Raw genomic sequence first — 57,671 nt, forward strand, 5'->3', positions numbered from 1 at the left:
GAAGACACCCACGTAATCCTCTCAGCGTACTTAGCATCCATAACTTTTGGCAACCATTTCTTAGCACTTTCAATATTTGTATAATCATCTGGATTATCTGACTCAAGCAGTTGTAAATCAATGCGCCATCCGCCTTTAAACGGAACAAACATTACATTTCTTCCTTCCATTGCTGGATGCTGGTAATGGAATATTCTTTCTAAAGGAAGTGGATCTGTTTCATCTTCTTTCGCATCTACGACGATAAAAGTATCTGCTGTGCGCGGACCTTCAAACTTTAATTCCGCTTGCTCTCTTACGATTGAACGTGCTCCATCACATCCAATTACATACTGCGCCTTTAAGATTTCGTCATTTGTGATTGTAAGTTCTACTCCAGAGTCTGTAATGTGTAACTTTTTAACTGGAGCATCCCAAAGGAATTCAACGCCTGCTTTTATACATGCCTCATACATATGCTTTTCGATCTCATCTTGATGAAGAGCTGTGAAATGAGGCAATCGGTTATAATTAAGGCTTTCATCCTTACCGTAATTTCGTACATATACTTCTTTCCCTTTATAAAACGTTCGTTTTACAGGCCAAATAATTCCGTTATGAGCAAGTGTGAAGCCAAGGCCTTCTGAAGTCTCCTCCAGTAGTTTTAACGAAGCACTATGCAAATAGATTGCTCTACTTCCTGGGCGTGGTCTCCCGAATGAATCTGCCTCTATTACTAAAGTTGATATCCCCTTCTTTTGTAATGCAAGTCCTGCTACAAGTCCTACTGGGCCCGCACCAACAACAATGGCATCATATTTTTTTTCTTTTCCCATCAATATCTCCCCTTTATTAACAATTTCCCATTATGATATCCTTGCCTGTTCTTCTTTAACTCTCTACCGTTTTTATCTCCGGCATCATCTTCCTCCGAATATCCTCAGGTATTGGATGCGCTTTCGCTTTTTCTTTGAAAGAAGTCCATGCACGAGTTTCATAACCTTCTGCCACAACCCGTTCACCTTTTACAAAAACATGCTGAATTGTAAAAACTTTATTATGCAATTCGTTCACAGTACTTTTCACAACTACTTGATCTTCAAAACGAAGAGGTGACTTAAATTGGCATTTTGCTTCTAGTAAGGGCAAACCAATTTGTTGTTCTTCGTAAAGTTCGACTGAAGGAAAACCAATTTTTTTAAAATATTCATGAGTTGCTTCATCCATCCATTTATAAAAATTAGGATAATACACAATGCCCGCAGCATCAGTGTCTCCCCACCTTACTTGAAAAGCATACTCTTCCATTATGCCCTCGCCTCCTATCTATTAAACTGTTGGACTAATATTAGAAGATACTTGTTCTCTCAGTTTCAACTTTTGAATTTTCCCACTTGCTGTTACAGGGAATTCATCAGTAAAGATCACTTTCTCTGGTAGTTTATAAATTGCCATTTTCTCTTTAAGGTAGAGTTTCATTTCTTCTTCTGAACTTACTTCTCCATTTTTTAACCGTATGACCGCACATGCAACTTCCCCGAGCACTTTATCTGGAAGACCTACAACTGCTGCTTCGATTACTTTTGGATGTTTCATAATGACTGCTTCAATTTCCTGTGGATAAACGTTTAACCCACCTCTTATGATCATCTCTTTCTTTCGCCCTACAAACCTTAAATATCCTTGGTGATCAAGAGTACCTAAATCTCCTGAATAATACCAATCTTCATTATCCAAAACCTGTTTTGTCTGTTCAGGCATATTATAATAACCTTTCATTACTCCAAATCCCTTAACTGCGATTTCTCCCACTTCCCCGGGCGGGAGCGCTACTCTATTTTCATCGACAATTTTCAATGTTACTCCTGGGATAGCCTTTCCAAGAGTTTCTGTTATATTCTGCTTTGTATCACCATACGAGGTCATCGTAATAGAAACCGTTTCAGTTATTCCGAATGATTGGCAAAGGTTAATACCCATCCGTTCTCGTATCTCCGTCACTGTTTTTGCCGGAATAGGTGCGGCGCCAACTAATCCGGCACGCAATGAAGATAAATCATATTTATCAAAATCCTCTAATTCTAGTTCTTTTATAAACATTGTTGGTACGCCTTTTTGGATGGTTACCTTTTCTTGTTCAATTAATTGTAAAGTTTCTCGCGGACGGAATTTTTCTTGTAGTATCATTCGTCCCCCCATCGCTACTGCACAAAGCATATTAATTGCCATACCGAAAATATGAAACAGTGGTGCTGAAATAATAAATACATCATCTTGTGTACAATGCAGCTCTATTCCTATCGTTTGTGCAGATTGTACAACGGCACGGTGTGTAACCATTACACCTTTTGGGGTTCCTGTCGTTCCTGACGTATATAATATACAAAACAAATCATCGTTCACATTTATATTTACTTGTTCAATATCCTTTGTTTCTGTACGCATTAACTCCTCATAGGAACTGAGATTCTCTTGCGGAAACCTTACTGTAATAGCTTTTTGTACCATAGTAAGTACTTTTTCAAAACCAAAATTCTTTTCGAATTCTCCGGATGCTATTAATAGCTTTGGAGCTGAACTTTCCAATATATATTCAATTTCATATGATTTATATTTGGGGTTAAAAGGAACGATTATCGCTCCTAATTTTGCTGCCGCAAAATAGATTACTACTGTTTCAGACCAGTTTGGTAGAGATACGGCGATACGGTCGCCTTTACTTACTCCTAGTCTCTTAAATGCAGTAGCCAAACAATCTACTTCATTTTTCAATTGTTTGTATGTAATTCGTCTCGTTAAATCATATATCGCTTCTTTTTCACCATAAGATGAAGTAACAGATTCTAACAGCTCATACACCGCTAATAAGTTCCTATTCTTTTTCATTCTCTCACTCACTTTCTATCGTCTTACCTACTAGCTCGCATTTTTTATCCCATACTTATAGCAGGACAAACGATGTAGGAAAACCAGGAAGGACTCTCCCTGGTTTTTCTAGTACAACGCTTCCCAAATCGCTGCAATTCCTTGCCCTCCGCCAATACAAACAGCGGATACCCCATACTTTTTATTTCTTCTTCTTAATTCATAAATTAAGGATAGAGAAATTCTTGTTCCACTCGCAGCAAGTGGATGCCCTATCGCAATTGCCCCTCCATTTACATTCGCTTTATCAAGATCGAACCCTAATTCTTTTTGACAAGCTAAGTACTGCGCAGAAAATGCTTCATTGATTTCAATCAAATCTAAGTCTGCTAAAGTTAGATTCGCTTTTTCTAGTGCACTTTGAATAGCTGGCACCGGTCCGATTCCCATATACTTCGGTTCTACTCCAACAACAGCCCAAGAAATGAGCTTAGCAATCGGTTTTAATCCTCTATCATTTGCATAATCACTAGATGCTAATACAACCGCCGCTGCACCGTCCACCATTCCGCTTGCACTACCAGGAGTTACTACACCATTTTCTGCAAAACGGGGTTTTAACTTTGCTAATTTTTCTAGGCTCGTATGACGGATGTGCTCATCTTCTTCAATGATCTGTTCTCCTTTTCTTCCTTTCACTGTTACTGGAACAATCTCTTCTTTTAAATACCCTTTTTCCCTTGCTAAAAGAGCTCGCTCATGACTAGAGAGTGCATGCTGATCTACTTCTTCTCTCGTTAAATTATATTTTGCAGCCAAATTCTCGGCTGTTTCTCCCATCGTACATTTACCATACGTATCATAAAGACCATCCCATAACCAATCTTCTAAAGCCGGACCGCCGAGTGGACTTCCCCATCTCATTCCAGGTATTACATGCGGAACTTGGCTCATGTTCTCAGTTCCTCCGGCAAGTGCAACGTCTGCTTCTCCGCAAAGAATATAACGAGCTGCCGTTAAAATAGATTCAACACCAGTTCCGCAAAGACGATTAATCGTCAAAGCTGGGACATGAATAGGTGCTCCGGCTTTTAATCCAACATGCCTTGCCAATAAATGTGCATCTTTACTAGATTGCTGAACGTTACCAAATACAACTTGATTAATATCTTCAGCAGATATAGCAGCTTTTCGTATTGCTTCCTTAGCGGCAATTGCCCCTAATTCTGTTGCATTTAATCCTTTGAACGATCCCGAAATTTCAGCGAACGGAGTCCTAGCTCCCTCCAATAAAACAATCTCTTTCATATCCCATTCACCTCATTATTTCCCTAAATAAACTGGTTTTCTTTTTTCAACGAATGCTTGTAATCCTTCTTTACGATCCTCTGTTGCAAAAGCATTTCCAAAACAGGTGCTTTCAATTATTAAGCCTGTTTCAAGGTCAGCATTACTGCCTACATTTACCGCCGTTTTTAACATTTGAAGTGCTACTGGTGGTTTTTTTGCTAATTTATACGCCCATTCCTTTGCAGACTCAAACAACTCTTCCGCAGGTGCTACCTTGTTGACAATATGTAAATCGAACGCACGCTGCGCATCAAACATATCTCCGAAATAGAGTAATTCTTTCGCTATACCTTGGCCGACAATCTTTTGAAGACGCTGTGTACCTCCGCCCCCAGGAATAATTCCGAGTCCTACTTCTGGAAAGGCGAATTTTGCTTGATCCGAACAAATGCGTAAGTCACATGCGAGTGCAAGTTCAAAACCACCACCAAGAGCTAATCCATTTATCGCAGCAATAACTGGTTTTGACATATTTTCAATTTTGCTAAATACCGTTCGTGAAGTCTTATTCATTTTGTTGACACCGACAAGATCAAGTGCTGCCATTTCATTAATATCAGCGCCTGCAACAAATGCTTTCCTTCCGCTTCCTGTAAGAACGATTACTCGTACTTCTTCATTTTCCTCTAGTTCGCCAAATAGACTGGAAAGTTCATGAAACACTTGTGTATTCAACGGATTTACAGGTGGTCGATTAATCGTAACAATCGCAACTTTATTTTCAATATCACAAATTAAAAACTCATAATTCATAACTTAATCCCCCATTCTTTATTCATAATCATAAAAACCTGCACCTGTTTTTTTACCGTGTCTACCTGCTCTAACTAGCTGTTTTAAAAGAAGCGGCGGCGCGTATTGATCATTATTTAATTCTTCTTTGAAGTACTCCATCACATGATAGCCAATGTCTACACCTGCAAAATCTTGAAGTGTAAATGGTCCCATCGGATAATTAAGACCGAGTGTAACAGCTTTATCAATATCTTCTGCAGAGGCAACGCCATCTTCTAGCAATTTAATTGCCTCTATAAATTGCGGAATCATAATTCGATTCACAATAAATCCTGGGGAATCCTTTTTTACTTCAACTGGTTCTTTCGAAAGTTTTTTAGATAGCGCTTTTAATTCTTCGATTGTTTCATCACTCGTTCGATAACCACGAACAACTTCTACAAGTTTCATAAGTTGTGCGGGATTAAAGAAATGCATGCCCGCCACACGTTCTGGACGATTCGTTGCTGAAGCAATCTCTGTTATAGACATAGATGAAGTATTCGTTGCAAGTATAACCCCTTCAGGAACGATTCGATCTAGAGCTGCAAACACTTCCCTCTTCAAATCTAATTTTTCTAATACGGCTTCAATAACTACATCCGCATCCTTCATATCTTCTAAAGTTGTAGTGAGTCGAATTCGGCCAAGCGCCTTTTCTTTATCTTCTTCCGTCATCTTTCCTCTTGTAACACTCTTAGTCATAAAACCATTCATACGTTGTATTGCATTATCTAAATAACGCTCTTCAATATCATGTAAAATAACTGTAAACCCATTTAATGCGGCTAAATTTGCAATGCCAGACCCCATAGATCCTGCACCGACAATACCAATTGTTTGAATCGCCATTCTTCTACCTCCTGAATAAATTTTTTAATATTCTGTAAATAAATTATATCTATATCCAAAAAGTTTTTGTATATACATAGTGTAGGAAATATACATATTTCTTTCGTACATTTTGATGGTATTCATTTCGGCTCAAACTTTTTTATTTTCCATTTAATGAGAGGTACAGTTGTTTTTCATAAAAAAGTGCGCACCTCAAAATAAATAATTTTCCCTTGAGGTACGCACTCTATGATGTGAATTTTGAAACTATATGTTATCGTTCTTTTCCATTTGATGAAATAACTTCTTTATACCAATAGAAGCTCTGTTTCTTTATTCTTTTTAAATCTTTTAAATCATCTTCATCGCGATTTATATAAATAAAACCATATCTTTTTCTAAAACCTTGATGCGTAGAAATTAAATCGATTGCCGCCCAAGGGCAGTAACCAATTACATCCACTCCATCTGCAATTGCCAATTCCATCTGTTCAATATGTTTTTTCAAATAATCAATTCGGTAGTGATCTTTCACTGATCCATCTTCATCTACTTTGTCGTAAGCACCTATCCCATTCTCTGTAACGATAATTGGCAAGTTATAACGATCATTCACTTCTCTTAATGTAACTCGGAAACCAATTGGGTCGATTTCCCAACCGAAATCGGTTAATTCTAGATGTTCATTATCGTCACCCATGAAGAACCCTTCTTCACCTACTTCAATTTGTTGATCAGCAGCTTCATCAATTACAAAGTTCTCATCATATTCACTAACAGTAATAGAAGAATAATAGTTAAAAGCTATATAATCTGGTTTTGAACTAGATAGAATCTCCATATCTCCTTCTAGAATGACTGGTTCAATATTTTTGCTTTTCATGAAATTCCACGCTATATTGTTATATCTTCCATATACAGCCATATCAAGGTATAACCAATTACGAATTGCGTTACAATTTTGAGCCGCAATAATATCATTCGGCTTACATGTTTTCGGATACACATAACTAATATTTGGTGCTGGACCAATTTTCGCATCAGATATCATCTTGTGACATAAGTTTGTTACCTTTGCCTCCGCTAAAAGCATATGATGATTTTGCTGATATAGCTCTTTTTGAGATACTATCGATGTCCCAACAGCCTGTCCATGTAATATCATCATGTTCTGTTCATTAATTGTTAACCAATTCTTAACCCGATCTCCAAAACGTTCAAAAAGGATTTCGCAATATGTAACAAAAGCATCGATGGTAGCACGGTTACTCCATCCACCCTTTTTCTCTAATTCATACGGTAAATCAAAATGATACATCGTTACTAACGGTACGATATCATGCTTCAGCAATTCATCAATAAGATTGCTATAGAATGTAATACCTTTTTCATTCACTTCTCCCGTACCATTTGGAAGAATTCGAGTCCAAGCTATTGAAAAACGATATACTTTTAGCCCTAATTCAGAAAAAAGCTTCACATCTTCTTTAAAATGATGATAATGATCACTACAAACTGTAAAATCTGACGTACCTTCAGGAATAACTTTCACATCTTGAACAGAAAGGCCTTTTCCATCTTCATTATAGGCTCCTTCTACTTGGTAAGCACTTGTGGAAGCTCCCCATAAAAAGTCTTTTTTAAATGAACTATTGAGCATAATTTTTACCTTTCCTTTTCAAAAATAGTATTGTTATAGTTTGTTTATATTAAACTTGTTTCACTAAAAATGTTTCATAAACGCTTATAAGCTCTTCTGCTATAATTTTAAATCCTTCTGCACTCATTAATTGATCTTCTGCATGTGCTAGTAATAAGCTAACTTCTACTTTTTCACCAGCCGCTTCTCTACTAATCAGTCCAGCATGCGCTCTATGGCCTTCAATAAAAGTTTCACTACCCTCATTCATTAATTGTCTCGCTTGTTCAAAGTTACCCATTTTTGCTTCTTGAATTGCTTCAATATATGAAGATCGTGCGCTACCTACTGTTGATATAATTTTAAATACTACTAATTCATTTTGTTCCATAACGATTCTCCTAACATTTTTTTATTTTTATAAATCAAAAAACAATCAGTGGGGTTTCGTTCATCCCCACTGATTACTAGCCCACAACAATCGGGCTTTTGAGGGATACATTATTATTGCTCAGTTGCTGCTTGTTGTTCTGCCTCATAAGCTTTCTTATCTCCCATTTTAAAGAACGGATAATATAGTAGAATTTGAGAGATAATAATTAATACCGTCATGATTAATAGTAACCAACCACCAGAAATATAACCTGCAAATGGTGCTGGTGTTACCCATGGCAATTCAATAAGTGGGTTAAAGGTAGATAAAATTCCCGTTATTTTAAGGAATACGATACAAATTAACCCGCCAACTATTGAAGATGCTACTAATGGAATAAAATATATTGGATTCAGAACAAGCGGTAATCCAAATACAATCGGCTCATTAATATTAAAGATATTTGGAACGATACCGATTTTCCCAAGTGATTTATATTGCTGTGATTTCGCAAATAGTAGATTTATTGCTAAACCTAACGTATTTCCTGTCCCACCAATGGCAACTGCAAAATGCATTAAACTAAATCCTAAATAAGGAATTTCCGCAAAAGGTGTTCCTGAAGCGAAAGCTGTAATTGCTGCCGTAAATAACGGAGCTGTCGCACTATACCACACATTTATGATTGGTGCTGGATGTAAACCGAAGAACCAACATAAATTCATAAAAGTAAAGATAGCAATAACTGACCATACAGACGATCCAATTACTTTTACAGGTAACGAGATTACTTGACTTACAAAGTTAAAAATATTTTCATATGGAGTATAGCCAAATATTACTCTAATAAAGAAGATAAGCGTGAAAATGATGATTGAAATAAATACTGGATTAATCGCCTCAGCTACCATAGGTGGTACCGATTCTGGTAATTTCACTCCAATATTTCTTCTTTTTAATGCACAGTACAATTTACCGGTGAACACGCCGACAAACATGGCAACGAATATTCCATCACTACCTAAATACTGATTTAAAATAGCTGGAATTTGTTCTTCTCCAACCTTAATTGACATTGGCATTAAGCATAAGAAACTACCTAATGCTATAACAGCAGCTGTCATTCCGTTCATGCCTTCTTCTTTCACATAAGAATAAGCGATAATGACAACCATATATACTGCTAACAAGCTAAGTGTCGCACTAATCATGTCTTGCATGTGCGTATATAAACCAATTTGAATTAAAAATTCTTTCCACCCTTTAAATGGTAAGTTACCTAAAATAGCAAACAATGTAACACCGATCGTAACAGGAATCGTCATCATCATCCCTGATGTAATAGCATTAACTACTTTACTATTTCCGAGATAATTTGTTAGTGGTGTGATGATTCGTTCTAATCCGTTTCTTATCCCTTCTAACAGCTTCATAATTACCTCCAACATTTCTGACTTTTAATTAATTTACTTTTTTCCTTTTTCCACATAGCTCATATCATTTACAGATTGAACTTTATATTTCCCATCTTTATATACAACTTTTGAAACACTTGCATTTCCTAACCCTTCTTCAACCTCATTTAAAGATTCAGGAGATATTGAATATAATAGATCCATTAAAGATATACCATGTGATACAACAAGGACTTCACCGCCGCCATCTTCTGCTACTTCTTTTGCAATTTTATCAACTTCTTTTTTCATTCTCTTTGTGACTGTTTCAGTATCTTCAGCCTGTTTACTCTTATCGATCTTCGCTGCAGTTTTTTGCATAATATCGATGTCGAAATTATTCATAAATTCTTCATAGCTCATATTATTATCTTGCGCCAATTTTTCCCGAAAAGTATGATTTAACTCCCCTTCAAACTCACCGAAACACACTTCACGCAAATTTTTACTTTGATTGATATTCATATCTTTATTTCCACTTTGATCTAATACAATTTTCGCAGTTTCTATTGCACGTCCACTATCGCTACTATATGCCTTCTCAAACTTAACTTCTTTCAAACCTTTTCCAAGGTACTCCGCTACTTCAACACCATCTTTTGTAAGTGGCGCATCCGCCCAACCTTGTACTCTATCAGTCGTATTTAACATCGTTTTCCCATGCCTTACCAAATAAAGTTCCACAGGTTTTTCTTCTTTTTTCTCTTTCACTTTTTGGTCTTCATTTGCTGAACATCCAAATAATGAAACTGTTAAAGAAGCTAACAAGCAAAGTGATACAATTTTTTTACTCATTATGAATTCTCCTTATGGGCTTATAAAAATATGCATGCACCACCTACATGAGTAGAATGCTATTTTTATAATCAAGATATTTAAAAAATTATTTTGACTGATTAAACAACCAATTTATCATCTCTTTATCCTGCAAAGCTGGTACCCAAGAGAAGTGTCCCATTGGTTTAACGATTCCAGTTGGATATTCTGTATATTTAACCAAAGAACCACCTAGTTCTTTAATAGCTTGTACAGCATCTCTGCTATATCTCACATCAACTAGCGGATCATCTTCTGCATGGAAGACCCATATTGGCATATCTTTAATATCCTTGAATACTGAAGTATCTTGCATTGGTTCATATTCACCAACAAGCTTATTTCCCGGCAAATCTCCTATTCCACAAATCGGAACAGCAGCTGCGAAAAGATCCGGGTTCTTCTTAATAACATTCCAAGTCCCAATTCCACCATTGGACATACCAACAACATATATGCGATTTTTATCAATATCATATTTATCGATGGTTTCTTTTAGTAAATTAAACATAGTAGTATAGTTCGGTTCCTCGGTCCAATATGCTGTAAGGGTTTCAGTTACTTCAACCTGAGGAGCTAACACATATGCAGGGTTTTTCTTTTGCTGTTCTGGATTAGCCCACGCTACAGCGCCCTCATTCCCTACGACTTGCATATAGTTGTCATTGCCTCGTTCACCTGATCCATGTAAAAATAAGACTAATGGATATTTTTTGTTAGGCTCTTTTTTAGGCTCAAAAAGTCTATATTGCATTTTGCTTCCAGATGCATCTTGATATACTCCTTTTTTAAAATCATCTACAACAGGAGTAACTACATTTGAAATTTTATTTTTCTGTTCAGATGCTTTAAAAGTTGCACCTTCTTTTGTTTTAATTTCTTTCGTAAGAGTTAACTTATAATCTAAATTATCTCTCGTGCTTAAAAATTTTTCTTCATCAAATGTTGAGGTAGATGCATGTTTATCGTTTTCATCTAATTCGATTACAACGTATTGTCCATCTTTTGAAGCCTCTGATACCTCAGCTTTATTATTTGTATACACTTTATTTATTTTTCTATTTTGAGGTTTCCCATTCACTTCCACCTCAACTTTAAAACTATCTTTTGTTAATTTTGAGCTATCTATTGTATCTCCAAAGTCACAAACGACGGTAGCTCCTACTTCCCCATACGGAAGAACATTCGTTATAAGTGTTATATCTGAGTCTTTTAAAGCCTTACCTTTGCTTTCTGATGAACATCCTGAAAGTACCAAACCACCTGCCAAGCTCCCTATTACCATACATAAAATTGGAAATTTCTTTATCTTTTTCAGACGATGACCTCCCTCAAAATATGTACTTTTCATAACTGACATAAATCGTATAAAGCTCGTTAATCGTTCCCAATGCAGAAACTTTTAATCACCTAAAATGGTTTTCACTCGTTCAATTACTTTTTTCCCATCTAACATGCCGTAAGCTGCCATATCAATTACTTCAATATGCTTTTCTGGCAATTGTTTTTTCACATTATTTAATGCATATCGAACTTGTGGTCCTAATAAAATCACATCAGCTGCTGGGCCAACATTTTGTGCTTCCGCTAATGCATAAGCATTAATCTCACAGTTATAACCTGTCGATTCTGCAAACCCTTTCATTTTGTTCATTAACATACTTGTAGACATACCTGCATTACATAAAAGTACGATATTTCTCATATTAAAAACCTCCAATATTTATTTTAAGTGCTTTGCATACTCTTATTTCTGCAAGCGCTTTCTTGATAAGTTCAATATAAACTATGGTCTAAGACTAGGGTCAATAGCTTAATTAAATTAATTCATTTATTCTGTATAAACTTAACTGAACACCGTGTAAAAATCCTTTTGTTTCAAAAAAAAGTGCATGCAATTGTAGACTGTGTCTAACAATTACATGCACTTTTTCATTTCGTTCTCTACTTCACATTTACGAGGTCACCTTGCATTATTTGATTTAATAATAGGAATCATAATAATATAATGTTCAACTGTTTTGTCTTGACTCTTTGTTTCACAAACGTATCGACATAAAATATCCCCGTTAAGGGTGTATCCCCGTTCCTGCATAATATGTAGCGGTTCATCTAGTATCAACGATGATAACGGTTCATTCACGTCTTTTTCATATAAATAATTTAAGCACTCGCCCATATCTATTTGAATAACTGAATCATCCATAGGTAATTGACATTCTTTCACCTTTAATTCAGAAATAGCCATTACCCAATAACTGTTATCTATATTTTTCATTTTATATTCTTCAAGCGGAATACATAATGCTGGAGAAACTGTTGGCAAGAAATTTAACCATGTTTTTAATAGAGGATTTACACATAACGTTCCTTCACTTAAATGAACATGTTTGAGAAAATAATAAGTCTCAGCTTGTTTTATAACCCATCGCTTATCTTCTTGTTTATATTCTTGTAATAAGTTCATAAATTCATTTATTTGCTTTGTTTCTAACTCTAACTGTTTTATAGCTTCATTTTTTTCAGCTATTTTATCATTACATTTTTTCATTATGTCATCATATTCTAAACCGTTAAAAACCGATCCAATTTCCTTAACATGAAATCCCATTTGTCTAAAACTTCTAATTGCTAAAAATACTCCAAAATCCTCATATGTATAAAATCTAAAACCGTTATCTTTGTCTTTTTGTGGTTTTAGGAATCCTTTCTTTTCATAAAACCGTAAAGCATCTATTGAAACTCCAAATTCCTTTCCTACTTCTCCTATTTTATATTTCTTCATGTATATCACCTTCAAATCTATAATTCCTTTAAATACCTATATAGTGTAACAAGTTTTAAAAAACAATTATATAAAAATAAAAAGAGATTTCATATCAAAGCGAAATCTCACTTTATCAAAATAGAACATCACTGGAAATATAAACTTCTATTACCCTACTACTTCTCCATGCATATCATAAAGCTTTAATGCCATCATTAAATTAAATCTCACTTCCGCATGATTTAAATCAACTGAAATGAGTGACTCAATCTTTTCAAGCCTGTACAAGAGAGAACTTCGATGAATAAACAGTTCTTCTGCAGCACTTTTTACATTTCCATTGTTTTGTAAGAACACATGTAATGTATTATATAAATCAATATTCTTCCCTTCTGAATATTCAATTAGCGGACCGATTTGTTTCTTAACAAAAAGATCTACAGCTGTTGAATGATTTAAATGATGTAAAATGGCATACGACCCTAGATCTTCAAATAGTGCAAACCCCTGTTTGCGAAAGCGACTATCTAAAATATTTAAAGTCTGTATAGCTTGCTGATAACTAATATAATAGTCTTCCAAATGTTTTGTAATACCACCAATCCCTAATAAAACACGACAGCCTATAGGCGATGAGCTTATCCATTTTTCGATGCTATAAAACATCGATGCCCAAAATGTATCAGCGCCCTTTTTCTGGTTTTCAATAGGAACAATTAAAAGTTGTTCATCATTATGAGAAACTGCTAAAATGCCTGCCCCGAGTTCTGGAAGACGGTTCTTAATCAAGTCCCATATAAGTGACTTTTTCGCTTGTTGTTCGAGTAAGTTTCCTTTCTTTAATTCTTTCTCATCGAGTGAAATTGATACTACAGCGATTCGATGTTTTTTGAAAAGATTCCACTGATACAAGTTGGCATATTGCAAAATGTTATCTCGATCCTCAATTTTTTCAGTTAATAATTTACTAATAAAACTGTCTTTCATTTGTTCTTTCGTATCTAGAACGAGCTTTTGTTTAATAAACTGGATGGAGCATATATTTCGGGCTAAATCAACCGTTAATTGATCAAATTCATCCATCCCTCCACTAGATCTTCGTACCGCTAAATATCCTAAAAAATTACCGCCCCCATTAATAATCCAAAACGAAAAACAATAATCACTATTATCCGGATCATTAATTTGGAAAGCATCAGTAAATCTTTGCTTTTTACGTTCTTCTCTTGCTAGTTCAGCTAAATGTCCTGCTAAGTGACTATCCTTTTCATCATTAAATGCTATTGGTTGCATAAATCTATCAAAAATAAATACTGTATCTTGAAACAGACTACCAAGCATTGTTGTTATACCTTCAAAATTATTATCATCGACCGTTTCTTTTAATAACGCTTGCTGATAATCTAATAGAAAATGAAGACGTTGCTTATGTTCTTTCTCGCCATTATATAATCTTGCATTATCTAGTATAGTGGCCAAATGATTTGCAATCATTTCAAGTGATTTTGAATCTGCCTCCGTAAAAACCCCTTCACATTTCTTTTCAACGTGTAATACTCCAATCGGTTTCATATCAATAATGATTGGGGCAGTAAACTGTTCACCACCAATCGTTTCAAAAAATGGAAAGTGCTCTTTTAATACATATTTATCCTCAACCATAATTTTGTATGGCTTTCTCATTTCTCCATATGATGGTGGTTGAAAAACAAAACAGTTTTCAGTCTCGTTATACAGGTAAATACATGCAAAATTCGAATTTGTTTCAATTCCCGCTTTAGAAGTTACTTCATATACATGCTTTTCTAACGGCACATCTAGTGACAGATTTTTGCTAATCCATCCAAAGCCTTCAATCTTTTTCAACTGCGACTCTTTTTGCCTTGCGACAGCTATTGCCACTGCTATATCTTTTCCGAACTCTTCAAATGATATTTCCATATCTAAAAGCGGGACATGACTTAAAAAGGCAACAATACAAAACCCAAAATGTTGTATATCATCTTTTAATGGAACAGTAAACCAAGTCTCCGCACCAGCACTTTGCAATGTTTCAGATAGAAGACACACTTCTGGTAAATCTGCCGTTTGATCCGTTATGCTTTGATATTGTAGTTTGGAAGAACATTCATCAGCATGAAGAGGAAACGCTGAAGCTAAAGAAGTTAAACTCCCGCTCCATGCTTTTGGCAAAAACTGTCCTCCTTCATTAAAAATTACAGCTACGAAATCACAATGTAATTCTGTGCAAAAGGAATGAGTTAAATACTGAAGTGCCTCTTCTTCCGTATCGATTTTAATAAGCTGGCGTGATGTATTTCGCAAATGATATTCTATTCTTTTCATTAATCTCTCTCTCTTATTACTAGACACGCCCCATCCCCCATTTCACCTTTTTTATCTATTGTATAAGAAACGCCACATAAAACAAAAGTAAATATTCTAATTATTCACTAAACAATTTCAAATCCCGAAGAAATGTATCCCCGGGATTGATCATTCCTTATTTTGCTGTAGTTACATTACTATTACCACTAGCAATCTCTTTTTTCTCTTTATAATAAATCCCATGTTCTTCTTTCACAAATAACAATGCTATACCGCCGATTACAGCAGCAGTCGCAATTGTCGCAAAATTATATTGAGGCAATAAATGCATGGAAAGAAGAATACCTACCAAAGTCGGAGCTACCACACCTCCAAGACGCCCAAAGGCCATTGTACTTCCTACTGCTGTTGAGCGCATATTACTAGGATAATATTGAGAAACGAATGCATTTGACATATTTTGAAGTCCGACAGAAGCAGCACCAATCACTGAAATTAACAAAAATCCCAAAAACATATTGTTTACAAAGCCGATGAGTGATAGCGCAATTGCTCCACAGAAAAATAATGGGACAAGTACCTTTTTAAATCCGATTTTATCTACTATTGGGCCGAATATGAGTGTTCCAACAATAGCTCCAATTTGCATGACAGCTGTAAATGAGAGACTTGATTTAAGATCGTATCCTGACTGCATCATAAGCCTTGGTAACCATGTACTCATAGAGTAAATGAGTATGAAAGCACTAAAACATGAAATCCAAAACATAATTGTACTTACGGCACGCTTTTCCTCAAATAACTTAACTACAGGAGATCCTGCTTCTTTAGTTGATGGTTTTGTAAATTCAATTACCACATCTTTACTTAATTGTGGATTTACCTTAGCTATTACTTTTTTAGCTTCTTCTATTTTTCCTTTCATTAAAAGAAAACCTACAGACTCTGGAATACTTTTCATTAAAAACGGGATAAACAATAACGGAATTCCTGCTAACCAAAAAACAGGTTCCCATCCTGCTGTCATAAGAAGGGAACGACTTGTAAGCGCCGCCACCATTGCTCCAACTGAATATCCGCAAAAAATAAAAGATACGATAGCAGTTCGAACTCGTTTCGGCGAGAATTCTGTTGCTATAGCAATTACATTCGGCATAACTCCGCCAAGCCCTATACCTGCGATCACACGGAAAATCGCAAACATTACAGGACCGTTCGCAAAACCAGATAGACATGTAAATAGACTAAATAAGATTGTAGTTACTAGTATGATATTTTTACGACCTATTTTATCAGCTAATAAACCAAAGAAAGCAGCACCAATTGCCGTTCCTATAGCTGTATAACTACCAATTGCCCCTGCTGTAACATCCGATATTCCCCACTCTTTAATGAGCGAAGGTACTGTTGCTCCATAAATAACAGCATCATATCCATCAAATGCAATTACGATAAACAACCAAAATATTAACCAAATATGCATAGAATGAATACGACTCTCGTCTATCACATTCATCGGGTTAATCGATTTCATCTTAATAGCCTCCTTATATGGGAATTTTCCCGTTCTTGTATTCCAACATTGGTAAACGCTTTCAATTACCTCCTTCTAAGTTTCTGGAACTTTTCTGAATTTTCCGTATTTAAATTGTAATAACTACTATTAAAAATTGTTATCCGCTTTTTATAGGAAAAAGAAAAGTAATATTCCTATTTAATGCGGACGTCACTTCATAGGAATTAAAATTTGAACATAAAAAAGAGGTGCCATAAGCACCTCTTTTGCATGTATTTTTATAATTCATTCAAACTTTAATTGTTTCTTCAAGACTCCCTATTATTTTTGCTATAACTGTAATTGAATTATCTGTTTCAAATTCCCCAACATTTAAAGAATGGTTTGCATTTTTGACAATTTCAATCTTTAACTTGGATTGTTCTAATTGATCCATTTGATTTGCATTGTATTGATGATCTTTGTCTCCAATAACTAATAGCCCTTCATGATGACTATGTAAGATGGAATCAAAAATCGAATCAAACGTCAGTAAAGGTGTAAGTAATATCATCTTTGACTGTACGTATTCTTCTCTCTTCATTAAATCATTCGCAATTGGGATTGTTCCGAGTGATTTTCCTAAAAACATCGCATTGCTATATTGCCCATTTTTTAGCACTTCAATAATGACAGGATTAATATCATCCATCATTACTTTCGTTATTTCTTCCATTGGTTTTTCCATTAATTGTCCATCGTAGGAATAATGAATATGTACTACATCTATTTTATTTTCAAGCATTAACATCGTTGCATAATAGAATAACGGTTTATCATAATTGTAGCCTGAACCTGAAAACATAAAACAAATTGTATTAGCACCTTTTTCGATATGTGTGTAACGAATGACTTTATCATCTATATGTATCTCTTTTTTAGTCCCCTTCACCGTTTTCCCCCTCCGGACATGTTTACTTTTGTAAAACGATATGTTCTGTATGAACTGATACATCCTTTACTTTCTCTTTTATAAACGCTGGCTGTAAGTTATAGGCATCTAACTCTTCTACCGGCACCCACTTAAACATATATGTTCTACCCTCTTCATTCAGAATATAGTGGTCGGCTCCATTCGCGGGTAATTCATGCAGCTCTACTTCATAATAAAAGCTAATTTCATGAAACTTTCGCTCAGAAAGTGTAAAGAAGCTTTCTACTGACCATATTAACCTCTTTACTTCAATTGGAACAGCTAGTTCTTCTGCAAGCTCTCGTTTTAACGCATCTTCACTATTTTCTAACATTTTCACTCGTCCGCCTGGTACATACCAAAAATCTTCACCATCACCTTGCAGAATGAGTATTTTATTATCCTGTTTACAAATTGCTCCGACTCGGTAATTAAAACATGTTTCCTCTACTTTAAACGTAAGGTCCATCCCGATTTTCCCCTATCTATTAAATATCGAATTATTTCAAAACTATTATGTATGTACTGTATAAATAAGATTACTAAATTTTTCTATTCCGTTCAATGATTTTTGATTTTTTTAAAAACTCGATACACTTGATTTGTCATTACAAGTAAATATACATATGTTACAATCACATTGCACACTAGAAAACATTATGGGGGTACGAATGGAAACGTTATTAATCCAGCAAACTGAGAAATCTAATAAGTTTTGGAAAATCGTTGTGAAAGATAGAGACTACGTTGTGTTTTACGGAAAAATCGGCACAGCTGGTAGTGTAAAAGCGAAAGAGTTTGAAACAGAAGAAGAATGCATAAAAGAAGCTAACAAACTAATCGCTTCCAAACGAAAAAAAGGATATACCGATCCTATTCTAGGGGAAGATTATATAAAAGAAAAAACGATAACAGAAGAAGAATTTTGGGAACTACTCGCTCGTGCAAAATCGAAAGGCGAAGACCAAGAAGAACAAATAGAATGGCTTACTTTTCACCTTGCTAAACGTACAGTACATGAAATTGTAGCTTTTGACACACATATGCACCATATTTTAAAAGCTTCCTATACGTCTCACTTATGGGCGGCTGCTTATATAATTATGGGCGGTTGTTCGGATGATAGTTTTGATTACTTCCGCGGGTGGTTATTATATCAAGGAAAAGAAACATACGAAGCGTGTATTGAAGATCCAGAACGGCTAATTCCTGTATTAGAAAATTTGAGCGAGTATGATGTTCCAGAAATAGAAGAACTTACGCTATATTTCGGACAAGAAGTATATATGGAGAAGACTGGGGATGAAGATGATACATACTTTACACTATACCATGTCTTATCAAATGAAGAATTTGAGGAAGTTGATATCGAGTTAGACTGGGATGAAGATGACGAAGAAGGTTTGAAAAAGATGTTTCCTAAGCTATGGGAAATGTACGGGGAAGAACCGATTGAGTGGTAGATTTACATACGAAAAACGCCTTGTTTCTTTAGTAACAAGGCGCTTTTTCTTCATACTATGTTTAAATTGTTATCTTTCCACTCCCCCACCACTCCATAAAAGTTTTTAAGGAAGGAGCAACCCAGGTCCTACTATCATTTTCATGATTCCATACATATATATCATCTCTTTGCACTATTCCATTTAAAATGGAATAGCCAAACAAATCACCATTTCCGCCATCAGCAAAAAATAATAAACAGTCAAAAGGCATGTACAAATCCTTGAATACAACTGTATTTCTCATATTCATATTTTCCGTTTTAATTCTTGAAGCATCCCAAATAAAGTCCCCATATTCACCTTCTATACCGTTTGTTTCCTGTAATAAATGTGATAAATCATTCGGTAACTCCACGTGCAAATATTTTTGCACTTCAGTAAGTTCATCCTTCGTAGCTGGATTTTTCAATCTTAAGTCTAAAGAAATACTTCGAATGATATTTTTCCACATAACCTTTTATCCTTCCTATAGTCCCTCATGTTCAATCAAGTTTATACCAATAATCAAATTGGGTATGCACTTGAATCACATATGTTATCGTCTCTGGATCACTAGGTTGCTTTTCCTTCTTTATAGCTCTAATATCATATTCACTTACATAACGAATTCCTCCCATTTTATCTCGGTAATAATTTCCTTTATCAGTTTCTATTTCCACACTATCCTCAAAAAAGTATATCTGAATTTCTACACCGACCACGTTAGAATTAGGATATTTTAACTTTCCTATTTTTTGATAGAATGAGATTACTTCTGCCTTCGATTGCTTCGTTTCTATAACTCGATTCGCTACTACTTCCCAATAACCGCCATTTGCTAATTCAATCCAATTCTTCTCATCCACCTCATAATCCTTAATTGCTTTACTATCCAATGGCATCGGCAATTGAAAAAATTCAGAAGAAAAGGAACGAGAGATATACCACGTACTATTTCTTACGAGAATGACAATTAGCAAGAGGATTATAACCGTTAAAATTATCGTCCTTTTTCTAACCTTTTTTAATTGATCTATCATATTTCTCTCCATCCCTATTATCTATAAAAACTATCCATTCCACTTTTCTAACAATTCTTTCTCCCTTTCAACTGAAATACCTGCTTTTAATTCCCATTCGTCCATACTCTTCATCCAGTCATGCACGTCTGTAACAGTATCTTCTAATCTTCTAAAAATAAGACCCTCTTTAACTGCGCTCTCTATATTAATAGAGAATCCACCTTTCCACGGATCTGTTTCACCTTCTAATGCAAAAGTTTCGGGAAGCCATAATGGCATCTCTGTCCAAGGCTGCACTTTATGTTCCTTCATAAATGATTCATCTACCCAAATAAATTCAGCATCGCTATTCGTAACTTGTTTACACGTATTTAATAACTCTTCCATCGTCAATTCATCTTTCGGACCCGTTACATTAAATGTACCTACTTTATTATTTTCTGCCATTTTTAGTCCAAAGCTTGCCACATCTTTTATATCAACGAACTGTACTGGGCGGTCTTTCCTTCCTGGCACTAACACTTTTCCGCCCTTTGCTACGCGCTTAATCCAGTATGGAAGCCGATCTGTATAATCAAACACTCCCGAAAGAAGCCCTGCTCTTACATGTAAAACACGCCCCGGCCAATACTTCTCTGCTTCTTTTTCACATAGCACTTTAAGCGCACCATAATGCTCATAAGGAGATATTTCACCATTCTCTACAGCCTCTATCTGATCACTCGTCGGTTCGGGTTGTAATATATAGTCTTCTTTTATGTGATGTGGAATCCAATCTTTATATACGGAAATGCTTGAGATAAATGTATAGTGTTCAATATTATCTTTTATCGCTTCCCCTATTTTCTTAATGTGATGCGGATAAAATCCACACGTATCCACTACAACATCCCATTTTCGATTTTCTAAACTTGATACATCGCCATTTCTATCTCCAACTAACTGCTCTACTTCAGGAAAAATTTCATTATTTGTTCCCCGGTTGAATAATGTAACTTCATGTCCTCTCTTTAAAGCCTCTTCTACGAAAGCTCTTCCTAAAAATCGTGTACCGCCTAGTATTAGAATTTTCATAGTTCTCCCCCATTCGTGATTAAAAATCCTTTCTTTTGTTTAACGATTTTCTATTGTAGAAAGTTACGGGTCAACTTGTTTTTTTCGGAATAAAATGATATTTCCCAATATATAAAATTACTATAAATTCTTTTTTATTATTGAACTTGCTCTTTAAATAATAAAATGATAACCTTTCATACTGAAGTACATTTTAAAAAAATTATTAAAGAGAGGTGTTTTATGAACAAACGTGTTTATTTACTGACGATTGTTTCTTTTGTCGTCGGCCTAGTAGAGATGATTTTTGGAGGTATTCTTCCTTTAGTCGCAAATGATCTCGGTATTTCCCTAGGCCAAGCAGGAATGTTAATCTCCGTTTTTTCTTTAACTTTTGCCATATCGGGCCCCCTGCTACTTTCTGTTACATCAAAGATGGAACGAAAACGGCTAATGCTTTTGACTTTATCTGTGGCGTTGTCTGCCAATATGATAACTGTCTTAAGTACAAGTTACACTATGCTTTTAGTTACTAGAATCATCTCTGCAATGTGCGCAGCACTTTTAATTTCCCTTTGTTTAACAATCGCATCCAATATTAGTTCAGAGGCTTACCGTGCTCGTGCGATTAGTTTAGTATTAATGGGTGTTAGTGCTTCTCTCGTCTTAGGTGTTCCTTTTGGATTGATGCTCGGTAACGCCTTTGGGTGGCGTGCTCCGTTTGTCTTTATTGTCGTTTTAACTGCAATTTCAATTGTATGTATCCAATTATTATTAGGAAAAATGGAACCGAAACGAAGTATATCAATTCATGCACAACTACAAACATTAAAAAACAAAAAAATCATATGCATTCAACTTACGTCCGTTTTATTCTTTGGAGGTCATTTAACGCTTTATGCCTATCTGACGCCTTTCTTACAAAGAACACTCGGTCTTGATGGCAACTGGATAAGTGTAATGTATTTGATTGTCGGTATCGCTGCTATCATCGGCGGAGGTGTAGGTGGATTGTTGTCAGATCGTATAGGTCCTAAGAAAACGATTATTACTGTAATTCCCGTATTTGCAGTATCCATTTTCATTCTTCCTTTTACAACATTTAACGCAGCACTTTTCCTTATCGTTATGATAGTTTGGAGTATGCTGAGCTGGGCACTTCAACCAGCTATTCAAAGCTATTTAATCGTATCTGCACCTAATACATCGGACATTCAGCAAAGTCTAAACAACTCAGCTGTCCATGTAGGAATGGCGTTTGGCTCGACAATTGGTGGTATTGCAATTGAAAGTATCGGTATTGAAGCGAATGCTATAATAGGTGGCATGCTAGTAATAATGGCTTTATTTGCTGGCCTTGCTTCCATGCAAAAGAAAAAACAAAAAGTGAATACAAAATCAAAAGTAATATAACCTTATTATGAGGCTTACAGCAGGCATTGGAGTTCATATTTGTTATCTCCAGTGGATGTCAATGAGCACAAGAGCAAACTCGTTCTTGTACTGATTAACATTGGCTGTATGAAATGCCTCAATACATTACAATATCCTCTTGTTGGATCATTTTGATTCAATGGTTTGTGTAAGTGGCTATAAACATGAAATTTCTCCATTTCTGAAGATTAATAGTATTAACCTCTCAAATCAATTACCTAACTATTCGAAAAACTACATGTGATTTTTTTTTCTAAAATTATAGATTCCTTCTCACAAACAATCGCTTCTCCCTAGTTCTTATTATCCGGACCTTTAACTCCGCACTACTTGTCCATCAACTAACTCAATAATTCTATTACACTTATTCGCTACTTCAATATCATGCGTTACAATGATAATCGTTCTACCTTCTTCATTCAGTTGTAATAGAAGATTCATAATTTCTTCTCCCGTTTTCCTATCTAAATTTCCGGTCGGTTCGTCGGCCAAAATTAATTCTGGTTCGCCTACTAACGCTCTTGCGATAGCTACCCGCTGTTGCTGTCCACCTGATAGTTCGTCCGGTGTTTTATGCATTTGTTCTTTTAGACCTATTTTTTCTAAATAGAACTTCGCCTTATTTTCTCTTTCACGTTGCTTTAGTTTTCTATATGTTAGCGGTAGTGCTACATTATCAAGTACAGTATGTTCTTTTAACAACGCAAAGTATTGAAAAATAAACCCGATTATTTCATTTCTTGTTTTATGAACTTTATTCCTTCTTATTTCACTTAATGTTTTGCCATTTAAGGAGTATTCCCCCTCATTCGGCACATCAATTAACCCTATAACATTTAATAGTGTACTTTTTCCTGAACCTGATCGACCCATAACCGCTATAATTTCGCCCTTGTTTATCGTTAAGTTTATACCGTTTAAAGCGAACGTTTTGTGATTCTTGTTGCTATACACCTTTTTAATATCTTTTAGCACGATTAAACTCATTATTCCATCCCTCCTATTAATGTTTTAGGTTCAAGCTTCCTAATAAACAAAAAGACAATGAAATTTGAAACAATGATGATAAGAAGTAAGAATAGGAATACTAAAAATAATATAGGTAAGTTTAAATTTAAGTCTAGTACAGATGCCGCATTTAAGTCCTTTGAAAATTGTAGATGAGCCCCATACCTCCAAAGAAAATACACCATGGACATAACCATGCCAGCTATCGCAATACATATGTTTTCTAAAACAATTTGAAATAATATCCCATACTTACTCTCTCCAAGGACCATCTTAATACCAAATTCCCGCTTCCTCATTGTTATGGAAACAATTGTTGTTACGACAATTCCCGCCATTATAAATAAAATAATTAGACTTCCTACTATAAGTCCAATTATTTCAGAATGTCTACTACTAGTAACATCTTCATTTATTTCTTCACCTAAATTTTTCAGGTATAACGTAACGTCGTTTCCTTTAAGTTGAATCGTTTCTTGTAGTTTTTTTACATCTGCATCTTTTCGTAAAGTTAGAATCGTACCTTGATGTAATCTTAAAAACATCGATTCATAATTTTCATATCTATCAATCGGCATGGGCATTATCATTGCCTTTTCTAACTTTAGGTATGTGTTCGCTCCGTTATTATTTACAATGAATTTATTTTCCGGCAAAAAACCAATAATTGTATATTGATTATTGATTGCATCCCCTATGCGAAAGTACTTTTCAAAATAAGAACCAACTAAAACATTCATTTTTTCTCCACTGTTTTTTTGAAAATCTTGATGTGAGAATCCTTTTTCAGTTTTTATAGGTAAGTTCAGTAATTTATAGTAATTTTCATCTACTATGATTGTCCTAATAGTTGGACGTTCCTCATGATATGTTTTATTTGTCAAATCAGTAAGCATGCTGTCTTTCAATGGTCTATTGCTTGATTCTAGTTCGATTATTCTCTCTTCGTATGTACCATACGAAATTACATCTTTATTTTGTTGAATTTTATTGTAAATCTCTTCTATATGCTCTTTATTAAATTGTTCTTCTTTCAACCTATCCGTAGTCATATCAAAAGTAATTAAATATGTAATGTCCTTATTTAACACTGAATTGGAGTTATTGGTGAGATAGTATAAATTGTAAAAAATATTGACTGAAACAGTTATTGTTGATAATCCAAACGTAAATTGTAAAAGGAGAAACATCGAGATTAGCAATCTGTTTTTCAAGGCTATTAGAGCACTTTTTATTCTCATCATATTTTTTACTCCTTTAAGGCTTTAGCAGGTTCAATGTTAATAATTTGAATGAATGGTATGACCGAGGTGATGAAAGAAATAAGAAGAGAAATACATACACTCATCACAACATGAAAGAAGTCTATACTAATGTGAAAACCTATAGAATGTATAATATTTTTACTCAGCGTACTTAACATCCATTGAATACATATCGCGCAGATCGCTGCAGAGATTGCGCATATGTATAATTGGCTAAATATCAATACAAAAAGATTCAAATTGCTTGCTCCCAAAGCTTTCCTTAAAGAGATACTCTTTTTCTTCGTATAAATCCAAAAACAACTCACAATTATGCAGTTAATTAAAGCTATAAAAATTAGTCTATACGGAAGAGCAAGTTGCTCTGTCAGGGCTTGACTCGAGTTTTTTTCTTTCTCATAATTCTTTTTTTCATTTACAACTTTAATATTTAAATTTTTGTTATTTTGCTTAACATACTGAATGAATGTACCTATCTCTTTTTCAGGATTTTCGTTAGATCTGACTATCATTTGAAATATGTTTTCATTTTGTATACGTCGTTTAACTTCATCGGGCATGTCATTTAAGCCGACGTAAACATTGTAATTATATGCATATCCAGTATTCGCTCCGCTCACGCCTTTAACTCTATATTCTCTACTAAACAGTTTTATTGTTTCAGATTCTTTATAAATGCTCTTTCCCACAATTACACTATTTTCTTCCCCCTCTTTCATACGAGAACCTTTTATTAAAGGAGGAGACCAATTCTTATTTATAAGACCAATCACCGTTACTTGACCTATGTCTAGGAGTCTGATATTCATATTATTTGTAATAACACTTGCGTTCTTAAAACTAGTTTCTGTTAACTCCTGAATTTCTTTGAAATCCAATTCCCAAAACTAGTAAGCTGAATGGAATAGTAATAATGAAAGTAACCATTTTTGTACTCATAAAATTTTTCATCGTAATAATCTCGGATCGACATCGCTATAAGCATGGGCAGAATTGTTAAAACAAATCCAATAAATAACATAATGAATATTTTTCTGTTCACTGCTATTTCTTTTAAAAGTAGCTTCATATTCCCTCCGCATTTAAAAAATAGTGAATTAGATATTTCTCCATTTGCCACCGTTTTAATGGTTTTTATTAGACATGAATGGACTTTTCTTTTTACTATGCAATTACTGAGTGAACCTAATTCATCGAGATACATTAAGGAAATTAACTAATGATGTTTGAATTAGAGTTTACATATGTACGGAAACATTTAGTATTTTCATTATACTTAGAAAAACACGCCATAAAATTAGGTGTGGAAAATTTTACATTCCCAAAACATAATTTACATTCAATTAATAACAAACCTCTATTCCTTATGTCTATTCATTACTCTATAGCGTAAAGTCATCCAATCTATGAAAATGCTTATTTATACGGAAAATGCTCCTGCCAAGTTGACAGGAGCATTGCTTTTTCAAAATTTATTTACTTTTATATACTTGAATTAAAATTAATATGAAGTCCAGCCGCCGTCTACAGAAATCACTTGTCCGTTTACGAAACTAGCTTCGTCTGAACCTAAGAAGATAGCCAGTTGTGCAACTTCTTCTGGTTGTCCAGCACGTGGATTAATTGCCATACCTAATGCTTGGCGGCTCGCACCAAATTCGCTCACATTTGTCATTGTAGAAGCAATGTTTGTTATGACTGCTCCAGGAGCGATACCGTTACAACGGATGTTGTTGTTCGCATACATAAAGGCAGTGTTTTTTGTTAGGCCAACGACCGCATGTTTAGATGCTGTGTAAGCGGCACCAGCACGTGCACCATATAATCCACCTGCAGAAATATTATTGACGATCGTACCGTGTCCTTGTTCCAAGAATAGATTCACTGCAATACGCATTGTTTTCATTACAGATACTGTATTCACAGAGAAAACCTTCTCCCAGCGTTCGTCTGAAACTTCACCAATAGGCTCCATTCCATCCATGATACCTGCATTATTAACAAGAATATCTAATTTCCCATAAGCTTGTTTTGTTTCATCGAAAAGACGTTGGACATCTTCATCGGAGGTAACGTTTGTTTGAACAGCAATGGCCTCTGCACCTGTAGCTTTAATTCCTTGTACTACATGTTGAGCTCCTTCTAAGTTTAAGTCTGATACAACGACTTTTGCTCCTTCTTTTGCATAACCTTCTGCAATTGCTTTCCCCATGCCTGACGCAGCACCAGTGACAATTGCTACTTTACCTTTTAATCTCATCTGAAACGGCCCCCTTTGTCTTTTATTGCACAGTTGTTCAATAAAAATTATAATAATATAAAAGAACGCTTACAATGAGCAAAAAAACGATAAATGTTCAATAATTAACAAATCATATGAAATGTGTTCAATAAGAGGTGAAAAAATGATGCGTACAGATATGCGTATTGTGAAAACAAAAGAGGCGTTACATAACGCATTGTTAGAATTATTAAATGAAAAAACTTTAGAAGTCATCTCCATCTCGGAAATTTGCAGAAAGGCAAAAATAAATCGTGGTACATTTTACTTGCATTATAAACAAGTAGAAGATTTATTTGAGGAGTATTTTAAAGAAATTACAGCAGATTTGACACGTTCTTATCAAGAACCTTATCGCTACGTATCCGTATTGAAAACTAGTAAATTAGATCCTTCTACAATTCGGATTTTTCATCATATCGAAAAATATAAAACTTTCTATAGAATTGTTTTTTCCAAAAAGGTTCCTTTAATGTACTATTATTTATTTTTTGAGGAAATAAAGCATTTGTTACTTCAAGATAAAGAGGCTTTGCTTAAAGAAGGCGTGAACCATTCACTTTATTGTTCCTACCAAGCGAATGCAATTATTGGCATCATTATTGAGTGGTATCAAAATGATTTTTCTTATAGTACCAGTTATTTAAATGATCAACTTGTTCAATTTTTAAATATGGGAGTAGACGGTTAATTTAAAACAAAATTGTTTTATGGAATTTTTCATTCCGTCTATTTTCATTTCATATATAATTAAAATATCGGATATTCGATTAACAACTTATATACTTAGGTAGGTGAACAATATTAATAGAAGCATAGTTTATCATTCAACATTATGTATTTATTGTCTCACATCACTTATATATATTATCTTACTGAACATAGAAAATGGTCGTAATTATTTAGGATTTACGATGGTTGTTCCGCTTTTAGCTGTTATTTTATATCAAAAATTATATAAGAAACAAAAAATAGTTCATACATTTGGATTTTCACGTCCAAAAATAAAAACACTAATTTTCTCTATATTATTGCCACTACTTCTAGGACTATGTCTCCATTTTTATTTTTATATTTATGATATAAAGTTCTTATATCATCATTGGAATGAATTAGGATTTCTCTTGCTCGTTGGTCTTACAATTGGATCTTTATCTGCAGTATTAGAAGAGATTATATGGCGAGGGAATTTTCATTACTATTTACGAAAAAAATATTCATTCATGCAAACAGCTATTATTACAGCTTCACTTTGGTCTTCATGGCATTTACCAGTAGCAATCTTTTATAAAAATTATGAGTTTCGGCTTGTAGGAATATTAAGTTATCTTTCTTTATTATTTATATTATCTATAATTTTGACGTACACGAGAGAATATGGCGGTTCTGTAATATCGCCCGCAATTTTACATGGTATGTTTAATGTATTTTATTTAACAGATGTAGTGCAAAACAAGTGGGATGCCAGCCTAATAGAATTAATTAAATTTATCTTTTTAGCAATTGCGCTCTGCATTATGTATCTTATACATCGAAAGGTTAAAAAATAGTTAACAATTAAAAAAAGTGTTTCAGTTTAATGTACCTTAATTAGCTCATTAAGTACTTCAACACCTTACAATTATTCAATAATCGTATAGGTGTTGAATAATTGTAAGGTGTTGAATTTTTATAATCTTAGTTGAACGACTTCGTTCTCACAATACTTATTTCTATCATGGAGAACAAAACAAGTATAACTAAACCTTTTATTCTCATTTTCATAAAATAAACCTTTTAATCTTTTAAATAAGGAAGTATGCATTCTTTAATTAACTTCCATCTATCCCCTGTATTCGCCATAACTTCCGACGCAATCACCACCACCAATTCCCTCTCCGGTACACAACAAATCACATTTCCACCATCGCCCATGGCACAGTATGAATAGATACCATCTTCTTTTCGTAACCACCATAAGTAACCATATTGATTTGGATTCATCGCTATTGATTCTTTTATCCATGATTTTGAAAGAATTTGCTTTCGACCATAAATACCTTCATTCAAATACAATTGTCCAAATTTAGCCATATCTCTAACCGTTAACGTAAGTCCCCAACCGCCCGTCGAAATACCATCTGGATCGTGTACCCATCCTTTCACATCTTTTCCGAATAAGTCATCAAATCCAAATGCTTTCATATTGTAGTTTGGAATTTCTCTCATATCGATTGATTGAAATAAGTATTCATTCGCAAACTCACGGGAACTTTTCCCTGTTACACACGAAATAATTGCTGATAATAAATGCGCGCCTGCGGACGAATATTTAAAATGTCCCACTTCTCCGCCATGTCCGATTCTATTTAGTGTATACTGCACCCAATCCTGTTGTGTACATAATTCTTCTAACGGTTCCTGCCAATCCACATAAGGATATGGAGCTGTCATTGTAAGTAGATGCCGCACTGTTACTTCAGATGAAATAAAATTATATTCTGGGAAAAATTCTATTACCTTTTGGTCAACGCTTTTTATATAGCCTTTATCTACACACATCCCAATTAACGCAGAAATAATCGTTTTTGTGACCGATGCCACATGAAATGTATCATCTGGACCGTAACCATTATAATAATTTTCAAAAGTAACATTACCTTTCTGCATTACTAACATACCATTAATATTTTTATATTCTTCTTTTACAACACAATCTAACTGTTCAGCCGTTTTCATTGCTCTTCCCCCTTAATCTATGATTAAAAAGGTTCGATAGGTACATATATATCGACTATATGTTTATGTTCTGGGTGCTGCCTCGGATCATTTTTATACACTTCAAAAGGATACGAATCTCTCGGTTTATATCCGCTCTTCGGGAGCCATTCACCGTATAAAAAGTTCCATGCCCCTTTGTATTCATCTTGGAATATTTCAAAGTGACCTATCGCATATGTCCCTGAAGGTATTGCCATTATTCCAATGTCACTCGTTCCTACTGAGGCTTCATCTGGAATTGTTATACATAGACTTGTTCTTAAATGATAGTCTTCTGTAAACTCATGATGATCGTGATAAATTGTTAATACCTTCGTATCCTCGAATACATGATAGTTCTGCTCCGATGCGTAATGAAATAGTTTCTCTATCATTTTTGGAAAATCTATAGCTAAATCCTTATATGTACCTACATGTCTTATGTATGCGACGTTTACTTTGTCCGCTGTTACAATTTCGACCTCTCCTCGAACCTTCTTACACTCATTGTATTGAGAACCTTCGCTAACGTCTTTGCAATTCTTGCTATTGTGATTTCGATAGTGAGACGGACTTACTCCGTACTGACTTTTAAATGTCCGGGAGAAAACTGCTGAATCCGTAAAACCATAATGATAAGCAATATCTGTAACCGTCATATCCATACGATATGTAAGTAAATGTGTTGCCCTCTCTAATTTCAAACGATTCACATACCGAGATAACGGCTCTTCCATCATCCCTTTAAAAATTCTATGAAAATGAAATTTTGAAAAGCCTGCCACATTAGCTAAATCTTCAATGGAAAGCGAATCATTTATATTTGATTCTATATAGTCTTGCACTTTATAAATACGTCGTAAATACTCGTTTCTACTTTGAGAACTCTCCATATTCTTTCCTCCTCACAACAAAAAGGCTAACTTCACGTTAGCCTACTTTATACATGTTTTAAAAATAAAACTCTACTCCCGTCGTTCCCATCATAATTTGTATGTACGGATACACCATCTACCTCATCATCCCCGGCTTCAATTTCAAAGCCAATTTCTTGATGAAATTGTATCGATTTTTTATTAACTGGTGACGTGATTGCTTTTACAACTTTACGATTGTTTGCGCGAGCAACATCAAAGAAATAAGAATACAATGTCGATGCGATTCCTTTTCTTCTATATTTCGGATTTACACCGATAAAATGAACGTACGCTTCCTCTTTATGAGTTTGTGAAAAGAATCCGCATAAGAAACCTAACGTTTCTCCTTCTTCTTCAATGATAAAACTCGTTTCTTGAAAGTGAACGAAAAACAATTTTGGCAACATACTAGCCATGTCTCTTCCGCCCCACCAATCATTTAATACGGAATGAATCTTTATATAATCTTCCCCTTGCATGTTTCTTACTCGCATGTATTTCTCCCTCTCACTCACTTCATTTTTTCATAAATTTTAATGACTGTTTCTACTAATAGGATGAATACCCAAATCCCGCAAAATACAAGAACAGACTGGAATATCGATCCAATTACCATAACACCAACCGCACCTGTTATTGAAAATGATATTCCACCAAGCCCTGGATCCTGTATAAGTACTCCAGCAGAAAAAGCAGTTATAATAGATACTATTAAATAAATAACACTCATTATTTTTAATATTTTTATAGAAAGATACGAAGTTTGTTCTTCTTCCACTTGTGATAATTCTATTTCCCCGCTCGCAATTCCTTTTTGCAAACAGTCCTCACATAAAAATTCTTCCTTAATTTTTTTACCCCCATGCAATGTACCTGTTATTTCTTTACAGCGCGAACACTTTCGATTTATCATGTTGTTACCACTCCAATCTATTAAGATTATACTTATATAATTCTACATTTACCTTAATATTCCTTTTATGTATTTTATAGAGAAAGGTCGTGTTTTATGATTTCGAAACTCACGTTTGGCTCTAAAAAAACTACAGTTCATTATGTATTTAGACCTAGTTGTTATGCGGTTATTTTTAATTCATCTTCTTCAAAGGTTGCTATTATTCAAAAAGGAGATCGATTCTTTTTACCTGGTGGCGGTATGGAAGGTAACGAAACGAAAGAAGAATGTTTACATCGTGAACTACTAGAGGAATTAGGATGGGCAATTGAAATTGATCAATATATCGGTAATGCAGCACGATATTTTTATGCGGAAAAGGAAGATACATATTATTTAAACGATGGGTTCTTTTACATTGCAAACATGATACATCAGGAAACTGAAAACTGTGAGGAGGATCATGTTTTGAGGTGGATTTCTCCATTACGTACTTTAGAGCTTTTCATTCATGATCATCAAAAATGGGCTGTTGAACAAGCGCTTTTATTACAAAAACAAAAAGGATCTCCTTCTATATGAAAGAGATCCTTTTAAAGATTAACTTACTTTTTTCAAATTGAGAGCAGGCTTTTTGATTCCGCCTTTTTTTACAACATATAAACCGATAAAGATAATAAACCCGCCAACTAATTGCATCATATTGATTTGCTCTCCAATTGTTACAGCTGCAAAAATGACTGCGAACAATGGTACAAGATACATATAAACCATTACTTTCGTTGAGCCGATTTTACTAATACCGACATACCACATAGCTAGTCCGAAGATTGTCGCAAAGACGATCGAATATGCTAGTGAACCCCAGCTTAGCATGTCTACTGGCCACGTTAATGTATTTACGTTGAATAGACAGTATATAACTAGAGGTACAATTCCAATTAAAGTAGACCATGATGTGACCCTCATTGCGGAGTATTTTGTAATAAGAGGCTGCGCTAAAATTGGATACCATCCCCACGCAATTGCTGCTACTAATCCAATTACATTTCCGAGCCATGCATACTCGTAAGTAGCTCCTCCCGTATGTCCTGTTAATAAAACAAATGCTGCACCAATAAACGCTACTATTGAACCAATTTGTACTTTCATCGAAAAGCGTTCTTGTTTGTGCAATACTGCTAATATCCCTGTAAATATAGGTGACATCGCAATTAATAATGAGGCGTTCGTTGCTGAAGTATATTTCACAGATAGCATAAACATCGTTTGGTACATTGTCGTTCCAACGATACCGACTGCTAATAATCGTAACCAATCTTTTCTTTCAATACGTAATGAGCGTTCCATAATAAATGTAATAAGTAATAATACCGGTGATGCTACTAAAAAACGTAAACTATTAAATTGAATGGATGACATAAATGCCACGCCATACTTTCCAATTGTATAATTTGCTCCCCATACTAATGCAACTGATACTAGGAGCCACTCCATTTGCCATCGTTTCATCCGAATCTCCCCTTCCCTATTTAGCATAGTGAAATTGGCTGGATATAACACCGTCCAATTGGCTGTTTTTTTACCCAGCCAATTTGTTATACTTGATTTATATAAGAGATGCGGAGGCGTTTGTATGGAATGGAAGCTAGATAACGACAGTAAAATCCCCATTTATCAGCAAGTTGTTGACTTTATTGAAAGACGTATTACATACGGAGAGCTTCCTCCTGGTAGCTTCCTCCCTTCAGAACGGAAATTAGCTACGCAGTTAAATGTAAACCGAAGTACGGTAACGACTGCTTATAACGAACTACGTGCTATGGGAATTGTAGAAAGTACAACTGGTAAAGGTACACGTGTGAGTACACATATGTGGGGCGTCTCTCCGACATTAACGCCGAACTGGAGAGGTTTCGTAGAGGGCGGTACTTTTTTACCAAACTTACCGTTACTTCGCCATATTCGGGCAGAAGTACAGCAAAATGAAAATATTATAGATTTCGCTAATGGAGAGCTCGGTTGTAATCTCTATCCTCACGATCAACTACAAATGATTTTACGAGAACAACCGTTAACACAGTCATTAAGTTACGATCATCCCCAAGGCTATCTCCCGCTAAGACAAGCGGTAGTAAAATATATGAAGGATTATTTAAAAATTGAAGCGACCGAACAGTCGATTATGATTACATCCGGTGCGCAGCAAGCACTTCACCTTATCGTACAATGTTTATTAAATCCAGGTGATGCAGTCGCTTTCGAAAGTCCTTCTCACTGCTATTCATTACCGTTATTCCAATCAGCAGGTATTCGTATTTTCCCATTACCTGTCGATGAGCATGGTATTAATCCGGATGATGTGCAAGAGTTATATAGAAAGCATCGTATTAAAATGATCTTTTTAAATCCAAATTTCCAAAATCCTACGGGAACGATGCTGCATCCGAACCGTAGAAAAAAACTGTTATCACTTTGCGCAGACTTACGAATTGCGATTGTTGAAGATGACCCGTCCAGTTTACTTACTTTAGAAAATAAACAACCTTGCCCTACTTTAAAATCGATTGATGAAAACGGAACAGTCATTTATGTTCATTCCTTATCAAAAATGATTGCGCCAGGATTACGAGTTGGCTGGCTTGTCGCCCCCCAGTCTGTAGTAGAACGATTATCCGATGCACGGCACCAAATGGAATTAGGAATGAGTATATTCCCCCAGTGGCTTATGCAACAATTTTTCGAAACCGTACCATTTCAGTCTCATATAGTTCCTTTACGAAAACAACTAGCAGAAAAAAGAGACATTATCGTCCGCGCCCTAAACGAGCAACTTCACGATAAAATCTCTTTTTCCAATCCGACCGGTGGTATATACATATGGGGGAAATTAAACGAACCAATAAACGAGAAACAACTCATTATGCAAAGCTTAAAACAAGAAATCGCCTTTATGCCAGGTAGTATTTTTGGCGCGAAAGATGGTTATATACGTTTGTCTTATGGAAAAGTAAATATTGATCAAATTGAGGAAGGTATTTCTCGTTTGCGTGAGGCTATTTTGGTTTGTGAAAAATAACATGAGGTAAAGAAATCTCGTTTGACAAAAGTCAAATCTACCATTATTATCAACACGAACCTATTTATAGGAGTGATTACAATGAAAATTTACGTTGATGCAGATGCTTGTCCTGTAAAAGATGTGATTATTTTTGAAGCTACGAATGCGGAAATTCCTGTTACCCTCGTTACTAGCTTCTCTCATTATTCTAATGCCCAGCAGCCAAAAGGTGTGGAAACAATTTATGTTGATTCCGGAGCAGATGCTGCGGATTACCGGATTATGCAATTAGCAAAAAAAGAAGATTTAATCGTAACGCAAGATTACGGTCTTGCTTCGCTCGCTTTAGCAAAAGGCTGTATCGTTCTACACCATAAAGGCTATAAGTATACGAATGAAAACATTGACCAACTATTACAAACACGTTATTTAAGTGCAATGGTTCGAAAAAGCGGCAAGCGTACAAAGGGGCCAAAACCATTTACAGCAGAAGATAGAGAGAAATTTAGAGAGCTGTTTAAAAAAGAGATTTCACTCTAGAAATGAACATTCTATTTGTAGGGAAAACTTAGCAAAGAAAAGAAGAGAATATCCACATTAACATTCTCTTCTTGAGGTTTACCCGTTTAAAATGAAGGTAAATTATCTAAGTTATTTTCTTTCATACCATCAGGTTCACTACGTATAATATCCCTGCCATACTTATGAAATACGTCCACATGAGCTAACTTTCCTGATTTTGCTTCACTAAGAGCAGTAATATAATCTAACTCTCTCCCGCTACTTGTTTTAAAAGCAATTAAATCCCCATCATCATTTTTACGAACTGCAACTATTTGTTCTGCCCCTGAATCGACTTCCTGAGCTACTTCCAAATGGGCTTGTTCTTCTCCTTGATGTAAATAATCGTCATAAACTTTTTGAAAGTCTTTTTCGTCCATAAAACTCACCTCCAACACATTTTTTAGTATGGTTGGGAGCTATTGGTTTTATGTACTTTTTTATTAACTTAAAAAGACTGCACTACTCCAAATAAATAACCCAGATTATACTTTTTTGCCTAATACAAATTTATTTTACAATCCTTTACCTCTCAATTTAAGCTAAATTTAAGTGTTAATATTTTCCTAACAATATTATAATTTATTATATCGAAAAGAAATATGGAATGGAGAATGATAATGTTGAATATAGATGTTAATCGTTTAACTGATATTTGTTTAAATTATCAGCAATCTAGATTTTATGTTACTAGAATCCCCCAAGATTTCTTATCAATTGCCCAAAAACGTTTTTCTATACCTACAGATGATCAAATTATCGCTTTTTTAAGTTGTAATTTGTTTGGATCAGGAAAATATGGTGTTTACTTTACAAGTTCGGGTTTATACTGGAAAAATTGGCTAGTAGGTAAAGGAAATATGAAATGGGATCAATTAAATGAAGTGCAACAAATTGAAATTGATAAAGATGGTTTTTTATCTTTTGATGCACAAAAAAGCTTTAATATTAACGGAAGCGATTATCCACCACGGTTATTTAAAGAATTACTTATAACTCTTACAAATTCATTCCAAAATTCAAGGCAAAATGATATACATCCAGTTATAAAAATTAATGAGATAAAATCAATCTGCTCTTTGTTTGAGACGCATGATGAATTATTAGAACCTGATAATGGATTATTTGTAGATACTCATATTTCACACAAAAAGTTAAAGGAAATTGGAGCAAAATATATTATTCCAAAAGAAGAAAAAATCATTGCTTTTTTAGATACATCTGTCCTTGGTAATTTGAGTAAAGGATCCGATGGAGTATTAATTTGTCAATCAGGTATATATTTTAGAGAAACTTTTGTACACTTGTATTTTCCATGGCATGTCTTTAGGAATATCCCTATTACTTTGACTTCAAATGAATTAGAAATCGGAAAAGGAAACATATTTCATCTTCAACATGCTAGAATGCCTAGTCAAGAGATTCTATTATTCATCAAGAATTTAAAACAATATGTTAATACTTTATATGAAGAAAATCCGCAACTACATATTTAATAAATTCGTTACATATAAGCTCGTGTATAATTAATTCTAAAATTTCAATTCAACTAAAAAACCGATTATTTTTGTAGGGAACCCACAGAAATAATCGGTTTTTAAATCTTATTCTTTGTTTAAATGCTCTTTTATGATGGAATCTGGTGATGAACCACATGCTCTAATTCGGTAGTCTTTTTAATATCTATGTCGTTTCTTCAAAATCTTCAATATAGCATCTGTGTAAAAAACGTACTCCACTCTTCTTCAGTTAAAAGCTTTTGGTTCTGTAACGACATGATAGATGTTACTAATACAACTTACACTAGAAATTTAAATATTCTTTTGAGTGTTTTCAAATGAAAACATAGTCCCCTCACCATTTGATTGTAAAGTGTATTTTATATCGAACATCTTTGATATATCTTCAATATTTTTCAAACCGAGTCCCGTTCCTTTACTATTTATATCAAAGCCAATTCCGTTATCTCTAAAGGAAACAATATCATCGCCTATGAGGATCTCAAGTTTGTTAGCTTTTGAATGTTTAAGCACATTTTGAAAAATATTATCGAATAGCCTTTGAATCCATAACTCATTACTATTCCATATCAACTCTTTATCTTGTGGATTATATACTAATTCAATTTTATGTATGCTATACAAATAGCTCCATTTTTTAATCATATTTTCTATTAAATTATGTAAATTCACTTCATCATTCACAATATAAGTATTCTCTAATGTCTCTGTAGATTGAATATTAAATTCGTTAGTTAAATCACTTATATATTGTATCTGCTCATACATTGATTCAAGTACTGGTGCTTGTTCTTCGTATTCGCCTTCTAAATAATATAATTGTAATCTAACCGCAGTTAAGGGTGTATTAATATCATGCCGTAATTTATTTAATAGCTCTTTTTTTATTTGTTCCTGTTGTTGTAGTTCTAATTCTCGATAAGTCGTTCTTTCTATAAGCAAGTTTACTGACCTAATCAGTTTCCCCATCTCATCATCGCTTTTGACATCTATTATATTAGGGGTTTTTTTATCACTTGCTAAATCTCGAATCGTTCGATTTAATACATTAATTTTATTTAATACTGTGTTAATCGATTTTGAAAATACAAAAGCTAATACTAATAGTGATAATAAAAATATAATTAACATAGTAGGATATGCAAAGGATTCGTGAAATGGAATGTTTTTGTTTTTAGTTTTAAAGACAACGTTATAAATAACTGATACAAAGATACTAATTGACAACAATAACAGTGGTACGCTAACAATAGCGGAGAATAGTAGTAACTGATATTTTTTCTTTAAGTTCATTTCTTCATAAAGGTATTTAGTCTATACCCTTCTCCATAAATATTCTGAATAATATCACCTGTTTTATCATTGATTTTGGCCCTGATTTTTTTTATATGTACGTTCATGATATTTTGATTTCTATCTTCGAGTTGCCATAAGTAATCAAAGAAGTGTTCTTTTGTTAGAATTCTATCTCTATTTTCATATAAATAGAAGAATATTTTACGCTCAATCGCAGTAAAAGCAACTTCATCACGCAAACCATTAATTAGAACCCTTTTATATTCTGCATCTATAAATAAATGTTTAATTTGCGTGAAAGTACCATATTGATTATCTAACATTTTCTGAATCCTTAACAGCAGCTCTCTAGGATCAAAAGGTTTTATCATGTATTCTTCTCCAATAGTCAAACCTTTTAATTTACTATCAATATCATTCCGAGCTGATAGAAATATAATTGGAATATTTAATCCTAGATTTTTTATTTTCTTTGTAATTTGATAACCATCTTCACCTGGTAACATAACATCCATTATGACTAAGTCTATTTCATGAATTACATCAAGAACATTCTTTCCTTCTTTCTTCCAATACACCTTATACTTCTCGCGCTGCAAAATTTTTTGTAATAAATCTCCTATCATCAAATCGTCTTCAACAATTAATATGTTATATTCTTTCATTATGTAGACCTTCCATCGCTAAAATAACAATAGCTTAGTTCTTCACTACTTTATTATTAATAAAATCCATAGCAATTTTGTATATTTCATCAGGAGCGTATAAATAAATACTATGTGTACCTTCAATTATTTTCACATCAGCTATTAATAACTTGCTAGCAAACTCCTTATAATCTTTGTTTTTTTGCTTTGTATACTTCGAATCTTTATTTTGCCTAGCAATTGCATCTATAAATAAAATAGGTGTCTCTTTTGGGATTGATAAGGAATTTGATTTTTTACCGTTATTGTAGCTTTGTAAAAGTTCTTGCTTCATATCATCGTTAAAAGCTTGTTTATATGTAAGCGCTCTATAAATATCTTTTTCCTGTTCGTTTAAAAAAGATTGCCGAATGACTTCGGGATTATAAGTAATAGAAGGAACTAATCTCTGAAAACCAATTTTCGTTAAAATATTCATCGCTTTTATTCTTAATGAATCAACTACGCCTATTTTATGAGTTACATACTGTTTAGGTAAACCAATATCTAACGCAATAATCCCTTTTACTTCACTTGGATATTTTTGTGCCCAGTAAATAGCCTCTATACCCGATAGAGAGTGTGGTACTAAAATGTATGGTGGTTTATTTCCACTTCGAATAAGCGCTTCTCTCGTTTGTTCTAATATCGTATCAATATCTCTATCATCTTGAAAAACATCACTGTATCCATAACCAGCTCTCTCAATTACAGAAATCTTGTTTTCTTTCGAAAATTTACTATATAAGCCTTTCAATTCATAAACAGGAGCGGCAATTCCAGATCCGGCCATAAATACAAACGTATCCTCCCCGCTCCCCTCATTATAAACATTCACTTTTTTATTATTGAAATTAACAAATTCACCTTCATTATTTATTAATTTCGATTCCATTCTTAATTGATAGTTATGATATATAAATACAGCGCCTGTTCCAAGAAACATAATGCTACTACACACAAAAAATATAATTTTTACTATCTTCAATAATTTTTTCATATGACACCCCTTTCAGCCTATACTGAAAGGGTACAATGTAAAAATAAATTTCTAATAAATTTTCCAAAATTAATATTTTCTCTTTGTTTCTAAGTATGGACGATTTTTAATACCTACGCAATTTCTTCAAAATCTCCAATATATCATCTGTAAAGGCCGTACTACCCTCTGTCTCTAAAGCTCTGAAATATAAACTTCTTAAGAAAGCTCTAATATTTTGTACTAAAATATCATGCTGGGGATGCGGAATGTCTTCAACAATTGCTATACTATGTAGCCAGTTGCTCCACTCTTCTTCAGTTAAGAGATTTTGATCTCGTAACGACATAATTGGTGTTACTAATCTCTCATCCTCAAAGTGTATGTATACGTAGTCATTCATACGAACCTTCTGACGAACGGCAGCAAGGATTGCATATGAAAACTCACGATTTCGTATTGTACGTGCTAAAGCATCTAGTGCATCAGCCGCATGTGCAGTTGAGTGTGCCCAACCTTTTCCTTCTACGTAACCCCTTACATCTTCTTCTAAATAGACATATTCCAGCACTTGCTCTGCCACACTGTACAGTTGTTCTTCAGATAACAATGGTTCTCTTTCATGAACAGATAAAATAAGTGGTGGAATTAATACGGAGAACGCACGTTTAAAAACAGAGTCTGTTCCCTTTTCACCAATTTTATAAAATAAATAATCCGGACTAATTGCTTGTAACATTAATCCTCGTAATTCTTTTTGTCTAAATACATCATTTGTAATCCATGTGTGAAGCGTACTATAAATCAGTTCATCACGTAATTCAGCATCTGGTGATCCGATATAATCTAGCATCCACTGTGCATATGGATATGCGTCTACATCTTCTGGTACAGCATAATTATTATTTTTAATTTGTTGTAGTTCTTGTTTTAATTCTTGTACTTCTGTCATTATATTTCCTATCCCCTTTTTACGTTTTTTAATTGCCTTATCCCCTGTTATTCACTTCATAAAATTACTCTCATTATACAAGAATTATAACAACAAATATAATGCTATACATATATTTCTGATTTTGTATTACTTTCTTTCCTGAAATATAACTTCTGGATTTTCTAAATCACTATTCTGAAATACAACATTCGCACACTCTTTCGGCTTATGCTCTTCAATATACATCTTACAAGCCGCATGATACCTGTTCAAAAACATCTTCTCTGCTTCTTCATAACTTCCAAAAACTTCTGTTTCTCGCTTTGCACCACGATTTCTCGCAATCTCAAAATCGGTATCTACAAAAATTTTATAATCAAATAGATGCTCAATGTCTTTTTTCAATAGAAATGTTCCATCTACTATTAGCACCATATTTGACAAGGCCACTAGCGGCTCATTATGTACAGAGACATCCGTTATTAAGTTATGAGAAATCGTTTCATACTGTAAATTCCCGCTAGGTCCTAAAGGCTTTAATAATCTTTCTTTGAAAGCTGTATAATCGTGTGCATCTTCGTAATACCCTCTTGCTGATTCTTTACCTTGTGTATAGCGAATTGCTCTCGGGTTATGAAAATCATCAATGCTTGCACGTGTTACTGGTACTCCGCACTGTTTCAATTCCTCCGCTAGTTCATTTGCAAATGTTGTCTTTCCTGAGGCTGTAATACCACTCACTCCAACTCTTATTGGATGAGTTAAGTTTAACGTTAAAATATGATCAGCAATTTCTTTCATTCGTTTTTGGCGATGCACGATATGACCTCCTCATTTTTGTTTACATAACAAAATTATGATAAATAAAAATGTCACTACTTGTCGGTATATTTTTATTGATATACATATTCCTTATTTCCCTTTAAACCCTCGATATAAAGCAGTCCGTAACTCTTGCTTGTATTCCTCAATTTCTGGCATATCCAGCTCTTCTGCTAATCGAATTGCTAATTCAATATCATACGGTACACGTACGAGTTGAATGGAAAAGCTCGCTGCTTCTTTTTCATTGTAAATTCCTTCAAAAATTAAATAGGAAGCTTGTGTAATTTCAAGAGGGTTTCCTACACTACCAGCATTACATAACGTTTTCCCTCTGAAATTTTGAACGAACGCTTGGTGAACGTCACCGTAGCAAACGACATCTGCTTTTCTTTCCCCTTCTATATTTTCCGTCAGATCGCTATTTTCGAACATACTAACACGCTCTTCTCTTGAAGCGTGTGGTTGAACTCTTTCATATAAACTTCTCGGTGAAGCGTGGAACATACGAATGAGTTTCCCGCTCATATAAAACTCGATGGAAAATGGTAAACTCCTTAAATACTCATTTTGTTCTTCTGACAGTTGTTTTTGATGCCATTTTAACGCTTCAAATTCAGTTGGCTTTGTAATGAAATCATCCCAGTTCCCCATTACAACTCCTTCACATTCTTTACGAATGATTTCAATCACTTCGCTAGAATGAGGACCTTTTCCTACTAAATCTCCAAGACAAATAATGCGTTCGATTCCTCTTAATTTAATATCTTGCAGTACTGATTCTAAAGCCGGAATATTACCATGAATATCTGAAATTATCGCTATTTTATCCAAATGAATCCCTCCGTTATTTATTGCTTATTATATCCATATGATATGATTGATACCATTTCGGAATATAGGATAAAAAATGATTATGGTCTTCTAAAATTCGGTTTAATCTCTCCTTCATATCATCTACTAAATGCGGTGTGCTTCGGTTCGTCCACACAATATCCGCCGGGAATGTCATCGCTGCATACAATGAGTACAGTTTTCAAAAATAGAGCGACGGTTCACCTTCGCAATAACCGTGAACTTGTCCAACCGCAAAGGGTTTGCTTATTCTCGTAGTAAAAATCGCTACGTTATAAAAATCGTGTATTGGATCGCCAAAATCATATCCACCAAAATCGATAACGATAAATTCATTATTATGAATCATACTATTTGCTGGATGGAAGTCATCGTGTAAAAAGGTGATTGGACGATTTTCCAATAAATTCTTATGATTTTCTACAAAGGTTAATACGGGCTTCAAATCCAGAAATTTCACCTCATAACCTGCTAATGCTTCTATATATCTTTCGTACTTATTCCATCTAATTGTTTCCCATTTATTACTTGCACTTTCTCTTTCAATTGAGTGAATCCTCTTTAGTACTTCTCCTGCTTTTCTTCCTGCATTATACTGTTCTTCCGCCGATAGCTTACTTAAGCCCTCTTCACCATTTACACCTCGGGTCCATTCAAATACTTGAACACATTTATTTAATTCCTCAAGTTTTATGAAATGAATTAACTTCGGCGTTGGAATATGTAATGACTCTAATTGTTTCATATACGTATATTCTTCTTGTTTTCGTTCAAAGTTAACAGCATCACATACTTTTATAAAATACGTTACTCTGTTTTCTAATTCCACTTTATATTTCTCTTCATGTGAAAACCCTTTTGAAATAACTGTACATTTTACAATTCGAGACCACCCTAGTTTTCTCTCTATCTCTCTTAACATTTCTTCCACAAAACTCACCTCTATTAATATACGTACATACTACCTAACACTTCATACTCTCGTTTATTTTTCCCTTTAAATTCCACTGCAAATGGATTTTCACCATTCTTATTCAAATGTTCTAGCACTAGACCTCCCCCTACTGGTTCACAAAACTGCACACTAATACCACCAAACAATACACTTTGACACTCCGCATTCCATTCTTCATTTTTCATGACTGAGCTTGCAGTTAGCTCCATTACTTCTTCCCATTTCCGCACTGTTTCTCGAACATTTTTCACTGCGTAATGAATCGTTTCAATTTGTTGTACTTTGTTTTTATGTTCAGTGATTGTTCCTATGTTACGTAAATCGGTTCTTCTTTCTTCGTCCGTTTCATTCCATTGTATAAAGAAAGGTAATTTCGGTCCGTTCTCTTCTTGCTTTACAAATAACATTTTCCATTCTAAAAGACGGCCATCTTTCCTCATACGTTTTCCTTCAAATGGTCCTATCGTATGTAAGCTGTGCTTGTTAAGCTTAACTGCTAGTTCTTCAATTTCATCTGTTCGAATTGCGATTTGTAGCATCCCTTCTCCATTTTGCAATTTAACAACCGTTTCCTGTACTAATGGATTTTCTGCTTCTTTCGCTTTTTCTTCATGCTTAACTGCTAAAAATTCTATATATGATAAATCAAAGTAACATAAACTATTCCAAGTCCCCCAGTTTGTATGCTCACCGCCTAACGCAGTATGAAAACCTAGTGCCTGCATTTGTTTTGTCGCCTCCTCAGGCGTACAATGAACTGCGTGAACGAGATGATCAAATGTTAACATTTTCTTTCTCCCCTTTCTCTCCATCCTTTTATTGTATATTTTCTTTTTATTTCATTCAATTCAAAAAAATTTAAAACCTAGTTGATTTATATGATTAATATGTATTATAATAAAACAAATTTAAATATTGCTGATTGGAAAAACCAAAGGCACTTTTCTCATACGGGAAAAGTGCCTTTTTATTTATTATTACAGGGGGATTATTTATGCGAAAATTAATTATCTTTGCTATTATCGGATTTTTCGCTCAATTGATTGATGGAGCACTTGGAATGGCGTACGGGGTAACGTCTTCCTCTTTATTATTAATGTTTGGTATCGCACCGGCTGTTGCATCTGCATCGGTTCATTTAGCTGAAGTCGTTACAACTGCGGCTTCTGGTGCATCTCACATCCGATTTGGAAACGTTGATAAATATACAGTTTCCAGACTTACATTACCTGGAGCAATTGGTGCATTTGTTGGGGCATGTTTTTTAAGTAATTTACCTGGCGATGTAATTAAACCGTACATTTCCTTATTTTTATTTACTTTAGGAGTTTATATTTTATTACGATTCATCATTCAAAAACAAATTGTTTCTTCAAATAAGCGTATGTCTGCTAAACAACTTGTACCGCTCGGTCTGTTCGCAGGATTTGTTGATTCAACTGGCGGTGGCGGCTGGGGACCGATTACGACACCTGTTCTTCTTGCAAAAGGAAATGATGCTAGAAAAGTTATTGGATCTGTAGATACGAGCGAATTTCCTGTTTCACTCGCTGCAACAATCGGCTTTTTCATCTCACTTGGCTGGGAACAAATAAGCTGGGTTTGGGTATTCGCCCTAATGCTCGGTGGTATTGTTGCCGCACCAATCGCCGCATGGTTAGTACGCATCGTTCCTTCGCATTTACTTGGCGTACTTGTTGGCGGACTTATTATCTTTACGAATATACGTACATTACTTACATCATTTAAAGTTGATCCAACTATTATTACACTTTCTTATGTTGCAGTTAGCCTTATCGTTATTATCTCTATTTTCATTTCTGTCCGTAACCATTCGAAACATTCAACAATTGGATACCCGGCAAATCAAAAACAAATGCTACCATAATTAAGTAAAATACCGCCCGATTTACTTCGAGCGGTATTCTTTATTTTTCAAGCTTCCAATTTATCATCGTTTCAGTACTATTTACTCTTTTCATATGTAATTTCTCTAATACACGAATTGAACTATCGTTATCAAGGAGTGTCTCCGCTATAATCGTTTCTACTTCTCCTGTCTGAAAAGCCCACTTTATTAATTCATCTACAGATTCTGTAGCATAACCTTTATTCCAATATTTCTCAATAAATCCGTAACCAATTTCTACTGTATGTTGCTCGTTCGATTTCCCTTTAAATCCTATATCACCTAGAACAACATCATCCTCTTTCCGAATAACATACCACGCGCCCCACGGTAATAAAGCCGCATCTTGTTTCACATTTTCTATATGCCCTAAAATATGCGGACCACTATTGTATCCTTGATTATTCGCAATTTGAACCCATTCTTCCGTACACGGGATAATATGTAATCTTTCCGTTTCTAATTTCATAACGACGTCCCCTTTTCAATTAAACAATACTTCAATTTTACTATAAATATATAGAATATTCATTCTTTTTCGCATGCACATATATTTATTCTTTGAAACAAAATAAAAAACTAATCCCCTTTAATAGTTATGTCGAATTATATTTTCTGAATTTTCTTTTAACTTTAAAGGGTTTTTCATTATTTTTTGCGAAACTTTTGTATAACAACTTTTTATTTGTTAATTGTTACATAACAGTAGGTTCGGGTGGAGTTTTGCAAGCGTTTCCTATACAATAACCGATATTTTTTGACTTTTCCCAACAAAATCCCTTGCAATATATTCAGAAAGTCATTACAATTGCCATATATTAAAAATCTTAGCAATATATAAATCCTCATCAATCCGATGAGGTAGAGGTTGCAACTTTTAAGAGTAGAACGGCCGAGACACAGAGAATGTCACCGACTCCGTTTGAAAGGAAAAGTTGCCGAAGTTTATATTTCTTCTCTGGAAATATGAGCTGGGGCTGTCTCCGAAAGGAACAGAACTGTCACGTTTACAAAATTACCGTGTAAACGTGGTGTGCTATCTTAACGGAAGGGTATGATGGGGTGGTTATTTGTGAAACGTTCCGCCTAATTCCTTTGGCGGTTTTTTGTATTTTTCTCCCCCGCTCCTTCCTAACCTACAAGAAAAGGAGTGTTGAACATGAATAGCGCAACAAATCAATCTACCTCTAAAACGCAAACTACACAAGGACAAGGTGAATTAAAACGCGGATTAAAATCTCGTCACCTTACGATGATTTCTCTCGGTGGTACAATCGGTACCGGATTATTTCTTGCCAGTGGTGGTGTTATCCATTCAGCTGGTCCTGGCGGTGCATTAGTCGCATATGCCGCAATTGGAATTATGGTTTATTTTTTAATGACAAGCTTAGCAGAACTCGCGGCTTACATGCCTGTTACTGGATCTTTTAGTACTTATGCAACAAAATTTGTTGATCCATCACTTGGTTTTGCACTTGGATGGAACTATTGGTATAACTGGGCGATTACGATTGCAGCTGAACTAGCGGCCGTAACATTAATTATGAAATTTTGGTTCCCAGATACCCCTTCTCTTATTTGGAGTGGACTTTGTTTAGCTATTATTTTTCTCTTAAACTATTTATCTGTTAAAGGTTTTGGTGAATCTGAATATTGGTTCGCACTTATTAAAGTAGTTACTATTATTATCTTTTTAATTGTCGGTTTTATGATGATTTTTGGAATTATGGGCGGCGAATCTGTCGGCTTTAAAAACTTCACTGTTGCAGATGCACCATTTAATGGCGGCATCATGGCAATTATCGGTGTATTTATGGCAGCTGGTTTCTCATTCCAAGGAACTGAATTATTAGGAGTAGCTGCTGGTGAAACTGCTGATCCAGAACGCAATATTCCGAAAGCAATTCGTTCTATCTTTTGGCGCATTATATTATTCTATATTTTAGCAATTCTTGTTATCGGTTTATTAATTCCTTATACGACTGATAGCCTTGCAGCAAGTGATGTTACAGTAAGTCCATTTACACTAGTATTTGAAAAAGCGGGCGTTGCCTTCGCTGCTTCTGTTATGAACGCTGTTATTTTAACTGCAGTACTTTCTGCTGGTAACTCTGGAATGTACGCATCAACTCGTATGCTTTGGGATTTAGCTCGCCAAGGAAAAGCACCAAAGTTCTTAGGGAAATTAGATAGCCGCGGTGTACCTGTTAACGCATTAATCGCAACATCAGTAGTTGGTAGCGTCGCTTTCATCGCTTCTTTATTCGGTGACGGTGTTGTATACATTTGGTTATTAAATGCTTCTGGGATGTCAGGATTTATTGCTTGGGTAGGGATTGCTATTAGTCATTACCGTTTCCGTAAAGCCTATATTGCACAAGGGAAAGATTTGAAAGATTTACCATATCAAGCGAAATGGTTCCCGTTCGGTCCAATCTTTGCATTTACACTTTGTGTTATTGTTATTTTAGGTCAAAACTACGGAGCATTTACAGGAGCATCTATCGACTGGAATGGTGTACTCGTTTCTTACATCGGTTTACCACTCTTCTTAGTACTATGGTTAGGTTATAAATTTACTAAGAAAACGAAAGTCATTCCACTTGATAAATGTGAACTAAAATAGAGTATAGCAAAACGAGCAAACAAATTTGTTTGCTCGTTTTTTTATTACAATTCCATTTACTTCCCTATTTCTTATCTTTTTGCAATAATAAAGTAAATACACTTAAAGGTTGGGATCACATGAACATTCGTATTACTGATGAAGCAAAAGCTGCTATACATAGATTAGAACGTGAAGGTCAAAAGATCATTCGCATTAGAGGAACTATGACAAACTCTTGCAGTATTTTCGTTGATGTCGATTTAATTTGGGGTACATATCGTGCAGATGATGTTGTATATGAAGATGCGGAGCTTATCGTACAAATGGATTCATTCACGAAAGACTACACTGGTGATACGGTGAAACTTGATTATAAGACGACAGGTTTTAGTATAACGACTCCTAGTGAAACGTTGGTGTATGGATTGTCGATTAAAAAATAAAAATTGTTTTTATCTGACCAATGAGGTGAAAAAATGGGTAAATACGTTCCATTAAAATTTTTATTCAATAAAGAATTAGCAGAAAAAATGGCTGATTCTATTTGTAAACACGAACCTAATTTCTCTAAAAAAAACTTTGTAGATTCTGTAACATGTAAAGTTGAAAATTTAGAGTTAAAGCAACGTGTCGAAGTAATAGCAGATGAATTACACAATGCATTACAAAAAGATTTTAATGAAGCAATACATATATTACTGAAAACATTGGGACCAGAAAATACAACAGAAGTCGGCACATTTACAAAGGGTTATATGTATATGCCTATCGCAAAATACGTTGAAAAATATGGGCTTAACGATTTTGACTCCTCATTCAACGCAATGTATGAAATAACAAAAAGAAATACTGCTGAATATGCCATTCGTCCTTATCTTGAAAAATACCATGAAGAAACCTTAGAAATATTGCAGCAATGGTTACGTGATGAAAACAGCCACATCAGGAGATTAGTTTCAGAAGGTACTAGACCAAGACTTCCTTGGGCAAAAAAAATAAGAGCTCTGAAAGGTGACTTCAGAAATAATTTAAAGCTTCTTGAGCCATTAATGAATGACCCTTCTAAGTATGTTCAAAAATCTGTAGCCAATCACATTAATGATATTACGAAAGAGGATAACGAACTCGTTTTTCAATGGTTGCAACAATTACTCGATAAAAACCATCCTGTTAATCCTTGGATTATGAAACATGGATTAAGAACGATGATAAAAAATGGCACTTTACCAAAAGATTTTTGTTTTTAAGTATTTTAAACAAAAACGCTTATACTTCAAAAATGAAGTATAAGCGTTTTTTCCTTTTGAATAAAGCAATTATAAACGTAAAAAGTGCTTTAAAATTCTTCTTTATACCTTTATTTTACTAGCTCTTCTATGTTATTATTTTTCTTGATTTTTTCTGATGATAGCCAGAGTGAATAACTTGTTCCATCCTTGTTCCTTAAAAATATGTTAAATTCCTTATTGTATAGTTCTTCTTTAAGAATAGTGACTACCTTTCTCAAATCCTCTATTACATATGAATCATTTCTATATTTTATCTCACTGTCATTGAAAACTAAAGTCAATTCATACTCTAGACAATTGCCGTCTTTCGGGTGTGAACAAGTAATATCTTCAATTCCAAAACGATCATTTTGAATTTCATTTAACCTTTCGCCTACTTTTGTTTCAGTTTGAATCAAATATGTCCAATAACCGCTTACGGTGTTTTTCATTGTCAAAAGCAGTTCTTCTTTCGTTATAGCTTTTTGCACATTATAAAAAGGTAAGCCTATAGATTCACCATTATAATCCTCAATTTCAAGTTTTGTTATCTTTCTATTACTCTTCTGAATGAATTGGATTAGAGCATATAAACGATCTAATTCTTTTGATTCAAATTGACTGTAATCAATCTTGTCACTCGTTTTTAAAGTTAATAATAACTTATCAGTTGGTTTCTCCTCTATATAATCATCATCCACTATATATTGAAAAACATTTTTATTTTCAGGTTCCACGTAACCTAATTTTTCAATTTCTTCTAGCATTGGTTTAAATTCCTTATATTCCTCATATGTTTTTTTCCCGTATTGATATTCATCACCTTTTATTGTTGAATATAAGATGCCATCTACCTCTACTCTAAATTGAATATTTTTGTTATTTTTCGCTTGAACAGTATGGTATGTATGTCCCATATTCCCTTCATGTATAGCACCCCAATCTGTTACAACCACATCAATTCCGTGCTTTTTTTTCACATATTTTTTCACCTGATCTTCATCTTCATAATTACAACCACTTAAACATAAGAAACACAACACTAGCAACATTACATTTTTCATTCTTTTCATCTAGCCCCTTACCCTTTTTCCCTAAAAATAAAATATTCCATATATAAACAATACTAAATTATCGAATGTTTTCAAACAATTAAAACGTTTTTATATTCAGTTTATATATCTATTTCTTGTATTAATAAAAATATCCCCATAGATAAGTACATCCAAAGGGATAAAACGGTTCCACTTTTTTATAAACAGTACGACTTTATTGTTATGTAACAGAAATGTGAAATATCATATTTCACAAAATATCTTGGCAAAATGCAGTTTCACTGTATAACCCCATCCAAAATTTGATCGTACTTTCACCTTCCCTAATAACTTCAAAGGATTTTCACTCGATACTCCCGAATATATAAATAACCATTCTCGCAAGGAGCTAATTTATATGAATCTATTCGAACACGAAACATAAAACCGTTCCACTTTAATAAGAGGTCCTCCCTTTTTCTTTTCTTACTATATCATTTATTAACGAAATAGGAGGACAACAATATGAAACGTGATCCATTATTTTCAGCACTATTAGAAAGTGCAAAGACTAACTTTAGTGGCTGGGATTTTTCTTTCATTTCAGAAACTGGCCGTATGAATAGCGAGCCCCTATCATGGTCATACGGTAGCACTGCTTTCCAGCTTATGCAACGTGCAAAATCAATGCTAGATATGGGGACTGGTGGCGGAGAGTTTTTATCTATGTTACAACCGTTCCCGTCAACTATTTATGCGACTGAGGGCTATGCTCCGAATGTCCCAATTGCACGAAAGAAATTAGAACCTTTAGGAGTTATAGTCGTAGAAGTGACTGATGATACTGCTTTACCATTTCAAGATGGTCAGTTTGATTTAATTGTGAATCAACATGAATCCTATTCTGCTTCTGCAGTGAAAAGAATTCTTTCCACCAATGGAACATTTCTTACTCAACAAGTCGGTGGTCTTGATTGTGCGGAACTTAATGAGCAGTTTGGCACACCGCTGAATAGCGAATTTTCAAGTTGGTCACTCAAAACGGCATGTAATGAACTAAAGGAGAATGGATTTACTATTTTAGAGGCGAAGGAAGAGTTCCCTCTTCAGCGTTTTTATGATGTCGGTGCTGTTGTCTATTACTTACAAGCAATTCCGTGGCAAATTCCTGATTTTACAGTAGAAAGCTATAACGAGGAATTGTATCGCATACATAAAATCATCTTGCAAAAAGGATATTTCGATGTGAAGCAACATCGTTTTATTATAAAAGCGAATTATGTAGAGTAAAACTTGAATTAGAATTCCTTGCAAAAAAGCCAAATTCTTTATTGGAATTTGGCTTTTTCTTAGTATTTTAACGCATCTTATCCTATTGAGAAATGAGATGTTTTTCATATCGTTTTTTCGTATCATCTTCTGTCAAAACAGCAGTTGTGTACTCAACAATATTCCGATTATCATACGTAAATATATGCTCTAAATTATTTTCTTCTTTTAATACTCTTGGTAAATATCTTTGCAAATTGCTAACTACACCTCTATTATCACCATCTAATACCCAATCAATTGACTTCCATTCTAATATACCTTCATCAGTGCTTACTGGCGTATCAATATGTATTTCATCTCGTAAATCAGCAAGGAATACATACATTCCCTCACTATCCTGAGACTCGTCTTTATCTTTAAAGATAACATTCCCTTTATAAGTTGCACTTTGCAGCTCTATACCCGTTTCCTCAAACGTTTCTCTAATTACTCCTTCGTATGGAGTTTCATTATCCTCGATTTTCCCTCCAACGCCATTCCACATTCCCATTGTTGGCTTTTTGTTTCTATTTAAAAGGAGTATGTTATCCCCTTTTCTAATGAAGCATATTGTGTACTTATACATATCATCATACCCCTTTCTATTTCCTAACCGTTAACTTACTATAAAAGCGTTAATTATCATCCTCTTTATAGGAGCACCTGCGGATTAAAAGTTACTTCTAATTCATTGCATGTTTTTTGAGGAAGATAAATAAAAATACTAAACTAGTCTAGTATTTTCATTTTTGAAAAAGGATAATATATAAATTCCACCTTGCCAATAACGTTATCTTCTTCAATATAACCTAAACCATTTCGACTATCCTTACTATGTTCACGGTTGTCTCCCATTACAAATAACTTATTTGGCGGAATCTTTGTCTTTTGAAAGTTGTAAAACACTTGTGTATTGTTATATAAATCTTTATTTATATAAGGTTCCTCTTGCTTTTTATCATTTACGTATACAGTTCCATTCGTTATGTTAATTACGTCACCAGGAAGTCCTATTACGCGTTTCACATAATATTTCGACTCATCCTCTTCCTTAATAATGACGATTTCTCCGTGCTGTAAGCTAGAAAAATGTACAGCGGCTTTATTTACAAATACGTAGTCTTCTTCCTGTAAAGTTGGCTGCATTGATTTTCCTTCCACTTTACATAAAGTGAAAGACTGGTACGTTACTACTAGGACAAATATAAATAGTATGTACTTTCCCCAACCTCTCTTAATCTTCTCTTTCATATCCATTCCCACCTTATCAAAACACTTTTCAACTCAAAAATATATCACTGCACCTGTTCATTTGCGCAGTGATATACTACAATTTGAATTTTTTACTGTGCCTTATTCGGCTGTTGTGCTACTGGGACTGGACTTACACCCGATCTCTGCGTTTTCAAATCAAAATATGCATCCAAAATTTCTTTACCAATTGCAGAATTAATACCTGATTTATCATTATTCACCCATGGCACAACAACAGAAAAAGCGACTTCCGGATCAGCATCATATGGCGCATACCCGGCGAGAGTTAAATTATAACATTTTTTTCGATAGTTGTTTTCATCTCTGCCAATATCACTTTCTCCACCGTACACTGTTTCTGCTGTTCCTGTTTTTCCAGCCGGTTTATAAGGTAATCCTTTAAAAGTTCCAGCACCTGTCCCATCAGTCTCCTGGAAAACTCTTCTAAATCCTTCTTTCACATGATTTATATATGACAGATCCATATCCACTCGGTTTAATACGACTGGTCCCATCGAGTGAATAACTTTTCCGACTTCCTCTGGTCTATTTGGTTGCTCTCTAATTTCTTGTACAATTTGTGGTTTCATTCGGTAACCACCATTTGCAATCGTTGACATATATTGAGCAAGCTGCAGCGGCGTATATGTGTCATATTGTCCAATCGCATAATCAAGTAAAAAACCAGGTATATTATCAGTTCTACCCATTTGACCAATCGATTCATTTGGCAGGTCAATACCAGTTGGCACACCTAAACCAAATTGTCTAAAGTAATAGCGCATTTTATTAAACGCTTCTTGTTTAATATCTAGCGGATTGTTTGGTACATAATCAATCCCCGCAATCTTTAACGCCGTATTAAACATGTAGACATTGGATGAAACTTGCAATGCTCTTAAATCATCAATATCTCCAAAGTCTTTCCAAGATTTCTTCGGCTTCAAACTTCCTTTAAAGTACATTGGTGCATCAAAGAAATGCGTATATGGCTTAATCGCTCCTGTTTGATATCCCGCTAATACCGTAGCTCCTTTCACCGTCGATCCTAACTCATAAGAGCTTATCATCGTTCCTAATGCATAGTCTTCTATTTGCATTCCGCCGTCTTTATTTACAATTTTTTTTCCTGCTAATGATAGAATTTGACCATTTTTCGGATTCATCATAACGACGAATGCACGATCCATCATCGGTTCTGAAGAATGAAATGCCCTTAAATTCCTTTCAAGACTTTCCTCCACCTTTTTCTGTAAATCCATATCAACTGTTAACATTAAATTATTTCCACTTTTTCCTTTTGTCACTTTTTCAGTTCGAATAATATTTCCAGCTTTATCAGTAATATTTTTAGACTGTTCTTTCGTTCCATGTAACATATCTTCGTATTGTTTTTCGATGTAACTCTTACCAATACGATCATTCCTGTTATAATCTCGTACTAAATAATAGTCTAATTGCTCCCTTGGTAATCCCTCATTCTCAGTAGAAACACTACCAAGTACAGAACGTAGTATTTTATCATTTGGATATTCTCGCTCCCAATCCACAGTCGTATCTACGCCTGGCAAGATCGATAATCTTTCACTCACTACTGCATATTCATTTTGACTTACATCTTTTTTGACGATTTGTGGCGTCATTTTATATCCCGCATTCATTTTGCTTTTAATTGCTAGTACTTCTATATCCTCTTTCGAAAGCTCGTTTAATTCTTCTTGTGTAATTCTTTCTCGTCTCAACTCTTCTACTTTCTTATCTAAGTCTTTCCCTTCTATTTCCTGCTTCCTAAATTTACTCTCATCTTCTTTCGTTACTTTTGTTGCTGCGCGTTTTTCATTTAACTGCATCCAAAAGTCTTTTTTATCTGTCTCTGTTAACTTTTCCATATCTTCTTGTGGCATTTCAATTAGCTTTGCTAAATTTCTTGCCACTATTAAAACCTCTTTTGAGTCCACTCCTTTCATCTTCGTATATGTAACAGTTCGTAACGGTTTATTATTTACAATAACTTTCCCTTCCCGATCAAACATCTTCCCTCTCGGAACTGGAGTACTCACCGTTACATCTTCCTTTTTATTCACTTCATTTCGATACGTTTCTCCGTCAATGATTTGTACTTTACCTAATTGAATAATAATAGCTGAAAATAAAAGAAACACGATAAAAAATAGTACATTTAACCGAAACGGAATATGAGTCTTTTTCTTTTTCGACTGTTTCTGCTTCTCCTTTTTCTGTCTCATTTTGCTCCCTCGCTTCATTCTATTAACATTTCTCTACATAAAACATACGTTCACTACAGTGCAATCAAATACATCATTATGTATCAAATTTAATTTTATGATATATATAGAATTTTATATTAATTACAAAAGAAATAAAAGATTTAATTTTCAGTTTTTGTATTTTATATCCTATTTATTACCATTCCCCTTAATACTCAATAACATGAATATAATTCATACAAAAAAACTGAGGTGGACATCATTCACCTCAGTTTCTTTACGAAAACAAAAACTTATTTAATCGAAGATAACCCTTTGGCAAATTCACCAATCTTATTTTGAAAAATAAAATCAAAATTGTATTCTTGTCCCGTTAATTCTTCATTTACTAAAATTGTTGTTGCGCCTACTTCTCTCTTTGCGATTTCTGGGAATGACGCGACAGGCTGTACTTTGAGTGACGTCCCCATTACAAGAAGTACATCTGTTTCATATAAACGTTTGATCGCATTTTGATACTGAGGTAACGTATCTCCGTATAAAACAACATCTGGATTTAGTATGAAATTACACTTCTCACAACGCGGCACTTCATGATCAATCATATATTGTAAATCATATCCCGTTTTACACTTCGGACAATGCGCTGTTTGAAGCGTTCCATGTAAATCAATTACATGTTTACTACCACCTACTTGATGCAAACCATCAATATTTTGCGTTAAAATCGTTATGTCTTTCCCTTGTTCTTCTAGTTCCGCTAAAAAGCGATGCCCACGATTTGGTTTATATTGATGAAACGTATTAATTTGAAAGATTTCTTTATAATGCTTCCAAAACTCTTTCGGATTTCTATTATAATAGCCTCTCGACAAATACATCTCTACATTCGCATCAGCATATAATCCATTTGCTGAACGAAAATCAGGGATTCCACTTTCCGTACTTGCACCAGCACCTGTCAACACTGTAATTTTCTTCGCCTTTTCTAATATTGAACGTACTTCCTCATATTGCTGCACAAAAATCACCTCTATGTATTTTCCTATACTTATTATACCAGTTGTTTACAGTAGGTGTTGTACAATTCGGTTTACTTACTACGTTGCATTATCTAAACCCAAACTTTTTTGGGCGTAATTAAAGTTTCCAAGATAACTACTGTTCAATTAAAATACAGTTATTTAATTTTAATTCCGCAAACTGGCATAAAACCTTTCGAAAATTCAAACCAGCTCTAAGAATAATTGTTTATCTTGTCAACTACCCCCACTGAGATGAAACGTTTCAGTGGGGGCTTTGACGATTTTTCAATTCATTTAAAAAGTAGCCAGAAGGCTGCTTTTCTTCATCGATGGGCTTAGATAGTTATGGACTACTGGGAGCCTCTTAAGTTATACTTGTATAATATAAAAAATTAATAAGGGGTAATATTAACATTATGAAAGAAAAAAACGAACTTGTTCAAAGTATTCCTCAAACAGGATTTTTTGGGCATCCAAAAGGATTATTCTCTTTATTCTTCACTGAGTTTTGGGAAAGGTTTTCTCATTATGGAATGAGAGCTATTTTACTGTATTATATGTACTATTCGGTCGCAAAAGGTGGATTAGGCATTGATCAATCTACCGCAACCTCGATAATGGCAATTTACGGTTCCTTACTGTTCATGTCTAGTATTATCGGTGGATGGATATCGGATCGTTTATTTGGTCCAAGTAAAACCGTATTCTTTGGTGGCGTTTTAATTATGATTGGCCATCTTATTTTAGCTTTACCGGGTAGTAAAAGTGCGTTATTTATCTCTATGGTCTTCTTAGTTCTAGGAACAGGGTTGTTAAAGCCTAACATATCGAACATCGTAGGAAGTTTATACAGTGAAACAGATGCGCGTCGTGACTCAGGGTTCAGTATATTCTACATGGGTATTAACTTAGGTGCCTTACTTGCACCTTTAGTTGTCGGAACATTAGGTCAGCAATATAATTTCCACCTTGGTTTTGGAGTTGCCGCAATTGGTATGGCAATTGGGTTAGGGGTATTTGTTGGAACAAAACAGAAAAACCTTGGTCTAGTCGGTACACAAGTACCTAATCCATTATCAGATTCGGAAAGAAAAAAGACTATTAAGTATTTCAGTGTTGGTCTGATTGTATTAATATTGCTAGGTGTGGTTACAATTCCAACTGGGTTGTTAACTATAAATCGTTTTACATTCTTGATTAGTATCTTAGGGATTGTTATTCCAGCCTATTATTTCATTTATATGTATCGTAGTCCTAAAACAACAAAAGTAGAGCAATCTCGTCTTCTTGCGTATATACCACTCTTTATTGCAGCTACAATATTTTGGTCTATACAAGAACAAGGTGCTATTATCTTAGCGACATACGCGGATCAACGAACTCAATTACAGTTCAATGGAATTACATTGCATTCCGCTTGGTTCCAATCATTAAGTCCAATCTTTATCGTAACGCTTGCCCCGATTTTTGCATGGGTTTGGATAAAGTTAGGCAAGAAGCAGCCTTCAACGGCAAAAAAATTCGCTATTGGATTGCTATTTGCAGGTTTCTCATTCTTAGTTATGATTATTCCGGCTTTAATCAACGGTACTCACTCTTTAGTGAATCCTATGTGGTTAG

56 protein-coding genes, 2 pseudogenes and 1 riboswitch (2 of these 59 running past the window's edge) are annotated in these 57,671 nt (G+C 34.5%); of the genes and pseudogenes, 14 read left to right on the forward strand and 44 right to left on the reverse strand.

Going from position 1 to position 57,671, the window contains the following annotated elements:
• From EXW56_RS14455 to EXW56_RS14535, 17 genes are all read right to left on the reverse strand, one after another.
• On the reverse strand, nucleotides 1-815 hold the 5' portion of the coding sequence (locus EXW56_RS14455) for an FAD-dependent oxidoreductase (RefSeq protein ID WP_215557071.1). The gene continues 415 nt to the left of window position 1, outside the view; 815 of the gene's 1,230 nt are visible here — the first part of the coding sequence; it begins with the start codon at nucleotides 813-815; its stop codon lies beyond the left edge, outside the window.
• 55 nt (nucleotides 816-870) lie between these two features.
• The gene (locus tag EXW56_RS14460; RefSeq protein WP_215557072.1) at nucleotides 871-1,287 is read right to left on the reverse strand and encodes an acyl-CoA thioesterase; all 417 of its coding nucleotides are present in this window, start codon (nucleotides 1,285-1,287) and stop codon (nucleotides 871-873) included.
• A gap of 21 nt (nucleotides 1,288-1,308) precedes the next feature.
• The gene (locus EXW56_RS14465) at nucleotides 1,309-2,865 is read right to left on the reverse strand and encodes a class I adenylate-forming enzyme family protein (RefSeq protein WP_215557073.1); all 1,557 of its coding nucleotides are present in this window, start codon (nucleotides 2,863-2,865) and stop codon (nucleotides 1,309-1,311) included.
• Nucleotides 2,866-2,973: 108 nt separating this feature from the next.
• Nucleotides 2,974-4,152 (reverse strand): acetyl-CoA C-acetyltransferase, encoded by a 1,179-nt coding sequence (locus EXW56_RS14470; protein WP_215557074.1) that lies wholly within the window; start codon nucleotides 4,150-4,152, stop codon nucleotides 2,974-2,976.
• 15 nt (nucleotides 4,153-4,167) lie between these two features.
• A complete protein-coding gene (locus EXW56_RS14475) occupies nucleotides 4,168-4,947 on the reverse strand; it encodes an enoyl-CoA hydratase/isomerase family protein (protein ID WP_215557075.1) in 780 nt (259 codons plus the stop codon).
• 18 nt (nucleotides 4,948-4,965) lie between these two features.
• Nucleotides 4,966-5,820 carry a 3-hydroxyacyl-CoA dehydrogenase family protein gene (locus EXW56_RS14480; RefSeq protein WP_215557076.1) on the reverse strand — a complete coding sequence of 285 codons (855 nt, stop codon included), beginning with the start codon at nucleotides 5,818-5,820 and terminating at the stop codon, nucleotides 4,966-4,968.
• Nucleotides 5,821-6,076: 256 nt separating this feature from the next.
• Nucleotides 6,077-7,462 (reverse strand): glycoside hydrolase family 1 protein, encoded by a 1,386-nt coding sequence (locus EXW56_RS14485; RefSeq protein WP_215557077.1) that lies wholly within the window; start codon nucleotides 7,460-7,462, stop codon nucleotides 6,077-6,079.
• A 49-nt stretch (nucleotides 7,463-7,511) separates the two neighbouring features.
• On the reverse strand, nucleotides 7,512-7,832 hold the full coding sequence (locus EXW56_RS14490) for a PTS sugar transporter subunit IIA (protein WP_061674867.1): 321 nt from the start codon (nucleotides 7,830-7,832) through the stop codon (nucleotides 7,512-7,514).
• 113 nt (nucleotides 7,833-7,945) lie between these two features.
• Nucleotides 7,946-9,247: a PTS sugar transporter subunit IIC gene (locus EXW56_RS14495; RefSeq protein WP_088078824.1), complete on the reverse strand. Its 1,302-nt coding sequence runs from the start codon at nucleotides 9,245-9,247 to the stop codon at nucleotides 7,946-7,948.
• A 33-nt stretch (nucleotides 9,248-9,280) separates the two neighbouring features.
• Nucleotides 9,281-10,063, reverse strand: a complete 783-nt coding sequence (locus EXW56_RS14500) for a histidine phosphatase family protein (RefSeq protein WP_215557078.1) — start codon at nucleotides 10,061-10,063, stop codon at nucleotides 9,281-9,283.
• Between the two features lie 88 nt (nucleotides 10,064-10,151).
• Entirely contained in the window at nucleotides 10,152-11,444 is a 1,293-nt protein-coding gene (locus EXW56_RS14505) for a prolyl oligopeptidase family serine peptidase (RefSeq protein ID WP_215557079.1), read from the reverse strand.
• A 42-nt stretch (nucleotides 11,445-11,486) separates the two neighbouring features.
• Complete coding sequence (locus tag EXW56_RS14510) at nucleotides 11,487-11,789, reverse strand: PTS sugar transporter subunit IIB (protein WP_215557080.1); 303 nt, start codon at nucleotides 11,787-11,789, stop codon at nucleotides 11,487-11,489.
• Nucleotides 11,790-12,047: 258 nt separating this feature from the next.
• Nucleotides 12,048-12,869: a MerR family transcriptional regulator gene (locus EXW56_RS14515; protein WP_215557081.1), complete on the reverse strand. Its 822-nt coding sequence runs from the start codon at nucleotides 12,867-12,869 to the stop codon at nucleotides 12,048-12,050.
• 150 nt (nucleotides 12,870-13,019) lie between these two features.
• Complete coding sequence (locus EXW56_RS14520) at nucleotides 13,020-15,224, reverse strand: helix-turn-helix domain-containing protein (RefSeq protein WP_215557082.1); 2,205 nt, start codon at nucleotides 15,222-15,224, stop codon at nucleotides 13,020-13,022.
• Between the two features lie 130 nt (nucleotides 15,225-15,354).
• The gene (locus EXW56_RS14525; protein ID WP_215557083.1) at nucleotides 15,355-16,713 is read right to left on the reverse strand and encodes an MFS transporter; all 1,359 of its coding nucleotides are present in this window, start codon (nucleotides 16,711-16,713) and stop codon (nucleotides 15,355-15,357) included.
• A 271-nt stretch (nucleotides 16,714-16,984) separates the two neighbouring features.
• Nucleotides 16,985-17,626: an alpha/beta hydrolase gene (locus EXW56_RS14530; RefSeq protein WP_215557084.1), complete on the reverse strand. Its 642-nt coding sequence runs from the start codon at nucleotides 17,624-17,626 to the stop codon at nucleotides 16,985-16,987.
• 22 nt (nucleotides 17,627-17,648) lie between these two features.
• Nucleotides 17,649-18,116 (reverse strand): NUDIX hydrolase, encoded by a 468-nt coding sequence (locus tag EXW56_RS14535; RefSeq protein WP_215557085.1) that lies wholly within the window; start codon nucleotides 18,114-18,116, stop codon nucleotides 17,649-17,651.
• 202 nt (nucleotides 18,117-18,318) lie between these two features.
• Between EXW56_RS14535 and EXW56_RS14540 the strand changes: the two genes are divergently transcribed.
• A complete protein-coding gene (locus tag EXW56_RS14540) occupies nucleotides 18,319-19,110 on the forward strand; it encodes a DUF4240 domain-containing protein (RefSeq protein ID WP_002200052.1) in 792 nt (263 codons plus the stop codon).
• Nucleotides 19,111-19,171: 61 nt separating this feature from the next.
• Here the strand turns inward: EXW56_RS14540 and EXW56_RS14545 are convergent, their stop codons facing one another.
• From EXW56_RS14545 to EXW56_RS14555, 3 genes are read right to left on the reverse strand one after another with little or no spacing between them, the layout of a single operon-like run.
• Entirely contained in the window at nucleotides 19,172-19,603 is a 432-nt protein-coding gene (locus EXW56_RS14545) for an SMI1/KNR4 family protein (protein WP_078181862.1), read from the reverse strand.
• Nucleotides 19,604-19,634: 31 nt separating this feature from the next.
• Nucleotides 19,635-20,171, reverse strand: coding sequence for a hypothetical protein (locus EXW56_RS14550; protein WP_215557086.1), 537 nt, complete (start codon nucleotides 20,169-20,171; stop codon nucleotides 19,635-19,637).
• Nucleotides 20,172-20,201: 30 nt separating this feature from the next.
• A complete protein-coding gene (locus EXW56_RS14555; RefSeq protein ID WP_215596673.1) occupies nucleotides 20,202-21,227 on the reverse strand; it encodes an SDR family oxidoreductase in 1,026 nt (341 codons plus the stop codon).
• A 222-nt stretch (nucleotides 21,228-21,449) separates the two neighbouring features.
• Here EXW56_RS14555 and EXW56_RS14560 point away from each other — a divergent pair, with 222 nt between their 5' ends.
• On the forward strand, nucleotides 21,450-22,619 hold the full coding sequence (locus tag EXW56_RS14560) for an MFS transporter (protein WP_215596674.1): 1,170 nt from the start codon (nucleotides 21,450-21,452) through the stop codon (nucleotides 22,617-22,619).
• A 336-nt stretch (nucleotides 22,620-22,955) separates the two neighbouring features.
• Here the strand turns inward: EXW56_RS14560 and EXW56_RS14565 are convergent, their stop codons facing one another.
• The 4 genes and pseudogenes from EXW56_RS14565 to EXW56_RS14580 form a co-directional block, all read right to left on the reverse strand.
• Nucleotides 22,956-23,627: an ABC transporter ATP-binding protein gene (locus EXW56_RS14565; RefSeq protein ID WP_199660948.1), complete on the reverse strand. Its 672-nt coding sequence runs from the start codon at nucleotides 23,625-23,627 to the stop codon at nucleotides 22,956-22,958.
• Nucleotides 23,627-24,889: an ABC transporter permease gene (locus tag EXW56_RS14570; protein ID WP_215597578.1), complete on the reverse strand. Its 1,263-nt coding sequence runs from the start codon at nucleotides 24,887-24,889 to the stop codon at nucleotides 23,627-23,629. Before EXW56_RS14570 ends, EXW56_RS14565 begins: the two co-directional genes overlap by 1 nt.
• A gap of 8 nt (nucleotides 24,890-24,897) precedes the next feature.
• Nucleotides 24,898-25,982: pseudogene (locus EXW56_RS14575) on the reverse strand (ABC transporter permease).
• Nucleotides 25,983-26,414: 432 nt separating this feature from the next.
• A complete protein-coding gene (locus EXW56_RS14580; RefSeq protein ID WP_215596675.1) occupies nucleotides 26,415-27,173 on the reverse strand; it encodes an SDR family oxidoreductase in 759 nt (252 codons plus the stop codon).
• A gap of 145 nt (nucleotides 27,174-27,318) precedes the next feature.
• On the opposite strand from EXW56_RS14580, the gene EXW56_RS14585 reads away from it, so the two are divergent.
• Both EXW56_RS14585 and EXW56_RS14590 read left to right on the forward strand, forming a co-directional pair.
• Nucleotides 27,319-27,885 carry a TetR/AcrR family transcriptional regulator gene (locus tag EXW56_RS14585; RefSeq protein WP_215557091.1) on the forward strand — a complete coding sequence of 189 codons (567 nt, stop codon included), beginning with the start codon at nucleotides 27,319-27,321 and terminating at the stop codon, nucleotides 27,883-27,885.
• A 103-nt stretch (nucleotides 27,886-27,988) separates the two neighbouring features.
• The gene (locus tag EXW56_RS14590) at nucleotides 27,989-28,744 is read left to right on the forward strand and encodes a CPBP family intramembrane glutamic endopeptidase (RefSeq protein ID WP_215596676.1); all 756 of its coding nucleotides are present in this window, start codon (nucleotides 27,989-27,991) and stop codon (nucleotides 28,742-28,744) included.
• Between the two features lie 226 nt (nucleotides 28,745-28,970).
• On the opposite strand, the gene EXW56_RS14595 is transcribed toward EXW56_RS14590, so the two are convergent.
• From EXW56_RS14595 to EXW56_RS14610, 4 genes are read right to left on the reverse strand one after another with little or no spacing between them, the layout of a single operon-like run.
• Nucleotides 28,971-29,912 (reverse strand): serine hydrolase domain-containing protein, encoded by a 942-nt coding sequence (locus EXW56_RS14595; RefSeq protein ID WP_215596677.1) that lies wholly within the window; start codon nucleotides 29,910-29,912, stop codon nucleotides 28,971-28,973.
• Nucleotides 29,913-29,935: 23 nt separating this feature from the next.
• A complete protein-coding gene (locus tag EXW56_RS14600) occupies nucleotides 29,936-30,826 on the reverse strand; it encodes an AraC family transcriptional regulator (RefSeq protein ID WP_002200045.1) in 891 nt (296 codons plus the stop codon).
• 47 nt (nucleotides 30,827-30,873) lie between these two features.
• Nucleotides 30,874-31,344, reverse strand: coding sequence for a GNAT family N-acetyltransferase (locus tag EXW56_RS14605; RefSeq protein ID WP_215596678.1), 471 nt, complete (start codon nucleotides 31,342-31,344; stop codon nucleotides 30,874-30,876).
• Between the two features lie 17 nt (nucleotides 31,345-31,361).
• A complete protein-coding gene (locus EXW56_RS14610; RefSeq protein WP_215596679.1) occupies nucleotides 31,362-31,763 on the reverse strand; it encodes a DUF3980 domain-containing protein in 402 nt (133 codons plus the stop codon).
• Nucleotides 31,764-31,859: 96 nt separating this feature from the next.
• On the opposite strand from EXW56_RS14610, the gene EXW56_RS14615 reads away from it, so the two are divergent.
• Nucleotides 31,860-32,327 (forward strand): NUDIX hydrolase, encoded by a 468-nt coding sequence (locus EXW56_RS14615; RefSeq protein ID WP_215596680.1) that lies wholly within the window; start codon nucleotides 31,860-31,862, stop codon nucleotides 32,325-32,327.
• An 18-nt stretch (nucleotides 32,328-32,345) separates the two neighbouring features.
• Here the strand turns inward: EXW56_RS14615 and EXW56_RS14620 are convergent, their stop codons facing one another.
• Entirely contained in the window at nucleotides 32,346-33,257 is a 912-nt protein-coding gene (locus tag EXW56_RS14620; RefSeq protein WP_215596681.1) for a DMT family transporter, read from the reverse strand.
• Nucleotides 33,258-33,381: 124 nt separating this feature from the next.
• On the opposite strand from EXW56_RS14620, the gene EXW56_RS14625 reads away from it, so the two are divergent.
• On the forward strand, nucleotides 33,382-34,824 hold the full coding sequence (locus EXW56_RS14625; RefSeq protein WP_078174733.1) for a MocR-like pyridoxine biosynthesis transcription factor PdxR: 1,443 nt from the start codon (nucleotides 33,382-33,384) through the stop codon (nucleotides 34,822-34,824).
• Between the two features lie 81 nt (nucleotides 34,825-34,905).
• A complete protein-coding gene (locus tag EXW56_RS14630; RefSeq protein ID WP_078174734.1) occupies nucleotides 34,906-35,346 on the forward strand; it encodes a YaiI/YqxD family protein in 441 nt (146 codons plus the stop codon).
• Between the two features lie 86 nt (nucleotides 35,347-35,432).
• Here the strand turns inward: EXW56_RS14630 and EXW56_RS14635 are convergent, their stop codons facing one another.
• Nucleotides 35,433-35,747, reverse strand: coding sequence for a DUF3892 domain-containing protein (locus tag EXW56_RS14635; RefSeq protein WP_215596682.1), 315 nt, complete (start codon nucleotides 35,745-35,747; stop codon nucleotides 35,433-35,435).
• 240 nt (nucleotides 35,748-35,987) lie between these two features.
• On the opposite strand from EXW56_RS14635, the gene EXW56_RS14640 reads away from it, so the two are divergent.
• A complete protein-coding gene (locus EXW56_RS14640) occupies nucleotides 35,988-36,863 on the forward strand; it encodes a hypothetical protein (RefSeq protein WP_215557100.1) in 876 nt (291 codons plus the stop codon).
• Between the two features lie 315 nt (nucleotides 36,864-37,178).
• Here EXW56_RS14640 and EXW56_RS14645 read toward each other — a convergent pair whose 3' ends face one another.
• From EXW56_RS14645 to EXW56_RS14680, 8 genes and pseudogenes are all read right to left on the reverse strand, one after another.
• Nucleotides 37,179-38,180: a sensor histidine kinase gene (locus EXW56_RS14645; protein WP_215596683.1), complete on the reverse strand. Its 1,002-nt coding sequence runs from the start codon at nucleotides 38,178-38,180 to the stop codon at nucleotides 37,179-37,181.
• Nucleotides 38,177-38,848 carry a response regulator transcription factor gene (locus EXW56_RS14650; protein ID WP_199693035.1) on the reverse strand — a complete coding sequence of 224 codons (672 nt, stop codon included), beginning with the start codon at nucleotides 38,846-38,848 and terminating at the stop codon, nucleotides 38,177-38,179. Before EXW56_RS14650 ends, EXW56_RS14645 begins: the two co-directional genes overlap by 4 nt.
• Before the next feature lie 34 nt (nucleotides 38,849-38,882).
• Nucleotides 38,883-39,869, reverse strand: a complete 987-nt coding sequence (locus tag EXW56_RS14655) for an alpha/beta fold hydrolase (RefSeq protein WP_215557103.1) — start codon at nucleotides 39,867-39,869, stop codon at nucleotides 38,883-38,885.
• Between the two features lie 106 nt (nucleotides 39,870-39,975).
• Nucleotides 39,976-40,800, reverse strand: a complete 825-nt coding sequence (locus tag EXW56_RS14660; protein WP_215596684.1) for a DUF2785 domain-containing protein — start codon at nucleotides 40,798-40,800, stop codon at nucleotides 39,976-39,978.
• 129 nt (nucleotides 40,801-40,929) lie between these two features.
• Nucleotides 40,930-41,601 carry a nucleoside/nucleotide kinase family protein gene (locus EXW56_RS14665; RefSeq protein ID WP_215596685.1) on the reverse strand — a complete coding sequence of 224 codons (672 nt, stop codon included), beginning with the start codon at nucleotides 41,599-41,601 and terminating at the stop codon, nucleotides 40,930-40,932.
• A gap of 93 nt (nucleotides 41,602-41,694) precedes the next feature.
• Nucleotides 41,695-42,438 (reverse strand): metallophosphoesterase family protein, encoded by a 744-nt coding sequence (locus EXW56_RS14670; protein ID WP_215596686.1) that lies wholly within the window; start codon nucleotides 42,436-42,438, stop codon nucleotides 41,695-41,697.
• A gap of 13 nt (nucleotides 42,439-42,451) precedes the next feature.
• Nucleotides 42,452-43,390 (reverse strand): annotated as a pseudogene (locus tag EXW56_RS14675) (aminoglycoside phosphotransferase family protein).
• Nucleotides 43,391-43,404: 14 nt separating this feature from the next.
• Nucleotides 43,405-44,202, reverse strand: a complete 798-nt coding sequence (locus EXW56_RS14680; protein WP_215596687.1) for a VOC family protein — start codon at nucleotides 44,200-44,202, stop codon at nucleotides 43,405-43,407.
• Nucleotides 44,203-44,408: 206 nt separating this feature from the next.
• On the opposite strand from EXW56_RS14680, the gene EXW56_RS14685 reads away from it, so the two are divergent.
• Nucleotides 44,409-45,302, forward strand: a complete 894-nt coding sequence (locus EXW56_RS14685) for a sulfite exporter TauE/SafE family protein (RefSeq protein ID WP_215596688.1) — start codon at nucleotides 44,409-44,411, stop codon at nucleotides 45,300-45,302.
• Nucleotides 45,303-45,342: 40 nt separating this feature from the next.
• Here the strand turns inward: EXW56_RS14685 and EXW56_RS14690 are convergent, their stop codons facing one another.
• Nucleotides 45,343-45,792 (reverse strand): GNAT family N-acetyltransferase, encoded by a 450-nt coding sequence (locus EXW56_RS14690; protein WP_215596689.1) that lies wholly within the window; start codon nucleotides 45,790-45,792, stop codon nucleotides 45,343-45,345.
• A 385-nt stretch (nucleotides 45,793-46,177) separates the two neighbouring features.
• Nucleotides 46,178-46,370, forward strand: a riboswitch (Lysine riboswitch).
• 112 nt (nucleotides 46,371-46,482) lie between these two features.
• Between EXW56_RS14690 and EXW56_RS14695 the strand changes: the two genes are divergently transcribed.
• The 3 genes from EXW56_RS14695 (at nucleotide 46,483) to EXW56_RS14705 (ending at nucleotide 49,178) form a co-directional block, all read left to right on the forward strand.
• Complete coding sequence (locus tag EXW56_RS14695) at nucleotides 46,483-47,949, forward strand: amino acid permease (protein WP_016095732.1); 1,467 nt, start codon at nucleotides 46,483-46,485, stop codon at nucleotides 47,947-47,949.
• 119 nt (nucleotides 47,950-48,068) lie between these two features.
• Nucleotides 48,069-48,374 (forward strand): iron-sulfur cluster biosynthesis family protein, encoded by a 306-nt coding sequence (locus tag EXW56_RS14700; protein WP_215596690.1) that lies wholly within the window; start codon nucleotides 48,069-48,071, stop codon nucleotides 48,372-48,374.
• Between the two features lie 33 nt (nucleotides 48,375-48,407).
• Nucleotides 48,408-49,178 carry a DNA alkylation repair protein gene (locus EXW56_RS14705; RefSeq protein WP_215596691.1) on the forward strand — a complete coding sequence of 257 codons (771 nt, stop codon included), beginning with the start codon at nucleotides 48,408-48,410 and terminating at the stop codon, nucleotides 49,176-49,178.
• A 110-nt stretch (nucleotides 49,179-49,288) separates the two neighbouring features.
• Here the strand turns inward: EXW56_RS14705 and EXW56_RS14710 are convergent, their stop codons facing one another.
• On the reverse strand, nucleotides 49,289-50,272 hold the full coding sequence (locus EXW56_RS14710) for a hypothetical protein (protein ID WP_002200025.1): 984 nt from the start codon (nucleotides 50,270-50,272) through the stop codon (nucleotides 49,289-49,291).
• A gap of 486 nt (nucleotides 50,273-50,758) precedes the next feature.
• Here EXW56_RS14710 and EXW56_RS14715 point away from each other — a divergent pair, with 486 nt between their 5' ends.
• Entirely contained in the window at nucleotides 50,759-51,523 is a 765-nt protein-coding gene (locus tag EXW56_RS14715; protein WP_215596692.1) for a class I SAM-dependent methyltransferase, read from the forward strand.
• Between the two features lie 82 nt (nucleotides 51,524-51,605).
• Here the strand turns inward: EXW56_RS14715 and EXW56_RS14720 are convergent, their stop codons facing one another.
• From EXW56_RS14720 to EXW56_RS14735, 4 genes are all read right to left on the reverse strand, one after another.
• Entirely contained in the window at nucleotides 51,606-52,130 is a 525-nt protein-coding gene (locus EXW56_RS14720; protein ID WP_215557114.1) for an NUDIX hydrolase, read from the reverse strand.
• A 143-nt stretch (nucleotides 52,131-52,273) separates the two neighbouring features.
• On the reverse strand, nucleotides 52,274-52,795 hold the full coding sequence (gene lepB / locus EXW56_RS14725; protein ID WP_002110612.1) for a signal peptidase I: 522 nt from the start codon (nucleotides 52,793-52,795) through the stop codon (nucleotides 52,274-52,276).
• Nucleotides 52,796-52,887: 92 nt separating this feature from the next.
• Nucleotides 52,888-55,062 (reverse strand): peptidoglycan D,D-transpeptidase FtsI family protein, encoded by a 2,175-nt coding sequence (locus tag EXW56_RS14730; protein ID WP_215596693.1) that lies wholly within the window; start codon nucleotides 55,060-55,062, stop codon nucleotides 52,888-52,890.
• 257 nt (nucleotides 55,063-55,319) lie between these two features.
• Nucleotides 55,320-56,048, reverse strand: coding sequence for an NAD-dependent protein deacylase (locus EXW56_RS14735; RefSeq protein WP_215557116.1), 729 nt, complete (start codon nucleotides 56,046-56,048; stop codon nucleotides 55,320-55,322).
• Between the two features lie 419 nt (nucleotides 56,049-56,467).
• Here EXW56_RS14735 and EXW56_RS14740 point away from each other — a divergent pair, with 419 nt between their 5' ends.
• A protein-coding gene (locus EXW56_RS14740; RefSeq protein WP_215596694.1) for a peptide MFS transporter crosses the window boundary here: on the forward strand, nucleotides 56,468-57,671 show its 5' portion. Its footprint extends 284 nt past the window's final position; the window shows 1,204 of its 1,488 coding nt (coding positions 1-1,204); the start codon lies at nucleotides 56,468-56,470; its stop codon lies off the right edge, out of view.

Source organism: Bacillus mycoides, from assembly GCF_018742245.1.
In the GTDB taxonomy this organism is placed as follows: Bacteria; Bacillota; Bacilli; order Bacillales; family Bacillaceae_G; genus Bacillus_A; species Bacillus_A cereus_U.

Excerpts from the sequence above, each read along its gene's own strand:
- EXW56_RS14460 (WP_215557072.1), bottom strand. The coding sequence starts at position 1,287 with ATGGAAGAGTATGCTTTTCAAGTAAGGTGGGGAGACACTGATGCTGCG.
- EXW56_RS14465 (WP_215557073.1), bottom strand. The coding sequence starts at position 2,865 with ATGAAAAAGAATAGGAACTTATTAGCGGTGTATGAGCTGTTAGAATCT.
- EXW56_RS14470 (WP_215557074.1), bottom strand. The coding sequence starts at position 4,152 with ATGAAAGAGATTGTTTTATTGGAGGGAGCTAGGACTCCGTTCGCTGAA.
- EXW56_RS14475 (WP_215557075.1), bottom strand. The coding sequence starts at position 4,947 with ATGAATTATGAGTTTTTAATTTGTGATATTGAAAATAAAGTTGCGATT.
- EXW56_RS14480 (WP_215557076.1), bottom strand. The coding sequence starts at position 5,820 with ATGGCGATTCAAACAATTGGTATTGTCGGTGCAGGATCTATGGGGTCT.
- EXW56_RS14485 (WP_215557077.1), bottom strand. The coding sequence starts at position 7,462 with ATGCTCAATAGTTCATTTAAAAAAGACTTTTTATGGGGAGCTTCCACA.
- EXW56_RS14490 (WP_061674867.1), bottom strand. The coding sequence starts at position 7,832 with ATGGAACAAAATGAATTAGTAGTATTTAAAATTATATCAACAGTAGGT.
- EXW56_RS14495 (WP_088078824.1), bottom strand. The coding sequence starts at position 9,247 with ATGAAGCTGTTAGAAGGGATAAGAAACGGATTAGAACGAATCATCACA.
- EXW56_RS14500 (WP_215557078.1), bottom strand. The coding sequence starts at position 10,063 with ATGAGTAAAAAAATTGTATCACTTTGCTTGTTAGCTTCTTTAACAGTT.
- EXW56_RS14505 (WP_215557079.1), bottom strand. The coding sequence starts at position 11,444 with ATGTCAGTTATGAAAAGTACATATTTTGAGGGAGGTCATCGTCTGAAA.
- EXW56_RS14510 (WP_215557080.1), bottom strand. The coding sequence starts at position 11,789 with ATGAGAAATATCGTACTTTTATGTAATGCAGGTATGTCTACAAGTATG.
- EXW56_RS14515 (WP_215557081.1), bottom strand. The coding sequence starts at position 12,869 with ATGAAGAAATATAAAATAGGAGAAGTAGGAAAGGAATTTGGAGTTTCA.
- EXW56_RS14525 (WP_215557083.1), bottom strand. The coding sequence starts at position 16,713 with ATGAAATCGATTAACCCGATGAATGTGATAGACGAGAGTCGTATTCAT.
- EXW56_RS14535 (WP_215557085.1), bottom strand. The coding sequence starts at position 18,116 with ATGGACCTTACGTTTAAAGTAGAGGAAACATGTTTTAATTACCGAGTC.
- EXW56_RS14540 (WP_002200052.1), top strand. The coding sequence starts at position 18,319 with ATGGAAACGTTATTAATCCAGCAAACTGAGAAATCTAATAAGTTTTGG.
- EXW56_RS14545 (WP_078181862.1), bottom strand. The coding sequence starts at position 19,603 with ATGTGGAAAAATATCATTCGAAGTATTTCTTTAGACTTAAGATTGAAA.
- EXW56_RS14550 (WP_215557086.1), bottom strand. The coding sequence starts at position 20,171 with ATGATAGATCAATTAAAAAAGGTTAGAAAAAGGACGATAATTTTAACG.
- EXW56_RS14555 (WP_215596673.1), bottom strand. The coding sequence starts at position 21,227 with ATGAAAATTCTAATACTAGGCGGTACACGATTTTTAGGAAGAGCTTTC.
- EXW56_RS14560 (WP_215596674.1), top strand. The coding sequence starts at position 21,450 with ATGAACAAACGTGTTTATTTACTGACGATTGTTTCTTTTGTCGTCGGC.
- EXW56_RS14565 (WP_199660948.1), bottom strand. The coding sequence starts at position 23,627 with ATGAGTTTAATCGTGCTAAAAGATATTAAAAAGGTGTATAGCAACAAG.
- EXW56_RS14570 (WP_215597578.1), bottom strand. The coding sequence starts at position 24,889 with ATGAGAATAAAAAGTGCTCTAATAGCCTTGAAAAACAGATTGCTAATC.
- EXW56_RS14580 (WP_215596675.1), bottom strand. The coding sequence starts at position 27,173 with ATGAGATTAAAAGGTAAAGTAGCAATTGTCACTGGTGCTGCGTCAGGC.
- EXW56_RS14585 (WP_215557091.1), top strand. The coding sequence starts at position 27,319 with ATGATGCGTACAGATATGCGTATTGTGAAAACAAAAGAGGCGTTACAT.
- EXW56_RS14595 (WP_215596677.1), bottom strand. The coding sequence starts at position 29,912 with ATGAAAACGGCTGAACAGTTAGATTGTGTTGTAAAAGAAGAATATAAA.
- EXW56_RS14600 (WP_002200045.1), bottom strand. The coding sequence starts at position 30,826 with ATGGAGAGTTCTCAAAGTAGAAACGAGTATTTACGACGTATTTATAAA.
- EXW56_RS14605 (WP_215596678.1), bottom strand. The coding sequence starts at position 31,344 with ATGCGAGTAAGAAACATGCAAGGGGAAGATTATATAAAGATTCATTCC.
- EXW56_RS14610 (WP_215596679.1), bottom strand. The coding sequence starts at position 31,763 with ATGATAAATCGAAAGTGTTCGCGCTGTAAAGAAATAACAGGTACATTG.
- EXW56_RS14615 (WP_215596680.1), top strand. The coding sequence starts at position 31,860 with ATGATTTCGAAACTCACGTTTGGCTCTAAAAAAACTACAGTTCATTAT.
- EXW56_RS14620 (WP_215596681.1), bottom strand. The coding sequence starts at position 33,257 with ATGAAACGATGGCAAATGGAGTGGCTCCTAGTATCAGTTGCATTAGTA.
- EXW56_RS14625 (WP_078174733.1), top strand. The coding sequence starts at position 33,382 with ATGGAATGGAAGCTAGATAACGACAGTAAAATCCCCATTTATCAGCAA.
- EXW56_RS14630 (WP_078174734.1), top strand. The coding sequence starts at position 34,906 with ATGAAAATTTACGTTGATGCAGATGCTTGTCCTGTAAAAGATGTGATT.
- EXW56_RS14635 (WP_215596682.1), bottom strand. The coding sequence starts at position 35,747 with ATGGACGAAAAAGACTTTCAAAAAGTTTATGACGATTATTTACATCAA.
- EXW56_RS14640 (WP_215557100.1), top strand. The coding sequence starts at position 35,988 with ATGTTGAATATAGATGTTAATCGTTTAACTGATATTTGTTTAAATTAT.
- EXW56_RS14645 (WP_215596683.1), bottom strand. The coding sequence starts at position 38,180 with ATGAACTTAAAGAAAAAATATCAGTTACTACTATTCTCCGCTATTGTT.
- EXW56_RS14650 (WP_199693035.1), bottom strand. The coding sequence starts at position 38,848 with ATGAAAGAATATAACATATTAATTGTTGAAGACGATTTGATGATAGGA.
- EXW56_RS14655 (WP_215557103.1), bottom strand. The coding sequence starts at position 39,869 with ATGAAAAAATTATTGAAGATAGTAAAAATTATATTTTTTGTGTGTAGT.
- EXW56_RS14660 (WP_215596684.1), bottom strand. The coding sequence starts at position 40,800 with ATGACAGAAGTACAAGAATTAAAACAAGAACTACAACAAATTAAAAAT.
- EXW56_RS14680 (WP_215596687.1), bottom strand. The coding sequence starts at position 44,202 with ATGTTAACATTTGATCATCTCGTTCACGCAGTTCATTGTACGCCTGAG.
- EXW56_RS14685 (WP_215596688.1), top strand. The coding sequence starts at position 44,409 with ATGCGAAAATTAATTATCTTTGCTATTATCGGATTTTTCGCTCAATTG.
- EXW56_RS14690 (WP_215596689.1), bottom strand. The coding sequence starts at position 45,792 with ATGAAATTAGAAACGGAAAGATTACATATTATCCCGTGTACGGAAGAA.
- EXW56_RS14695 (WP_016095732.1), top strand. The coding sequence starts at position 46,483 with ATGAATAGCGCAACAAATCAATCTACCTCTAAAACGCAAACTACACAA.
- EXW56_RS14700 (WP_215596690.1), top strand. The coding sequence starts at position 48,069 with ATGAACATTCGTATTACTGATGAAGCAAAAGCTGCTATACATAGATTA.
- EXW56_RS14705 (WP_215596691.1), top strand. The coding sequence starts at position 48,408 with ATGGGTAAATACGTTCCATTAAAATTTTTATTCAATAAAGAATTAGCA.
- EXW56_RS14710 (WP_002200025.1), bottom strand. The coding sequence starts at position 50,272 with ATGAAAAGAATGAAAAATGTAATGTTGCTAGTGTTGTGTTTCTTATGT.
- EXW56_RS14715 (WP_215596692.1), top strand. The coding sequence starts at position 50,759 with ATGAAACGTGATCCATTATTTTCAGCACTATTAGAAAGTGCAAAGACT.
- EXW56_RS14720 (WP_215557114.1), bottom strand. The coding sequence starts at position 52,130 with ATGTATAAGTACACAATATGCTTCATTAGAAAAGGGGATAACATACTC.
- lepB (WP_002110612.1), bottom strand. The coding sequence starts at position 52,795 with ATGAAAGAGAAGATTAAGAGAGGTTGGGGAAAGTACATACTATTTATA.
- EXW56_RS14730 (WP_215596693.1), bottom strand. The coding sequence starts at position 55,062 with ATGAAGCGAGGGAGCAAAATGAGACAGAAAAAGGAGAAGCAGAAACAG.